Here is a 48,557-nt window from a genome sequence, read left to right on the forward strand (position 1 = left end):
AAGTCTGCAATCGGAAATGCTAACCAAACACCTGTTGTACCGATAAAGTGTGGCAAAATTAATACGAGTGGAATTAAGAAAAGAAATTGTCTTGATAAAGATAAGATTAACGCAAGTTTTGCTTTCCCTAGCGCTTGATATAGTCCACTACTAATGATTTGAATTCCAATTAAAAACACTGCTGCAAACATCACTCTCATCGATTCTACTCCTGCTTCAATTACCGCCTGATCTGAAGTGAATATAGACATTAGGAATGATGGGAAAAACATGACGATAAGAAATACAGCAACCGACATTATCGTCGTAATCTTCAGGCTGAGCAAGACCGTCTCTCGTAACCGCGCAAAATTCTTGGCTCCATAGTTATAACCGACAATTGGCTGCATCCCCTGCATAATTCCTGCCATTGGCATAAAGGACATCATAATAATTCGTTGAATGATTCCGAATACCCCAACGTAGAATTCACCGCCAAAACGGATAAGCATGGCATTGATTGATATCATCATCAAGCTTCCTGCTGCCTGTTGGACAAATGCAGGAAGGCCAACGAGGGTAATTTCCTTTACGAGTGCGAGCTTTAATTTAAAATCGGCTATCGTTAACGATAACGTACTCTTACCAGATAGAAAATATTGAATGACCATAACACTTGTAACCACTTGAGAAATAACGGTCGCATAAGCCGCCCCACGAACGCCCATGTTCAATCCGAAAATAAAAATGGCATCGAGAATGATATTAAGCACCGAAGGAATAATCATCGCCATCATCGCAAAACGAGCATTTCCTTCTGAACGTATAATACTATTTGTTGCAAATCCAAATGTAAAAAACAATGTTGCTAATAAAATCGGGAACATGTATTCGACAGCATACGGTAAGATATCAGGTGTAGCCCCGAATAAAATGAGAACGGGTTCTAAAAAGGTAAATGCTCCGACAAACCCTAAAACACTGAGTAAGAGGATAAGCGTTAAAACATTTCCGAACACTTTGTTTGCTTCTTTTTCCTTTCTTTCGCCTAGCCTTCGCGAAATGACTGAGGCACCACCGATCCCCATTGCTGCTGAAATGGCCATCATGATCATCATGAGGGGGAATGAGATGGTTACCCCAGCAACTGCTGAAATCCCGACACCGTAGGAAATAAAGATCGTATCAATGACATTGTATAGCGCCATAACGACCATACCGATAATAGCCGGAATTGATAAGCTTTTTAATAATTTTGGAATTGGTTCTGTCCCGAGCCGTTCACTCTGGAATTTTTGTTTCATGTTGTTTGAACCTTCTTTCTATATAACTAGTAACGTATTACTTTTGTAAATTTAACGCTAATTTCTTTAACCAGATAATTAAAATCTTTTGTTCTTCTTTAGATAGGCCGTTGACCAGCTCTTCTTCTAGTCGGCCAATGTCATTCCATAACGTATCTTCTAGCACTCTACCTTTTTCAGTTAAAATGATCGTCTTGCTTCTTCTGTCACTTTCATTATCTCTTTTTTCAATAAGCTCTTTTTTTAACATCGAGTCAATGATTCCATTCATCGTCGGTGCTTTAATTAATAGTCTCTTTTGGAGCTCAGACTGAAGGAGATCACCGTGGGCATGAAGTAAATAAATTACTTTTGCTTGAGCTACTGTTAATCCATATTCACTTAGTTTTTCATTGTATAAGTTTTGCAGGAGATGGCCGACAACACCAATGTGGTAACCGACCCTCTCATCTATATTCCGTTCCAATTTTATTAGCCCCCTAACTAATTCTATTCTGTTATTTTATAAAAATTTGTAGTTTCCCGCAATGGATTTGTGTTATTTTCAAGTAAAGAACATTAGCGTCCTAACTATTCTATTTATGAAAGAATGAGGGAATCAATTCAATTGCTGATTAATAGCCGGCACCTTGAAGGATATACTAAAAGAAAAAAAGCCTTCCCCCATGAGTAAGAGGTTCAGCTTTTGAAGCGTTTCTTATAAATTATAAATGGTATTCTAATAAGCAAAAGTTTCACAAGTAATATTTATAGAGCTCACTTTACCCAATATCAGGAATTTTTGGACACAAGCTGCAGATTCGAGAAGCTCTACCTTAATCTCAGTGTATGTTCTATCTACAGGTATTGGATGACCCTTTTAAACACGTGTAGAAAATCTAATTTATAATGCCCATTTTCGTATGGCAACAGCAACACCGTCTTCTATATTGGAAGACGTGACCCAGTCAGCAGACTCTTTTACGAAGGGTTGAGCATTTCCCATCGCGACACCGATGCCTGCTTCTTTTATCATTGCTAAGTCATTAAGACTATCTCCCATTGCCATGACATTATCCATTGTAATGCCTAATCGTTCACACACTTTTTCAATCGCTTTCGCTTTATTCACACCCGCTGCATTAATTTCAAGATTCGTCGGACTAGAATTACTAATTTCAAGTGCATCGTTTTGCTTTAACTCGTTTAATATCATATCTCTTACTTGATCATCTTTAATGTCAAATCCAAACTTCATCCATTCGTGCGAAGAAAAATCATCAGGAAATTGCTCACGCCAGACGTTATCCACTGATGCAGCCCAACAGTGTGTATTATGTTTTTGCTTTAATTTGTACATATGCTCAACAAACGAAAAGTCAAGTAGCTGTCTCTCAATAAGATTTCCCTTCTCGTCCCAGATTTCACTCCCATTCACTGTTATTAGGTAGGAGCTAAGGGACAATGAATTCACAAGGTCATCGCAGGTCATTCTCGTCCGGCCTGTACTAATGACAACGTGGATCCCTTTTTGTTCCGCTTCTCTAATGGCTTTCCGGTTTTGCTCAGAAATCTCATGTTGTTTATTTAAAAGGGTTCCATCCATATCAATCGCTATTAATTTAATGTCTTTATTGCTGCTATTCAAGTTTTCCATTACTTCTCTCCTCAATATTTATTTTAGGGTTACAATATATACAAACGTGTACTATGTAATTTATTTGGAGTAACTCCTTATCGATCGTACTGATTGGAAATACTTTTCGATTGTCTTTACCCGGATTTAATTAGGGTCTCTTATTATTAGTACCTTTAATAAAACTCAAGAGATGGAATGAACATCCACACAACAACCTACAATTTTATTGTAACAAATATTTGAAGAAGAAACATGGAATTATTTACTGTAAAGGTTTCGTACGGGGATTTTATCATTTTGGGGTAAGATAATAAAAACACGCCGGTTCATTCATGGTTAGGTATTGATTCGCTGTGATGTAGGAGGTTAACGATGAGAAGGATATTGCCAGGTTCGATATTAACTTACAGCCAATATGGTCATGTGAAAATCCCCAAAGAAATAAAATGCAAATGTCCAGATTGTAGTAAAACAGCTCGCTTCTTACTTAAAGCGGATTACCAGGCAAATCGTACGGGATTGTTTTCAAAAGGAAATTGTCCAGAATGCAAATCAAGCTCTTCTTTTGTAATCATGCTCTCAGATTATCTAGATAAATCGAATGAGGACGTTGAAGTGTATATTTACGATCCTAAAACAACATTTGCTGAAGTAGAAAATCACACGAACATTCCAGACGATTTGATTCGTGCCTATCGTTCTGCACTAAACGTACATCAGTCTAAGGACCCTTCAGCGACAGCGGTTTTATCGAAGCGCGTTCTTGAAAGTGTCGTGAAAAGCTTCCTCGGTGATAAGGTAAAAGGACAGTCTTTATCCGAGCAAATCGAGCACTTACCAAAGCATCTTGATCTAAATAAACCGATCACATCATTAACAAGCCTTGTTCATCCAGAAAGCCAGTTTCATCAAATTTTAGAATTGGAACGGGACTTGGATGAAGATATGGCCAGGTTGTTAATTGAGTTACTAGAAGGGATCATTGAATATTTATATATTCTCCCGTCGAAAATTGAAACAACGCATGATCGCATTCAACAACAACTCCACTAGTTAATTCATTTACCCACTTACATATAGAAGTTGACCTTTGGACAAAGGGTCGACTTTTTTTCATTGGCTCAAGTAACCCATTGTCTTTTTATTTTTTCCACAACTAAACATTTCTCTCTTCTCTATAGGATTTGGTATAATAATTAGCATGAACAATTAGCCGGCTAGCTCCCGATTTTTTGATTAGAGAAGAAGAGAGGAAAAACGATTGAAAAAGTTTAAGAAATTTTATTTGGAAATTACAAGTGTTTGTAATCTCGCTTGCAGCTTTTGCCCTCCTACTGAAAGGCAAAAACAATTTTTATCAGTAGATGATTTTTCAAAGCGACTAGATCAAATTAAGCCTCACACAGACTATATCTATTTACACGTCAAAGGTGAACCATTACTTCATCCGAAAATTGATCAGCTACTCGACATCAGTCATGAAAAAGGGTTTAAAGTTAATATTACAACGAATGGGACGTTATTGCGTAAAGCGAAGCATAAAATTATAAATAAGCCAGCCTTAAGACAAATGAACTTTTCCTTGCATAGCTTTGATGGACATGAGGGATCAACAGACAAAGAAGGTTATGTAGGGAGTATATTAGATTTCATTAAAGAAGCAACTGCTCAATCGGACTTAATTGTTTCCCTGCGATTGTGGAACTTAACTGAGGATAACATGACGAACGTTCAGAAAATGAGAAATCGTGAAGTTCTTGAAATCCTTGAAAAAGAATTTAACCTTGATTATAAAATTGAAGAAAAAGTGGTACCTGGCACCGGTGTAAAAATAGCTGAGCGCATTTATATAAATCAAGATATTGAATTTAAATGGCCGAGCTTGCACGAGGAAGAAGATGATGGCAAAGGTTTCTGTCATGGACTTCGAAACCAAGCGGGAATTTTGGCAAACGGTACCGTTATTCCATGTTGTCTCGATGGAGAAGGAGTTATTAATTTAGGAAATGTCAACGAAATGAATTTCACTGATATAATTGAAGGAGAACGAGCGAACAATTTATATAACGGCTTTTCACGCCGTGAAGCCGTCGAAGAATTATGCAGAAAGTGCGGCTATCGAACACGGTTTGGTGCATAGTTTAAATTATTTTATCGTAACTAAGGGTGGAACTTCTCCACCCTTTTTTATTGACTCTTTCTATATTCAAGAACGAGTGATTTCGGAGCGATTAAATCAGCTATTATAACAAAACGCTTTGGCGCGTGCCCAACAAAACCAAATGGATAGCAGGTAATGACCGTTAAGGTGGCTTTCGGTTTAGGCGCGATGGCAGTTCGGTTTTCTTTATCTACAATACGTATTTTTCTTACTAAATACGTAAATTTTCCTGCTTCTGTTTCAACGATCAATCGATCGCCTTTTTCTATTTTTCCCAGATGCCGAAATACGGTATCGCGATGCCCAGATAAAACCGTATTATCATTTTCTCCTGGAAGTGCTGTCCGTTCGACATGTCCAATTCCTTGTTTAAGCTGTTCTTCTTTTGTGCCGTAAAAAATAGGTATCCTTTCTTCTAGTTTAGGAACGATGAAGTGACCGTAACGTTCTCCACGAACAAATCTAGTTTTTTCTGGTTTTGTTGGTTCAACAAAATTTATTATCTCTACATCTTCTTCGGCATCAGTACTAGATTGAGCGATTTCCGTTGTTTCAACAGGTATTTTTTCTATCGCAAAAAAACCTTTCATTAACCAAAAGACATTCCAACTCATGATACATAAACCTGTCAAGAATAGCAGAAGAATGATGAGTTTTAGGCCCATCATTCTTTCTGAATTAAAAAATCTAAGAAGCATGTCTTATCCCCTTACGACGGAGACGAACATATAACAGGGTAGCTAATAACGAAAGGATTAAACCAATTAATATATTTGTAACGTATGGTGAAGCAGTTTCAGGCATCTTTTCTCCAAGCGGGTGTTCATGAGCTAAGTGCGGAAGTACCGGTAACATCTTTCCAATATCAGATAAGAACTGCGAGTCAAATATATTTTCATCAATCGATAAATCTAATAGCAAGTTTCCTTCATCATCGTAAAATTCGATAACGAGTATCTTTCCATCTAAGCTCTCCCTATCTAATAAGCTTAAAAGCGAAAAAGCCTCCCTTTGACCATTCCATTCTAGATAAAATGTTGCTGTCATCTTCAAAGTAGCCAACATATCGGTAGATATAGAAGCAATTTCCTGTTTCTGTTGTTCTGTTAACTCTGTAACCATCGAAAAATCACCCATAGCTAACAGCCTCGCCTCTATAGTGCTCATATGCGCTTCGACAGTTTCTTCATCTAACTTACTTAAATGTAAAAAAAGCCGGTCTAGCTCATCGTCTGTTATTCCTAACTGTTCAAAAAAGCCTGTGACTTCATCCAGTTCATGGCTGTATGTAAGATAAAAGTCGATGGCTGCGTCTAAGTCTTCTAAGAAATAGTAGTCTTGTGGAGAGTCACCATGTTCGATGAGAAGAATTTCCAGTTCGTCAAAAGACATAGTGTACCGATTTAAAAGTTGCTGACGGTTTTCAGCGGTTATTGGTGTTCCTACCCATTCTTTTAGCTCTTCGAAAGTGCCGAAATCATTGACCGACAAATCGAAGTAGTTTTGTAAATAGTCCTCTAAGTCTGATTTGGTCCAACCAATAGGGGAAAGATACTGCTCAATGACTTCTTCATTAATTTGTGCTAAAGTGACAAGCGGCAGTTGAATACAGACCAAAAGTACAATGACGAATAGCACCAGTGCTCTTCTCATAAACATTCCTCCCATAGATGTTAACGATTATTTGCTTATAGGATTTGATATATTTTGTAAAATATACCATCTATAAAAATAACGTCTATGATCACACCAGTACTAATATTGGGCCCTCTACATCAAAATAAAAACAGGTAGATACTTCGCCCTACCCGTTTCCACTGTTTTCCCGAAAACTCTTCTAATCAATATTAAAATTTGGTAATATCAGAACTTCGACACGACGGTTTTTCGCTTTTCCTTCATCGGTTTCATTTGATGCAACTGGATGATATTCACCATACCCTGTAGCACTTAAGTTTCGAGGATCTAATTGCGGATTTTCCAGTAAAATCTTCATAAAGTTAAGAGCTCGTTGTGCACTTAAGTCCCAATTGGATCGAAATTGTTGGGTTCGAATCGGAACATTATCCGTATGTCCTGCAACCACGATTTTTCGAGGAGGGTCAGTAACGAGCAAGTCTGAAATCTTGTCTGCAAGCACTTCAGCATCTTCTCTCACGCTTGCACTTCCTGAGTAAAATAAGGCGTTATCTAATATCGTTAATAGTAGCCCTTCGGATGATAACTGGGTTTCTAATTCGTCACTGAGAGCGTTCTCTTGAATGTAACGGTCGATTTGTTCCTGTAGCTTTTTTAAATCCAACTGTTCTCGTGTTTTAACATCAACTTCCTCTTCCTCGCTCTTTTCGGGAGTCGTTAGATTTGGTTCTAACGAAGGAGTTGGATGCTCTAAAATACTACCGCCACCTTGAAAGTTTTCATTAAAAACCTCCATCATTTGCTGATATTTCTCAGCATCTATGGTACTCATCGCGAATAGTACGATAAAGAGCGCTAATAATAAGGTTAACATGTCAGCGTAAGGAATTAGCCACGATTCATCGATATGTTCCTCGTGATGTTTCTTTTTTCGTCGTCTACCCATTGACACTTTCTCCTCGGTTTACAGCCTCTCCAAGTTTAGCGCGGTCGGAATATGGAACATAGACTCTTAGCTTTTCTTCAATCGCTCTCGGTGCAACTCCTGACTGGATGGACAACACCCCTTCGATCATCATGCTTTTAATCATTATTTCTTGTTTTGATTTTCTTTTTAACTTATTGGCAAATGGATGCCACAGTACATATCCTGTGAAAATACCAAACAAAGTTGCAACGAATGCTGCAGCAATCGCATAACCTAAGGCGTCCATATCATTTAAATTACCTAGTGCGGCAATAAGCCCGAGAACCGCCCCTAAAACTCCTAACGTCGGAGCGTATGTACCTGCTTGTGTGAAAATAGCTGCACCAGCTAAATGTCTCTCTTCCATCGCTGTTAGTTCTTCTTCCATCGTATCCCGAATATAATCAGCTTCCATTCCGTCGACAGCCATTTTCATTCCTTGCTTTAAAAAAGGATCTTCAATCGTTTCCACTTGGCTCTCTAGGGCTAATAGGCCTTCTTTTCTAGCTAATGAACTGAGGTCTACAAACGTTTTAATAAGATCATTCACGTTTGGATTTTTTTGATCTTGAAATAATACTTTAAATAATTTAGGGATCCGTTTCACTTCGTTCCCAGGAAACCCAATTAAAATCGTAGCAGCTGTGCCGAAAAAGATAATAAATAATGCTGCAGGGTTAAGTAAAACAAGTAAACTCGTTCCTTTAAAAATTAAACCTAATAGAATAGCGGCAACGCCTAAAATAATTCCTATAATTGATGTCTTGTCCATGATCTCACCCATTCTAAATTATAGTTTTCAAAAAGAAAAATAACGATAAACCTCCTTTTATCCCCTTCTGTCTTACATGGGCTAAAGGTCGAATAATAAAAGCCTACCAATTAGATTGATAGGCTCTTATAAAAAGTACAAAACCATTTAAACTTGGTTTAAAACTTTTATCCCAACCCTATCGGTAGTCCGGCGACCATGACATAAGTGCTTTAGGCCCGTGACTTTGCGTCCTTATTTTTCAACAAGTTTGCCATTTTCGAAGGTTATTCTGTTGTTTTAGATAATATCGGTTAATAAATAGGAAATCTTAAGTAGTAAAATGAAACTAATTCAAGCGACTGAAAAATTAAAGTATAAAAGGACAAGGCTCCTCACTTCCTTGTCCTTCACTATTCGTTTAACTTTCAAACCATTAAACTATAAATGATGCTTCACAGGAACTTCTTGCCCGCTGTCATTCACCATTTTAAGGTGGTACGTCAGAAACTCATCCCAAAGGCGAAGGAATAAATCAACGAGCTTCGGATCAAATTGCTTACCGCGTCCCTCTTCTATGATGCTCTTCACCTTTTCAGGTGGAAAAGCGTCTTTGTACACACGTTTTGATAGGAGCGCATCAAATACATCAACAATTGCTACAACTCGACCTTCAAACGGGATCTCCATTTCTTTCATTCCATTAGGATAACCGTGTCCATTCCACCACTCATGGTGGGTATGAGCGATCGATGCCGCTAGTTTGATAATAGGAATATCGAGATTAGATAAGATTTGATGACCGATGTCAGCGTGAGTTTTCATAAATTCCCACTCTTTAGAGTCCAGCTTTCCTTCTTTATTTAAGATAGAATCAGGAATACCTACTTTACCAATATCGTGAAACTTTGCAGCAATCGCAATTTGCTCGACGAATGCTTCATCCTTTCCGGCTAACCGTGCTAACATGCCGGACAAGATTCCAATTCGATTAATATGATTTCCTGTATCATCATCTCGAAATTCAGCTAATTGCAATAATTTATCCAGTGTATCGAACATCATTTTCGCTTCTTTTGTTGTATCTTGCATTAATAAGATCGATCGAGATAAATGAAAAACTTCCGTTACAGGTAATTGCCTTATTTTAAAATAATTAGCTTCTTCCTTGTCTTCTATGGATACTAAGATCGGTTCGGTTGTGTTTTTTAAGACGGGGCATTGTGGACAGGGAATGACTCTTCCATGAATTCCTTCATAGCACCTTCTGCCCACTAGCTTATCCGGACCGATATATCGTTTAGTTTTTACAAGTTCGACGAGCTTTTCGTCCACCCAAGTGATTCTCCCAAAATCCGTATTACTAATTTCATAGGCCCCAATATCAAGAAAATTAAAGTCCTTTAAACTTAAATACAGTAATTGTAAAATGCTTCTTGATCGACGGGCAGCTTTACATCTTTATTATCTTTTAGCCTGTCATGAAGAACTAATGCAAATTGGTGAAATATATCATCAATTTGAAAAGAAAATAAGCCCGCAAAATCATCCAGTCTGTTAAAATCATCCTCTGTAAACCCATAGAGTGACAACATATGATTTAATTTATGACGAAGTGGATTTGTCACTTTGTCGATTGTAAAATGATTGTATGAATCTAATGTGATCTGCATATCAATTGAGAACAACGCTTGAATAATCGTAATAATTTGGTTATGTTGATCAGGTAGTAAATGTTCCACCTGATTAGAAATAAGTTCTAAGTATTTCGTATAAGTACCTAAATACCATTTTAATTCTAGTCCAATATGAGAATGTACTCTCCCAATATTAAAACGACCTTGTATGTAAGCATCGTCTATTATTCCTGAAAAACACTGTTCTAAATATAGTTTTTGTGCTTCTTTTAAACGACTTAATGTTGAGTGATTATCAATAAAGTGTCGTAATTCATCGATTGCTAGTAGCTCATCATAAAGTTCATCAACAACTGAAGGAATGATAGGTATAAGAGTTGTTTTATAGCGTGAAAGAAATGCCAATTTTTCTTCTGTAATTCCTGTAAGCTTGATTTGTTCCATTCTTGAATGATCACTTGTTCGAATACGTTCCATTGAATCCCTCTCCTACTTCATGAAAACATGTCCCAAATAGTCACTAAAAAAGTTAACCGTCACTTTTTGAGCTGTTCTTTTGCATACTTTTTAAGCTCATCCACGATTGTTTGTTCCATTCCGAGCGTTAAAAACTTAATTCCATACAATGAGCCATAGACATCTTTTTTCTCCCAAACAACTTCACCGACCATAACAAAAATTTCGGTCGATAACGTAAAAGTCACTTCAACTTGTTCACCATTTTTTAAGTTATTAACATCCTCTTTACTGCAATTTAACTGTAAGCCATTCGGACTAATATTATTGATTTCCCCTTGAAACGGTACTGATTTCGTTTCAATATCATAAACCGTTGTTATGTGCCTATACTCGCAGCCTAGTGGTTTACCGAAGTCATACCTAAAGGCTTCATTCCGTTTATATCGTTTGTCTACCATTTTGAGTCCCCCATTTTCTATAGAACGAATTAAGTAAATGGCTCTTTCATGTATTAAGACCTATTTTTAATAAAACTTAGAATTATTTACATGAGCCAAATAAATAATAGGTTCCCATTATCTCTATCTTTTAAACCATTTTATTGTTGCATTTATATCTAAATTCGACAAGAATCAGCTAGAATAGTACTATTATACCTTTCTTTTTTTTCACAGGAAGAAAAAAATGTAACAATTTTAAAAATTTTACACCAATAAAAATGACGGTTAATGTCGATTTTTTCACTACCATTGGTATGATTATAATGCTAAGATGTTATAAATGTATTAATATAAAACTTTCCTATAAGGAGTTAGTATGTTTTGGAAAAGATTCATTAGGTCAAAGAAGAATGTGCTGGTCTACTTAATGATTACGATCATACCTACGATAACGATTAGTCATGCTCTAGCACTACAAAAAATACAAGAAATCGAAAATATCTATATGGATATGGCTCAAAGTTACGCTAACCTCCATGCCAGTCAGATCGATCGATTTATAGGAGAAACCGTTAGTAGGATTGATATGTTAGCGACTTTAATTGAAATTAATCCGGATGATTTAAGTAATGTTGAAGAGATTTTAAAGAGAACTCGAGAAAAGGACGTCCGATTTTCGGGGTTTTATTGGTCTAATCCAGAAGGCGATTTATTGATTGGAACAAATGAACTTCTTCAACCAATAAACATAGGAGATCGTCCATATTTTCAAGAAGCAATACAAACAGGACAGTACACGATTTCCCCTGCCCACATTGGCCGTGTGACAGGGCGCTTTATCATAACCATTGCTACTCCAGTCCTAAACAATGGAGAACTGAGCGGAGTATTATTAAGTAGTTTGAGAATTGATAAGATAGAGGAATCGGTTATTAAGCATAGTAAAGACGAAGAGGTTTGGGTTATCGACGATACAGGACAAATGATCATAGGCACGGGGTCAAACCTTGCTTTGGATGGAGCATATAGCTTCACAGTAGAAATTGACAAAGTACCGTGGAGGATCCAGGCTCAGCTAGAAACCGCAGATAATAACCTTTATGCTAAGGCATTTTTTACCAATGTAGTAATCTTGTTAATTTTCACTCATATCTTATTTATGTTAATTCAATACTCTTTGCTAAAGAGACAACTTAAAATCGAAAAGAAACAAAATGAAATGCAAAAAATGGAATTAGTTGAAAACTTAGCAGCTAGCACAGCCCATGAAATACGGAATCCGTTAACTGGGATTAAGGGATTGGTTCAGCTTTTAAGTGAAAAATATAATAATGAAAACGATCAACTTTACTTTAATGTCATCCAACAAGAGGTCAACCGGATCAACACAATCGTTAGCGAATTACTACTCCTAGGAAAACCTACTGCACATAAATTAAGTACGTATTGCGCCAAAGACATTATAAAAGAAATAGAGCCAATTATTCATTCAGAAGCTAATTTTAAAAGTGTTGACCTATCTATCGAATATACGTACGACAGACTTCCCATTTCGTGTGTAAAAGATCACCTTAAACAAGTTTTATTAAATTTAATAAAAAATGCTTTAGATGCGGTAAGTGAAAATAGCGGTCAAGTGAGAATTTCTTTAGAAAAGAAGGGGAAATATTGTGTCATTCATGTTATCGATAGTGGGATTGGTATGCCTGAAGATATATTGAATCGTGTATTCGAACCTTTCTTTACTACGAAAGAAACAGGAACAGGTTTAGGACTAGTAGTATGTAAGCGAATTGTGGAATCGTATGGAGGAAAAATACAAATCGATAGTACGGTGGGCAAAGGAACTGAGGTAGAATTAAAGCTTCCTATAGATGAAAACAATAATTAGCTTAAAAACATGACCTTCCCTATTTGTGTAGGGAAGGTCTATTAGTGAGTAAACTATTCTGTTTTGATAAAAGTTATATAGAATAAGCTATTACCCTTCCAGAACTTTAATATTCCAGCTTCTTCAGTATCACTAGAAGCCTATGATTCAATATTTTGCTTAGCGAACCGCACAACGGTTTGGTCCGATTTCCATTTCACGCTTTTCGTCATCCGTAGGGTTTATTTTACCCATATTCGTTTCTCGAATCTCTTGATAAGCATTTGGTTGTGGCGGTAAGTTTTCTGTAACGATTTTTCTAAATTCGTCTTCATCAGTAATATTTAAGCCATGATTTTGTGCAAATAGTGTTCCTAATTTTTCTGATACACTACCGTCATCATTCAGCTCATCAATAATCATAAAGTGAGCTGGAAGAACAATTAAATCCTCTGATAATTCACGGTAACGGTTGTAAAGTGACTCTCTTAAATCAGCTACCCAATCTTCAGCTTTTCCTGCTAAGTCAGGTCTACCAATTGAGTCGATGAAAAGAATATCTCCTGAGAGTAAGAATTTCTCATCAATTACAAAAGATGTGGATCCAATCGTATGGCCTGGAGAATAAAGAGCATGAATATTGATCGTTGTATGACCGATTTTCACATCGGTTCCACCTTCTAATGGTGCGTATTCAAATGTTACTTCTTCTGCATCTTTCGGTGGTAGCCAATACGTTGCGCCGGTTTGTTCAGCAATTATACGACCACCTGAAATATGATCGGCGTGAAGATGTGTATCAAATACATGCTTAATGGTTACGTTCATATCCATTGCAAAATCTGTGTAAACCTTCGTCATACGAGTTGAATCGATAATAGCAGCTTCACCGTTAGAAACGACCATATAAGATAAGCAGCCTTTACCGATACGGACAAATTGGTATAGTTCTCCACCGTCTGTTAAATTCCCAACTTTTACTGGCTCTAAGTGTTCGCTCCAAGCTTTCATTCCACCCTTTAGGTAATAGACATCGAACCCTGCTTCAGAAAGCATTTCTGCTACCATAATAGATGAACCTTCTTTTGCACAAACAACTAAGATTTCTTTATCAGTAGGAATTTTATCCATAATTCCTTCAACACCATCTAATAAATCAAAGTAAGGGATATTGAAATACGCAAAATTCTCTCCTTCAATTTTCCAATCAGCAAAGTCTGCTTCATTACGAACGTCTAAAATAAATAAGTTTTCCTTGTTAAAAACCTTTTTCGTCACTTCTTTAGCTTCCATAGCTTTTACAGTCATATCTTATACCCCCATTAGTATATTATTAATTAAAAAAATATAGGATTAAAATGTTAGAGTTACATCAGCGCCTTTTGCAAACTCTAAAAATGTAACAGCTCCACCTACCTCAATACCGTCAACGAATTGGTCCTTCTCTAATCCCATTACGTCCATCGTCATCTGGCAGCCAATCAATTTTACACCCATTTCTTGTGCCATTTGTACGAGTTCAGGGATAGATGGAACTTGTGCTTTTTCAAAGCCAGCTTGGTAATGTTCTTTTCCTTCAGGCATTGGAAGTTGTTTGTGTGCTTCGTTATGAATTAAGTTTAAGCCTTCAAATGTAAAGAAAATTGCTACTTCTTGATCGGTTGCTGCTGCAGCATTTGCTACGTTAAATACTTTATATGCGTCAAATAACCCACCATTACTTGCGATAATTGCTAATTTTCCACTCATAATAAATTCCTCCTAAAATTGTAATTAGTATCTTAATTATTCAATAGATTAATAATCGTATTCGGGTCAAAGCCTAACACCCATTGACCATTAATTTCTGTTTGTGGAACCCCGTACTGACCTGTTTTTCGTACCAAGTCTTGCATTAACGCTGGGTTCGTTTCAAGGTTCACTTCTTTAAACGGAATTTTTTGGTCCATTAAGAAGTTTTTTAGCATCACACAGTAACGACATGAATTTGTCGTATAGATAGTTATGTTTTTCATTTGTAAAATCCCCTTTCAACCTATTCTTTATCATTTATATACCACAATGGGTATTTGATTAAACAAAAATTTTTAGATGACCTTTCCAGTCCAAGCGTTCATTCCACCAGCTAAGTTAGTGACATTAAAGCCGTAGCTTTCTAAAAATTTAACTGCAGTTGCACTTCTCGCACCAGATCGGCAAACAATAATATATTCTTTTGATTTATCTAGTTCGTGCATTCTGAACTCTAGTAATCCAAGAGGGATGTTGATCACACCCTGAATTTTCCCAGCAGCAACTTCAGCCACTTCACGAACATCAATAAAAGTTATTGAATCGTCTTTTTTTAACTCTCCCGCTTCATTTGGCATGATTTGTTTCAACGTAATCCCTCCTTGTTCGTTTAATTCCAAGCACTCATGCCACCTTTCACATTCGTTACATTTTCAAACCCTAATTTTTTTAAAATCTTCGTCGCTTTATTACTTCTCATGCCACTTTGACAAATAACGACTATTTCTTTTTCTTTCGATAATTGATTTACTTTAGTCGAAAGTTCATGAAGTGGAATGTTTTTAAACTTTTTAATGTGATTAGAACTGAACTCTCCAGGTGTTCGAACATCAATCAGTTGAACATCTTTTTTGTTTAATACTTGCTTTAATTCAACTGTAGTCATCTGTCTAACACCTTTTGTTGGCATAAGTTTGTTAATTAAAAATAATACGAAAAATATTGGAATGATATAATTTAGGTACTCCATTCATTTCCTCCTTGAATTTAAAATGATGATAGTCTTTTACAACTTACCCCCATAGGTATATTTCTATTTTAAAAAAAGAAACTTTAACTACCTACTTTTAACTAACATGTTCACGGCTTCTTGGATGAGTGCATCCGTATTTTCTCCCTTTTGTAGTTGCTCTCTCACACAATGTTCGAGATTTGCACTAACAACTACTGCTAACGTTCGGTCTAATGCGTTTCTAGCGGCAGATAATTGGACAACAAGATCTTTACAATCCTTGTTTTCTTCCATCATTCGCAAAATCGCTTTGATTTGTCCTTCAACGCGTTTGACTCTATTTTTCATTTGATCGTTGTACATCATCGTTATCCCTCCATTAAACTGGGAATGTTATGGATTGTTGCTTTACAATTACTATAATATACCCTACAAGGTATAATGTCAAACCTTTTATAAAACTAAATAATAAATAGCAAACACCAATAAGATGAAAGCAATAACGGTGGTCATGAAAATAATTAGTTTAAATGAAGAGTGAAAGGTTTGCGTATTTATATTCTTTCTATTTCTTAGATAGATTAAAGTGGCTAATACAATCGTTAGAAGTCCTAAAAGTAAAGAAAAAATACTAATAAATATCGCTAGTGTTTGGTCATAGATATCCACAAGGGGTGTATTGTAATGCAGGGTTGTCGCTAAAAATCCGATACCAATGATGGCAATGGCCGTTCGAATCCAAGCAAGGTACGTTCTTTCATTAGCTAAATGCTGTTGAATATATTTTGATTCCTGTGTCTCCTTTTTTTCCTTCATAAAAAGACTCCTCTCCAACGTCCATTCAAACCTATTATTATTTCAATGCTTTAGAAAGTAACTCATTAAACTTGCTTCTCCTTTTTGTTATAAGGTATGTATATAAAGATTGCAAACTAAGCAATCTTTATATACTTTTCATGTTTAATAATTTGTCCGACATTAATTAACGAACCGCGCATCGGTTAGGCCCGATTTCCATCTCGCGTTGCTTTTCGGTATCTGGCGTTATTTTACCCATATTTGTTTCACGAATTTCTTGGTAGCTATTTGGTTGAGGTGGTAAATTTTCAGTTACTGTTTTTCTAAATTCATCTTCTTCATGGATATTTAAGCCGTGGTTTTCATCATATAAACTTTCAAGACTTTTGGATATACTACCGTCCTCATTCATTTCATTCATCCCCATGTAATGGGCAGGCAAGACGATGAGGCTATCAGCTAACTCTTTATAACGCTGATATAGCGTTTGTCTTAAATCAACCACCCAGTCCTCTGCTTTACCTGCTAAATCAGGTCGCCCAATCGAATCAATAAATAAGATATCACCAGTTAAGAGGTATTTATCATCGATGATTAATGACGTACTTCCGATTGTATGGCCTGGTGAATAAACGGCTTTAATCGTAACGTCACCAACTTTAATTTCATTACCATCTTCTAATGGAGTATAACTAAAGGTTACTTCTTCAGCATCTTTTGGAGGTAAATGATACGTTGCGCCGTATTTTTCAGCCATCGCTCTTGCGCCTGAAATATGGTCAGCGTGAAGATGAGTATCAAGAACATGGGTAAGTTTTACGTTATGCTCATTGATGAATTGCTCAAACGGTGCTGTAACCCGAACAGTATCCACGATCGCTGCTTCGCCGTTGGACTCAATATAATAAGATAAACATCCTTTACCAATACGAACGAATTGATAAATAGCTCCTCCATTTGTGAGTTCACCAATTTTAATCGGTTCAAGATGTTCGCTCCACGCGTTCATACCACCTTCAATCGAATACACATTATCGTACCCTTTATCGGCGATTTGTTCTGCAACGAATTCAGACGAACCACCTTTTGCACAAACAACATAGATGGGTTCTCCTTTAGGAAGCTTGTCCATAATGGGATCGACGCTTTCGATCAAGTCAAAGTAAGGTTTATTTATAACTTCAACGTTTTTTCCTTCCACTTTCCAATCATCAAAGTCACCTGTGTTTCGAACATCTAGTATAAACACTCGGTCCCCAGCAATTATTTTTTGGGTTAATTCTTTAACGGAAATTCCTTTTACTGCAGTATCTTGGCTCATCAAAAGCTCTCCTTTTTCTATGAGTTAAAACGTTAAGGTAATATCTGCATCTTTAGCATACGTTAAAAACGTTACCGCACCACCGACATCAACACCATCCACAAACTGGTCTTTTTCTAAACTCATAACATCCATAGTCATTTGACAAGCAATCATTTTAACCCCCATTTCAATTGCCATTCCCACTAGTTGATCTACTGGAGGAACATTCTCTCTTTGGAAACCTTCTTGAAAGTGCTCTGCACCAGCTGGCATTGGCAAATTCTTATGAGCTTCTTTATGGATCAGATTAAGTCCCTCAAAGGTAAAAAATATACCGACTTCAGCATCAGTAGCAGCGGCAGCTGTAGCTATATTAAAAACTTTATAAGCATCAAACATACCACCATTAGCAGCGATAATTGCAATTTTCATTTAGAACACTCCTTCATTAATGTGTTTTTTCGGTCGGGCCTGTCCAATCTTTCATTCCAGGAACGACGTTCTTTACGTTTGTAAATCCTTTTTCAGATAACTGTTGAGCCGCTAAATCACTTCTACTTCCACTACGACAAACAACATGAATTTCATCATTTTTATCTAATTCTTCAAAACGTTCTTCAAGTTCTCCAAGTGGAATATGCACAGCTCCTGGAATATGACCGAAAGCATACTCAGCAGATTCCCGAACATCTAGTACTTTAACTTTTTCATTTCCTTCGATTTTCTTTGATAAATCATCTAGGCTAGTAACATGAGGATGAGTGGTTTCCGTTTTTTCTTCCTCTGCACTTGCTTTACGAAGGTAATGCTTTAGGATTTCTCCATCTTCAACAGTTCCTAAATACTGATTGCCTGTACTACCAGCCCAAGCTTTAATGTCAGCAGTAGACCCTTTATCTGTTGCTTGAATTTCCATTACTTGTCCAGGTTCAAGGGTATCGATTTCTTTTTTTGTCTTTACGATTGGCATTGGACAAGCTAAACCTTTTGCATCTAAGATCTTATTTACAGTAACTTCCATGTTAATTGCCTCCTTTCATAACATGTATATTATTTTTCAGCTTATTAATTAAAATACAGCCATAGGTTTGTCCCCTTGATGGATGTTTTTCCATTTTAAGTATTTAATTTGGTGGTTGAGAATGGGCACTATACCATATATCGTGGTGCATATTGTTCGTTTATTTATTTCATAATACATAATGAGGTGAAACTAAATGGCATTACTACCTGCTACGACAGCAAGAGTTTCAATGCATACATCGAAAAAAATCAATGAAAAAATTGGAGAAGCTACACGGTTATCGATTGAAAATTTTAAATATAAAAGTAAGGAAGATATTTTAAAGCGATTAATGGAATTGGATCAAGAATGGGATACAGAAAGACTATTAGAAACCTCAGCTGCTAGCTTTATATTGATAGGAACATTCTTAGGCTTCACTAAAAATAAAAGTTGGCACTTGTTTTCAGGAGTGGTTGGCTACTTTTTATTACGACACGCTCTCCAAGGATGGTGTCCCCCATTACCCGTAATTCGACATCTCGGTGTTCGTACCGCTACTGAAATTCAAAAAGAGCGAAACGCACTATTAGCAATATTAGAGAAAAAGAAAATACATTGGTCATTGAAATAATTTGAAGAACAGTTTACGGTGTTCGCTTAAAAAATTGCATAATGCTCATTAACAAAATAGCAACATCATAAAAAAAACATTAGGAAAACATCCTAATGTTTTTGCATACTTATCGTCTGCATCAAGCGAGTTATTATTTATCGTCAGAGTCGGACTTTTATTGTCGATAACTTATAAATCACTCATCTGGTCCTGCGAACGTGATATTGGAATTGTAAACCAAAACGTATGGATATTATTTTCTGTAGAAAAACCGACTTTCCCGTGATGACTCTCAATAATTTCTTTTACGATCGATAGCCCTAATCCTGAACCACCAGTGTTGCGGTTACGTGAAGCTTCAGCTCTATAAAATCGTTCAAATGGTTCATCTGGATCGGCAACCTGGATAGGTAGACCCTCGTTCGTTATTTGTAGTTTATATTGTCGGTCGTTGACACCCCCTTTAATCTTCATCCACTTCCCTTGATCATACCGATGGACATTTTCGATTAAATTGTAGATCACCTGAAGTAATCCGTTTTTATTCACAAACAGTGTGACATCACATAGTTGAAGGTCTACGATGATCGCTTGCTTTTGAAGCTCCATTTGAAAATGATGCAGCGCCTGTTCCAATAGTGATTTCATCGAAACCCATTCATACTTTGCAGTGTTTCGCTCATGTTCGTTCCACTTATTAATTTGTCGTAATTGCTCAACCAAATGGGTTAAACGTAAAGATTCTTCATGGAGCGATTGAAATAATTGATTATCACCTTTAATGACATCCGTGCTTAATGCCTCTAGGTAACCATTGATGTTCGTTAGCGGCGTACGTAATTCGTGGGCAACATCTCTTGTAATCTTTTCTCTGTTATGCTCAATCTTCTTCATATAATTGACCATCTCATTAAAGTGTAGCGTTAATTGACCGATCTCATCTTGGGCGGTGTTTTCAGTTAATTGAGGATATTTACCTTCCATAATCTCTGTTGTTGCATTCGTTAGACTGTGCAGTGGCTCTAGTAACCGAGAAATAAAATAAAAGTGGACAACAGCTGCAATCATGACTGACAATATAACAGCGAATAAAAGATAAGTGTCCATCCCTTCGATAAACGCAAGCCGTTGCTCTACACTAAGAGCATTTTCTTTTTCAATTAAATAACAAGCATAGTCTTTGACTGAGATACCGACTAACCAAATCACCAACCCGATCACAATACTATTGATAAGCGTTAGTTTCCACATTAGTTTGCGTTTTATTATCTGATGTAAAATTGGTTTAAAACGCAACAAATTGATACCCCATCCCTCTTACAGTTTGGATACAATCAGGAGCATCGACTTTTCTTAGCTTTTCGCGCAGGTTCCGCACATGAACATCAATCGTTCGCCACGTAATTTCTTTTTCATCATTCGGGTACAATTCTGCTATCATTTGATCTCTAGACAATACTTGGTTCGGGTTTTTCATTAACATATGTAAAAGCTTACACTCATTGTTAGTAAGCGAGAGTTCTTTGCCTGCATAATTCACTTCACCTTTGTACGGTTTAATAGTAATCCCTCGATAACTGATTTTATGACAGCGATTGGCTGTGCGACGAAGAACCGCTTCGACCCTAGCAACAAGTTCTTTGGGACTAAAGGGTTTTGTTACGTAATCGTCTGCCCCCATTTTTAATCCGTTGATTCGATCGGTCTCATCAACTTTTGCGGTAACCATAATAATTGGGCTGTCACTTTTTTTCACCGTGCGGATCCATTCGCACACTTCTTCACCACTCACTTTAGGGAGCATTAAGTCAATGATCGTAAAACAAGGTTCATAAAGGTCATACATTTCAATCGCTTGCTTCCCATCCTCAGCTTCCCACACTTCATAGCCTTCTTTTTCTAAATAAATTTTAATTAATTGCCTAATCTTTATATCGTCTTCAACGATTAAAATCGACTTACCTTTCGTATTCACTTTGACCTCCGCCTTCTTAGCTGTTTTTGCTTGGGCTACACATTTCAATTGGCTTTTATTGAACTGTGCTTTCAACTATCTGACTTCTATCAAACTATTACTTTACACTTTAAAAGCGATCGCGCAATTAATCAATATTATTTTTGAAGTGTTCCATCATTTCATAAGACATCGGGCCAATTACTTTGTGCTGAATTCTTCCACTGGTATCTATAATATACGTTGTTGGAATTGAAAATGCTTGATAAATTTGACCAATTTCCCCGTCAACATCGAGTAAAATGGGAAACGTCAATTGAAATTCATCTTCCACAAATGGAACGATGTCTTCTGTGTTTCTCTCTAATGTTGTTAAATTGACTGCTAGTATTGTGATGCCCTCATCTTTATATTTTTCATAAAAATCTTGCATATGAGGCATCTCGGCTCTACAAGGCGGGCACCAGCTAGCCCATAAATTAAGGATGACTTTTTGTCCATAGAAATCAGATAATTTTACAAATTTCCCGTCTAGTGTTTCAAGTTCAAAATCAGGAGCATAATTTCCTTGTTGCAAGCCGACAATTATTTCTTCCTTCGGCTCTTTCTTAACTGTATTTTCCTGTTCGGTTTCGGTATCTGTATCCGCCTCTTCGTCTATTTCAGTTGTAGATTCCGCATCTGTTACCGTCTGAACGACTTGTTCCTCATTTGCGGTTTTCACCCCATTTTCTCCCCTTAAATCGAACAAGCCCCATGTAATTAAACCAGCTAATAAAACAATAACAATGATATTTCGTTTCATAACTATTCGTCCTCTCTTTTAAGAAATAAAACTAAATTGTGCTAACCATGCACTAAGTTTTTGAAACTGCCCAGTAAATAACAACAATCCAAGGCCAATCAACACCCACCCGTTAAAGATACTCAATTTAGGTAACCATTTATTTACATTTTTTATTACTTTTAGTGAGTACGTTAGTAAAATTGATAAGATGAAAAAGGGTATACCTAAACCTAGGGAATACACCGCAAGCATTAACATCCCACTTCCCATCGTTTCCACTGATGCGGCTAAAAGAAGGATCGATGAAAGAACAATGCCTACACATGGTGTCCATCCAAACGCAAAAGCCATGCCAATAATGAAGGAATTTCCCATCCCACGTCTCGTTGTATTCACTTGCACTCTTTTTTCACGCATTAAAAACTTCAACTTCAATAAACCAGCCATTTGTAAACCAAACACAATAATAAGAAATCCGCTCATTTTCTCAACAAGATTACGATTCTCAAAAAATAATTGACCCATAAAACTTGCAGACGCCCCTAGTAAAATGAACACGATACTAAACCCTAGGATAAAACTAACAGAGCGAACCATGACAGTTCTCTTCATCGCATTCACCTTATTATCGCTAATTGATGACCCTGTTAACGTAGCAATGTAAGCTGGAATAAGCGGAAAAACGCAAGGTGAAAAGAAAGATAACATTCCCGCCGAAAAGGCCACTAATAAAGATAAATTATCGATCTGTTTCCCCTCCTTTCGTTTTAAAAGCTAGTGTGAGAACCATAATGACAAAAAAGATCACTTGCCCGAACGTAAACGATAAGAAAACATCAAAAGAGTTCGAAAAATTCTGTAAAAAGAATTGTCCTAAACTGTAGATTAATATGAGCAAAGATAAACGGTGCCATTCTCCCACTGGTTTAACCAGCTTAAATAGACCAACTAGTAAAAAGAATGCTAAACCGATCTGGCCAGCGTGGTATACAAAGCCCCACTGATCCTGATAGGTATAAAAAATGATCGAACCTGCTAATAAACCAGTTAAACATAAGTCAATGTAAATCGTTAAACTTAACTTATGTTTTTTAGATTGATAGTATAAATAGATACCTCCTGCAATAAGTGCTAATACAATTCCTTTTCTTCCTCCATTGAAATATAAAATCCCTAATGGATTCGTAAAGGCATAAATCGGATGAAACAAAATATAACTTAGCTTCCAAATGATCCATCCGAAGACCACCGCATTAAAAACAGGATCAATTAATAATTTGTCGTTCACATGCTTATGTTTAATGCGAAACTTCATTGCGATATAGGCTGCTAAAAAACCCAGGCCAATAAAAATCCACTTAGTCGGTAATTGGATCGGACCTAAAGAAAAAAATTGCTCCATAATACCCTCCTCATCTCTTGCTTTCATTTATACAGGGCAAATATTAAGAAACGTTTAAGATATTAAATAAATTTTTTTAAAAGGTTCACTATCTAGAATGCTTTTTTAAACCCTAAATATATTAATAGCTACTTTTTCACCATCACATCAATTACAAACAGTCAAAAACATAAAAAATCGGCATTCCCAAAGAGAGAACTCCGATTTTTTTAAACATTTTCTTTTAGCCCATTTATACTGTTATTGTTCCTTCATGTTGTAGGATTTGATTAATTTCTGCTGATTTTGAGAGATTCATTATAGTCTTGAATCGCTTGCTGTAATGTTCCTTTTGTTTCAACTTTCTCATTAAGTTCAATACCCAATTCAACAATTGTATTAGTAATTTCTGGTCGTATTCCAGTGAGTACAGCTTTACAACCTTGAATGCGGATCCCGTTAATAATTTTGAATAAGTGTCCAAGTACAGCTGTATCTAAATAAGCGACACCCGATAAATCAATAATAATATGTTTTAAACTCTGGTTATGTATTTCTTCTAATAATTTGACTTGAATATTTTTAGCACGGCGTGTGTCAACCGCACCAATAATAGGCAAGATTGCCATCGTATCATATAGTGGAATGATCGGCACATTTAAATCATCAATGAGCTCATTTTGCGATTGAATAAGTTCTTGACTGTATTCTGAAAAACTAGATGAGAAATGCTTAATATATGAATCTAAGTTATAGTTTACACGTCTTTCAAGTTCGAAAAATTCTTGTAAGTTAAGTTGAATTTGTTGCTCATAATAATTAGCCAAGAAGTCCCAATATATTTTTCGAACCATTTGAAACCATTCTAAAATAAGGATTAACTCGATGTCGTGCATCGCCCATTTCTTCCCTTGTTCCTTCGCATGCATTATTAAACCGTATTCATTTGCTTCATGTAAAAACTCGATAACTTTGTGCGTTGAATTTAAAATGAATTGGTCATTCATTTCATTGTTTTCTTTAATTCTTTCAAACAACTCTCGAGACTGTCTTGAAAGTAGGTCATTGAACACTTCTTTATTCGTTAGATAAAATTCATTAAAGGTCTGCTGTTCTTCATAAACTAAGTTCAATTTCATCACTCCTATACCATTATTTTGTTGGATTGGAAAATAAATAGTGAAATTAGTTCCAAACCCTACTTCACTCGTTGCTTCGATCTTTCCATGATGTTCGTATATTGTCGAATAAACTTGCGTTAACCCCATTCCCGTCCCTGCTTCTTTAGAAGTAAAAAAGGGCGTGCCTAGCATGTTTATCTTTTCTTCAGGTATGCCAACACCAGTGTCAGAAATCGAAACGACTAAATGCTCATTTTGAATATAGTGTTTGATTGTAATCGTTCCAGAGTCAGGGATAGCTTCAAAGGAATTTTTCAATAGATTAAAGAATGCTTTTTTTAATTGATTTTTTCTTCCGTAAATATTCACATCAAAATTATCAAACTCTTTGACAATCTCAACATTATAAATCTTATCTTGAAAAAGGTAGAGAATCGCTTCTAATTCAGAGCAAAGATTAATAAAAGAATAGCCTTCTTCATCTAAGTCAGGTTTTGATACATTTAATAGGTTTTGCATCGTAGCAAGTGCGTTTTCTAATTCTTCTGAAGCAATATCAATATAGGCATGTGGGTGTTCTTTTTTTAGTAATTGCAGAAAGCCTTTAACTGCAGTCAATGGATTTCTAACTTCATGTGCGATCCCGGCTGCAATTTGACCAACTGATGCTAGACGATCAACTGTAACGTCATCTTTATCTTCTCTTATTTGGTTAGTTGTTTTTCCATTTAGTAGCAATGACCTTCGTCCCCTTTTCTGAAGTCTCGATTTGGAAATCATCCACTAATCTTTTTGCACCTACTAAACCTAAACCTAATCCTTTTTTTTGAAAATTATTTGTGCCTTCTAAAATTTGATCTAGTTCATTTATTCCTTTACCACGATCTTGAACGGTAATCTTAATTCCTCTTCCATCAATCATTTCACATATGAATATCCCAGGTTCATTTGTGTGATCTAAAACATTTTGTGTTAACTCTGAAACAGCGACAATTAATTTCTGCAAATCTACTTTTGAAAAAGATAGTGAGTTTGCTAAAATTCGAACGGCATTAACGGCAATACGAATATCATGTTCTGATCTAATAGTCATTTTTTTTCTCATACAGAGTATTCTATATGAATTATTCATATATTTCCAAAAAAACATAGATTTTCTTAAAAATAATTCTAAAGTCCTATTGTCGAATTTTGACAGTTAACATCATCTGTTTCAATTTAAGATAGAATAGCTATTCTCAAATAATTTTAAGAGAACGTAAAAAAATAGATAGCACTGAAATGGATCAGTTACTATCTATTTTATCTAGAAGAAAGTACGTTATTTCTATCGTTTTATTATTTCAATATATTTTATATGATCGGTTAGTTCTTTTGGATGTATGCCAGGAATCCTTTTTCGTTACTCACTTCTTTTACCAATAAATGTCCATTGTGATCACACCAAGACGATAAATCTTTGACGAAATTAGAATCCGTAGCTGATACTTGAAGTGTTTCACCAGGTGACATCGATTTTATAGCATTGGCAACACTCATTATTGGACCCGGACATTGTAAACCTGTTGCATCTATTGATACATCAGCTTTTAGTTCCTGTTCATTCGTACATTCGATTCTTGCAACCCCTGCGTCATCCGTTACAACTTTGCAATTTACGTTGTTGGTTGGTTTAAATACGGAAGAATACGTTTTCCAACCACCGTCTAAGTTTTTCACTTCAAAGCCATTTTCTTGTAAAATACGCGAAGCCAGATACCCTCGTAAACCAACTTGGCAATTGACATAAATCGTTTGTTCTTTCGGTAGTTCATCGAGTCGGTTGCGCAACTCATCTACTGGAATATTGATCGCTCCGTTAATATATCCCATTTCTAATTCAATCGGATTGCGAACGTCTACTAAGAAACCATCATTTGCGACAATGTCATCAATCTCATGCCATTGAATAGTCTCGATCACACCATCCACAATATTAGACGCTGCATAGCCTGCCATATTGACAGGATCTTTTGCTGATGAATACGGCGGTGCATAGGCCAATTCTAAATCTGGCAGATCAAGTACTGTTAAATTACCTTTAATGGCTGTTGCAATGACATCAATACGTTTATCAACACCATCCATCCCTACCGCTTGTGCACCGTAAATCTTTCCTGTGTCTTTATCAAACACAAGCTTTAGGGCAATAGGAGCTGCACCTGGATAATAGCCCGCATGTGATCCAGGATGAACGTGAACGACTTCATATGGTATTCCTAATCGTCTTAACGTTTTTTCATTATTTCCAGTTGTCGAAACAGTATAATCAAACACTTTAGCAATGGATGTTCCGAGAGTGCCATTATACTTTACCTTTTTGCCGTAAATATTGTCAGCAACAATGCGACCTTGACGATTGGCTGGCCATGCGAGCGGGATCATAGTCGGTTGCTCATTAATATAATCTTTTACCTCAATCGCATCACCGATCGCATAAATATGTGGATCGTTCGTTTGTAGATAGTCGTTAACTTGAATTCCGCCTCGCTCACCAACATTTAACCCAGCTTTTATAGCAAGTTCATTTTCTGGACGAACACCGATGGATAAAATTATTAAATCCGTTTCGATTTCTTGCCCAGATTGAGTCACAACTTTCGAGCCTTCATTTTCAAAAGACTTCACTCCATCATCTAAAATAAGTTGTACACTTTTATTTTCAAGATGGTTATGAATAATAGCTGCCATCTCATAGTCTAGAGGTGCCATGACCTGATTGGCCATTTCAACAATCGTTACTTCTATTCCCCGGTCATGGAGGTTCTCGGCCATTTCTAAACCAATAAATCCACCGCCAACAACGACAGCTCGTTTTGGTTGTTGGTGATCAACGTATGATTTAATACGGTCTGTGTCAGGAATATTACGCAATGTGAAAACCGCTTTTGCCTCATTAAGCCCTGGAATCGGTGGAACAATTGGACGTGCTCCTGGTGATAATACTAATTCATCATACGATTCCTCATATGTCTCTCCTGTTTGCACATTTTTTACCGTTACGTGTTTTGTTTGACGATTAATATTAATCACTTCACTTAAATTTCGAATATCTAAGTTGAATTTTTTAGACATCCCTTCAACCGTTTGTACTAAAAGCTTTTGTCGGTCTTTAATTGTTTCACCGATATAATAAGGTAACCCGCAATTAGCAAAAGAAATATATTCTCCTTTTTCAAACATAACAATCGTTGATGTCTCATCTATTCTTCTAAGTCGCGCTGCAGCTGTTGCTCCACCAGCAACTCCACCTACAATAACAATTTTTTTACTCATACTATATTCCTCCCTTTGATCTCGTATAGCTAAAATTACCATATAGGGTATATACCTCATAATGTATTTTACATGAATAAACTAAAAAAGTGTGTGACAAAAATCACACACTTTTTTAGTTCATTGAAATATGGGGAAGACAAAAAAAGATCAATGTAGAATATTTCCATATTTATATGTAAAAAATACACCATTATAATGTAATTTTACTTGAAAATATGATCAATCATCAGGAGTTAAACAATGGCGGAACATATTGAAGTGATTTTGAGATCTTTAATGGCATTTACGATCTTACTGGTGGGAGCACGAATATTAGGAAAACAATTAATATCACAAATGAATACGATTGATTTCATTGCAGCAGTTTCACTAGGTTCAATCACTGCAAACTTAGCCTTTAATACGACGATTGATATTCACCATTTTCTTCTCGCTTTTTTCATCTTTGTTTTTGTCAGCTTAATCACTGCCTATATTTCAATGAAAAATCGCAAGGCTAGAAGACTTTTTGCTGGAGATCCAATCGTACTCGTTCAAAACGGGAAAATATTAGAAGGAAATATGAGGAAAATGCGCTATACAATTGATTACTTAAATCAACAAATGCGTGAGAAAGATGTATTTAATATAGAAGAAGTGCTATTTGCCATTATTGAGCCAAATGGGAACTTGACTGTATTGAAAAAACCACAATACCGACATGTTACAAAACAGGATTTAAACCTCCCCGCACCTGCTGAAACAAAATTACCGATCGAACTCATTATGGATGGAGAAATTATAGAAGAGAATTTAGTCGAGAATAATTTGAGTAATCATTGGTTATTCGATATATTAAAAAAACGCAAATATAAACTTGATGATATCGCTTATGCAGTCCTTGCAGCCAACGGGAATGTATATATAGATACGTACCGTGATCACATCGTCTCCCCTATCGATCGTGAGTGGTGAAGGCTCGGCAAAGATATATTTTTTATGGTTTATGTTATGTATTTGATATTTTAATACGAACTTCAGGACAGAGTTGTAACGGAAGCAAGGGCCATTGTTTGTGTAAAAACAGTTTTTCTTATGATATTAAGAAAATAAGGCCCTTTAATTCCACTAAACACTAATTTCAATCAATGCTAAGATTATTCCTTTGTAGTAACAGGATGATCTACAAACGTACTATTTTTATCAACACTCGTATACTTAGAACGTCCAATATAAAGAGGGATAGATAGCTTATCGAAGTTAGCTAAGCCGTTCTCTTCAAAAAGCTCATTGTCACGATAAAATTGTACAATGTTTCCTACAAACCAATCATGATCTCCATATGTATTCCGGTCGATTACCTCGCATTCGTAAGCGATATACGCATCATTCAAAATAGGTGCACCTGTAACTATTCCTTGTTCAAAGCTCATGTTCCCCTGTTCAAACTTATTGACGTTTGAACCCGTATAAACCCCTGCTTGTTGAATAAAATGGGCCTTTTCAAACGGAAGAAAGTTAATAGCGAACTTTCCTGCTTCTTTCATTAATTGGTACGTATGACGCTCTCTACCAATCGCAACACCGTAAATTGGTGGTTCGTAGGATATGTAGGAATGCCATCCGGCAGCCATGATGTTATTTTCACTATTGTGGGAAACGGCAACAAGGGCAACCATTCCAGGATAACTGTGCATGACTTGTTTATTTATTGCTTGAATCATGGGGGTTCCTCCTATTTTCTCTCTATTTTTGCTGCTTGTGTTAAAAAGTACTCATACTAAGTTTAACGTAAATTCCTAAATCATTAAAACATCTGACTCCCTGATTGAAAAAGAGACACTCATCTACTGATGACCGCCTCTTTAGAGTTCATATTACCTGAGCCAAAAATTTACTCTTCTAGCGCTGTTTTAGAAATAAATCACTTTAGGGTATTTATCTACTTTTACATCAACAGCCAAACGGCTCATTCCAATTGTCATTCTACCATTGTCCATTGTCGTTAAGCTCGCCATATGCACAAAGCTTGGAACTTGCTCATCAGGATAAATTGCAACGTTTTCTTTGACTAATTGAATGCGGTCCCAATCGGTTAACTCGACCGTTTCTTCAGCTTGGTCTCTACTCGTATAGTCTGTCGCTTGCTGAACGAGTGGTGTATGCGTTGGTTTTTTTAACTTTTGATACGGATTAGCGAAAATTGTAGTCTCAAAAATACCTGCTTGCCTAAACGCATTGAGCGTACGATACACCGCTTTTTCTGCACCGTTACCGAAGTTACCTGGTACAATACACAGATCTACTTTTAGATCTTGTATATTTTGAATACCAGCCATTAACGTATACATATCCGAGCAAATCACAAAAAGAACTTTTTTCTTTTCACCGTTAATGTCGATATCAACGATGTTTAAGTAATCATAATCACCGACATTGATCGCTGGGAATTTTTCATCGTACTGTTTTCTCTCAAAGGATTGCGGTGTAATTTTCGCTTGTGGCGTATGTACTTCTCCATCTTTCGTAAAAACGGTTAACGTATTGTAGTTTTTTCCTGCTTCTGCATGCGGTAAATCATTTGGAATGATATTTAATGTAGTAATGACATTAATTTTTCGTTCGATACAAACCTCTCTTAACTTGGTGAAAGCGATTTCGGAATTTTCAATTGAATTAGCAACATATTCAGGTAAAACAGCAATCCCACCTTCAGGGATCTCCTGCAATTGTTCCACACAATCTTCTAAAATAGCTGACTCCTTGCTCATTGCATAACTTAAAACGTACCAAGGATGATGTGCATTCATTTTCTCTCCCCCTAAAACTTAATCTACTGTAATATTCTAACATTTATTTACGTATATGGGTATACATAATTGACAGTAAGTTCTGACACATTAATAAAAAGCTATGTTAAATATTGCTGTTGATATCAGTTGATTTTGGGCTCATCATGTGAAGTTTTAATTTCACACGCCTTTCAGGAATCAGCTCAAAATCAACAATACTCTTTAACAGCGCTTAATAAAAAGTACTTTTGGGTAAATACTTTTAATAGGAGGTGATGAAATCATGAGCCATATTCAAGCACTACTTATTAAACTGGTCATGGCTACTCTTATTCTGTTATTAATTTTAACGGGAATTTATAATTATCGAGTTGGTGCTACGATTGGTTTAGCGGTTTTGATCGTCATTTTAAGTTATATCGTCGGAGATTTGGCCATACTTAAAGCTACTAATAATACAATCGCTACACTGTCTGATCTCGTGTTAGCCACTTTAGTTATATGGATCGTTGGACCTTTTTTCCAAGGGTCGTTGATTCCATTTTCTGTTGCATTAATTTCAGCGATAATCATTTCTGCTGGCGAATGGATTTTTCATAAATTTTTTATCCGGTCTACTGAAGATGAGTTAGAAACTCAAAGTTAACTTTAGCTTGAAATGCACATAAGTCAGGTACTGTGATGGGAATGCACTGGGCAAATGAATGTGCGGACCCACAACTTCGTATGTACCATGTTAACGGCGCTAACATGAGTCAAGAAATGAGCTATGAAATTTGGAATTGGATGAACCAAATGCAAAATAATAACTATCAGTAGTATTGTAATAATGGAACGACGAAACAAAGAGCGGATGATTAGACCTCTGCTCTTTTGATCACATTTTAAGGGTACTTTTAAATTGATCTAAACACTCTTTACAAATGCATGATTTATGGAGTTGTTCTTTAGGGAGTAGCTTGAAAATCTCTTCAGGAAAAGCTTCTTTACTACACCAACATGCCGACTCACTTTTTCCGTTTCCACAATGGTTCACTTGATTGCATAGTGGACATTTTTTTACATCAATTTTCATTTCTTCCTCTCCTTTAATGAAGATTTCCCCTTTTTTTAGATTACTTCTTTTTTCGAATTGTGTTGGATTTGTTTTGCTTATTCACTTTAGAGCGCCTTTCTCCAAGTAATTCTTATCATTTATACAATCCATTTTACTATATTTGCGTTTTCGAAACGTAAAACTTTTCTCTATCTTAGTAAGCATCATGATCTTAAAATTCAGGATAGTTTAACCAGAGAAAGACTTACCATTTAAAAGGCTCCTTAATAATGATTGAATTTCAAAGAACGACACATAATAAATTTGAAAAACATCACTTTAAGGGAGAATTACAATGAAAAAGCAAGAGAACAGAAACCACTTAACTATCGATGCACGAGATGAACAGCGTCATAACATGGATGAAAATAAAAATAGAGAAAACAAACGACCTGTTCCCAAACCTAAAGATTTCGAGGAAATTGAATATTAGGCGCTGTATTTACTTCACTTATAAAGGAGACGAACAAAGATGGGAAGACATCATAAACAAAAAGCACGCGACAAAAATAAAGCAGGATTACCACAAACACCAAAGAAAGACATCAAGACCGATGATCAAGATTTAGAGTTGGCAAAAGAGTTAGATGATCGATATGAATTAAAAGCTCGACCCGGTTATGCACCGACTGAGGTAGATCGGAAATAATAACGATGTTAAGTGAACTCCTACAATCTACGAGCAGATCGACAGTGGAAGTTTCTTTCCACTGTTTTTTCATCATTATATTATTATTCTATGGCTCCTGCTACATCATATTGGGTGATGTCGATTTCTAATTGTTTGCCTAATGCTAGCTTTGCAAGTTCGGCACCCAAATATGGGCCTGCAGTTAAACCAGAAGCTCCTAAGCCATTAGCTACTAGAATGCCCTCAACATTCGGTAATGGTCCAATGACGGGTAAAAATCCTGGTGTGAATGGACGAAAACCGACTCTTGTTTCAACGACCGTACTATCGGCTAACCCAGGTGCTATCATTAGAGCCTTATCAAATATTTCATGTAGACCACCTGGAGTGACACGAGTATCGAATCCTTTTTCATCTTCGTGCGTAGCGCCTACGACGACTCGCCCACCTTCAAAAGCAAGCAAGTATTGATTATTCGGTGGCATTACGACCGGCCAGTTGCTCGTATCCGTGTCCAGCAATTCCAAATGAACGATTTGAGCTTTTTGCGGTTTCACAATGAAATGAACACCAAGCGGCTCGAGTAACTCCTTAGCCCATGCTCCCCCTGTGACGATTACCTGATCCGCTTCAAACGTCTTAGCGTTTACTGTAATGCCGGAAACTTGATTGCCCTTATACTCTAATGAGGCTTCCCCTGTAATAATCGTTGCGCCCCATGTTTTAGCTGCGTTGACCATTGCATCCCGAAGCGCTCTACCGTTAACACGAGCGCCGCCACTAATATAAACAGCACCGTATTCATCCGAAAGAGGCGGAAATAGAGCTTTTGTTTCTGCAGGTGTTAATCTTGTAATTTCACCGATCTCTGGTGCATCCTCTTTTCGCTTTCTAGCACGCTCCTCCATCTGGTCCAACTTTTTCTCATCTGTATGTAAACTAATCGCCCCTACTTTTGCATAACCTGTATTCGTTTCACCGATTTTTTCTAACTCCTGAATTAAAAATGGATAAAAACGAGCACCGTTTTTTACGAGTTGGTACCACGCTTTATTTCTACGTTGCGTTAGCCATGGACAAACGATCCCCGCTGCGGCATCTGTAGCCTGTCCATCGTCTTTGCAATCAACTAATGTCACCTTTACTCCAGTTTTCGCTAGGTGGTAGGCAGTCGATGCCCCAAGAATCCCTGCCCCCACTACTATATATGTTTTCATTCTAAAACACCTTTTCTGTTTCAATTTATGTTCATTTCATTATTTTACAAAACAATCGACCACCTAACAAACATTTATTAGTGTGTAAACAAAAATAGAGACTGACAACAAAAAGTGTTCAGCCTCTTTAAAGAAATGTTACCTATTTAAAATTACTCAGGAAGGCGATTTTTAAAGGCTTCCTTTTCCACTAAGTACCCATCATCCCCAGATGATTCGATTTTCGGCTCTTTTTGCTCGCCGTGTTTTGGGAACTCTCCAGGGTGACTCTTCTTTTTATGATTTAAGCTTTTTCCACGTGCCATTTTTTTACCCCTCCTTCATAATTCATACATGTTCATTTTTTTCTAAAATATGTCGACTTATGTATCGTTTGGTGAATTAGAGTAAGAATACAAAGGAGAAATTCACTTGCTACAGAAAATGGCAGAGTACGAAGCCATTTATTTAAGACTTATATTAAAATCAAAATTCCCGATAATACACTAAAATACACAGAAAAGAGATTACAACAGCTCAAACCTGTTATAACCTCTTCATACTCACTCATTATTTCACAATCATAACTGGACTCTTCACACGTTTTGCAACTTTATGACTAACGCTACCAAGAACCATGCTTTGAAGACGGTTTAACCCTCTGCTACCTAATAGTACGCAATCAAATTCATGTTCGTTCGCGTAATCAACTACAGTCGGTCCTGGCTCACCGTGAAGTGTCTTGATCTCATATTTAACTCCTGCTGCGTCCAGTTTTTCAACAATCCCAGCAAGTCGTTCTTTTCGTTTATTTGCAATTTCAATCGATCCTCTATTATGAAGAACATCCGCTTTCGATGTTGCACTATCTACCACATATATAATTTCAATAACAGCATCTTCATTGCCTTTTACTAGTGCAATTGCTTTTTCTGCTGCTCTTAAAGAATGCTCTGATCCGTCTGCTGCTACAAGAATACGTTCAAACATGTCATCACTACTCCCAAAAATTTCATTTTTATCTGTCTCTATCCATAGTATAACGAAAAGCTATACCGTTCAAGATATAGCTTTTCGTCAATTTAGTGTCCAGAAGCTTTTGATGCACCACCAATTTTTTCCTTCAACTGTGAACTTTCGGTGTTTAATCCTGTGTATTCAACTTTTATTTGATTTTGTTCAAATTTCATCTCTATCTTATCTAATGCACCGATGGCTGAATCATCCCACAAGTGAGCCTCTGATAAATCAATTTCTACCGTTTCAATATCATCTTTAAAGTTAAACTTCGTTAAAAATTCTGTTACGGAAGCAAAGAAAATTTGTCCGCGTACACGGTAAATCCTTTTCTTGCCACCCGTAGCCATCATGCTCGTAACATGGACTTTAGAAATATTTGCTGCAAAGAAAATGGCACTTAAGATAATTCCGGCAAAAACACCTTTGGCTAAGTCGTGTGTTACAACAACTGTTGAAACAGTGACAACCATAACAATCGCATCTGTTCTCGGAATTTTGTGGATCGTTTTTAATGAATTCCAATCAAATGTTCCGATCGCAACCATGATCATAACGCCTGCTAAAGCAGCCATTGGAATTTGAACAACAACCCCACCTAAAACAAGAATTAAGAACATAAGGAATAAACCAGCAACTAGTGAAGACAGTCGCCCTCTGCCTCCCGATTTCACGTTAATAACGGACTGACCGATCATCGCACAACCAGCCATACCACCAAAGAAACCAGTTATAATGTTTGCAATCCCTTGTCCGCGGCTTTCTTTATTCTTATCACTTTCTGTATCCGTCATATCATCGACAATAGACGCCGTTAAAAGCGACTCCAGAATACCAACAAGCGCAAGGGCTAACGAATAAGGAAAAATAATCATAAGAGTTTCAAAGTTTAATGGAATTTGAGGGATCATAAATAGCGGTAATGATTGTGTTAATGTCCCCATGTCTCCAACTGTTCGAACCCCAAAGTTTGCAAAAATAGCGATAGCAGTTACAACGATAATGGCTACTAATGTAGACGGAACGGCCGTTGTGAACCTTGGTAAAATATAGATGATGGCAAGCGTAAGAACAACTAAGGAATACATAATCCACGTTTCACCAACAAAGTGTTGCAATTGAGATGTAAAAATCAAGATTGCTAGCGCATTAACGAAACCTACCATTACTGACCGAGGAACAAACTTCATATATCTTGCAAGCTTAAAAACGCCGAATAAAATTTGTAAAATCCCCGTTAGGATTGTCGCTGCTAGTAAATATTGCAGTCCGTGTTCAGCTACTAACGTGATCATTAGTAACGCCATCGCTCCAGTTGCAGCTGAGATCATCCCTGGTCTTCCGCCGACAAAGGCAATGATAACTGCAATACAAAACGAAGCATATAATCCTACCATTGGGTCTACCCCAGCAATAATAGAGAACGCAATCGCTTCTGGGATCAATGCAAGGGCTACGACTATTCCCGCTAATACGTCTCCTCTCACATTACTGAACCATTCTTGTTTAATTGTTTGTAAATTCAAAACTGCACCTCTCCCTAGAAATTTATTTATTATGATTTTCGACTCTCACGAAAATCGGGACCGTTGTTAACAAAGGGAATAATATCATAAATTTAAAAAAATGGAAATTTCCATGTAAGCGTATAACATAACTTGTTTACTCGTTAATTCTCTTTATTTCTTTGAAATATTATTATTTTCACAAAATCGACATTTTTGATATAATTAGATCTAATTTATTGTCATTAGGTCTAATTATTTATTTTCTTTTATAACTATTTATAATCTTTTAAGTATTACCTAATTTGGTTAACAGATCTAAAAACTTGTCACGGGCTAAATTCAATTGTAAAATGAAAACAGTTTCATTGCAGATTCCTTGTAGGAAGGGAATCGAAAAAGGCTGCCACTTTACTGGTCAGCCTTTTCCTTTTTTACTTTTCGGTTATTTGCAGCTGACGAAGTCTTGCTCGTTCTTTGATCATCGTGATCTCTGTAATACAGCGTTTGATTTCTTCTTCTGATGCATGGTTTACCATTCGGTCAGTCAACTGTTCAATTTGCTTAAGCTCTTCATCTGTTAAGAACTCTTCATTATTCATCGTATCCACCTTTCTATCATTTACTTTTTTTAATTATCTATCTAACTAAGAAGAATGCATCTTAAGGAAATATGTGAACGGAATAACAATGAGGGAATACGAGGTATGTACTATTGTACTATAACACATATTTGTCACAATTAAAAATGATAACCGTTTATTTATATTTATTTATATTGTATTATAAAATACATATTCTTTTTTGTAGGAAGGTGGTTTGAAGTTTGGAACCAGAAATTATGACAGTAGCACAGGTTGCTAAGTACTTACAAATCAGTGAAATGAGTACATATAAATTAGTACAGGAAGGCAGGATTCCTGCATTTAAGATCGGTAGACATTGGCGAGTAAAGAAATCTGATTTGGCTGATTTAATTGAAAAATTAAAAAATGGTGAACGCATTTAATAAAAAGGTTTTAGGAAACTATACTAGTCTTAAATAGATTTAATGATTATTTTTTTCTCTTGGAAATAATCATTGAGGTAGCTAGGGTTCAATATCTAGCTACCTTTTCACTCTCTCTATAATAAAATAAGTAAGCGCTTACATTTATTCTACTTAACAATCATAACAGGACATTTTACTCGTTTAGCCACTTTGTGACTGACACTTCCCAACACCATACTTTGTAATGCATTTAATCCTCTGCTCCCGATGACCAGACAATCAAAATTTTTTTCATTGGCGTACTGGACGACTGTTGGTCCAGGTTCTCCACGTAATATATTGACTTGATGTTTAATTCCTTCCATCGTGAGAAGGTTGATGATGTCTTTTAACTTATCTCTACGTTGTTCTTCAATTTGTTTTGAGCCATTATTTCGAAGTACATCGGCCTTAGAAGTAGACCCGTTGATGACGTAGATGACTTCAACTAAACTATTGGCTTGGTTCTTGACTAATTGAACCGCTTTTTCTGCAGCACGTATAGAGTGGTTGGAACCATCTGCGGCTAAAAGTATTTGTTGAAACATCTCATCCCCTACTTTCTCTCTTTTAATTCATTATAAGTTTATATTTGACAGAATATTCTAATAACATTTTATCAGAAATCATGCGTATTTCAAAATGATATCTGTGATTCTTCAAATCCATTGTAATCTACTGATCATCATTGCCTAAATGGCAAGTAAAATACCTTCAAATAAAAATAAAGCAGAACAAACCGTGAAGATTTGATCTGCTACCTATTCAGTGTTTTCAAATCGCAAAAGCGATGCATCTTATTTATGATTATGAGGCTTTTTCATTCATCTTTAATTTACTTTTACTTGGCTTTTTAGAGATAAACGCAAAGATCATTGCTAGTAATGGGAAAATCATCATCATATAAAGAATTTCTTGGTAACTCCCAAAACGATCATAGGCCAATGCAAACGGCAATGGACCGAAGGCTGAACCAATGACCATAATGGTTGCTGAAACTCCTTTAATACTGCCGATGTTTGCACGGCCGAAGTAATTTGGGAATATAATCCCTAAACTAATCGCCTCAAACCCTCCAACGATCCCCCGCGCTATACCAAACAAAATGGCTGCGGTATAGGACTCGGTAAAAACAAGCATGGCCATAATACCAATTTGTCCTATGAAAACGACTCCTAATACGTAATTTGCCTTCACACGTTCGACTACAAACCCTGCTAAAAAAGTAATCGGGAATGACACGATCGCCATAATACTTAAAATAAATGCAGTCTCGGTACGAGCTATTCCACTTTCAGCGAGGATTGGTACAAAGTGAAAAACAATACCCGTATTCACCATCGAGGGTGTCGCAACACAAAATAATAAAAGATAAAATTCCTTCGTTCTGAGTGCCTCTTTCACCGTCCAAGCTTCTTCATAAATAGATGATTTGTCTGAACTAGATTGCAAGACTTCTTTTTCAGACAGGTTATCAGGAAATAAACCGACATCTTCAGGCTTATTACGAATAAAAATAAATGCCAATGGAACATAAATTAACATCAATAGCGCGGCCCATACTAACCATGACACTTGCCATCCAACTTGATCAATCAGCCACGCATTGAACGGTGGTAAGGCTGCGGCACTTAAGAAACTGCCGAAGGCCATAAAACTTAACGCTCGCCCTCGTTTCCCAACGAACCATTGTGGGACGAGTGTACCTGGAATAAGCGTCATTGACCCTTGCCCGAATAAACGTAACATAAAAAAACCAATGAATAACATAGCTGGTCCTAAGATCATGCTATTAAACACACAAGCTACTGCTAGTAATATCGTGATAATCACGGTCATTTTTCGTTGTCCATAACGGTCAACCAACCGGCCAACAATAAACAGCAGTAAACCCGCTAGTAATGTTGCAAATAGGTACATCGTTGATATTAATGTACTGCTCCATCCGAAATGCCGTAAATACGCATCAATAAAAATTGAAATAGAGTACGTTTGACCCGGTCCCGAGAAGAATATTCCCATTGATGCTAGTAAAACAATAATCCAACCATAGAAGAACGGAGGATTAACCGGAAGCTGATTTCTTTTAAGAATAAAAATCCCCCCTTAATACTTCGATTACCTAAATTTATTTCTATAATATAACAAAAAAACAATTTCATCGTAAACTAATATATCAAAATAAAAAAGATTAAATTGTATCAGGTTTAGGCACAACAAAAAACCTACTAGATCACAGTAGGTCTTTCAACATACGTCTAAAATTTTAATTTAGAAATGAAGGAAAAGGACATCTTCTTCACTTTAAAACTTTCATACAATTAGGAGTAACAGCGAAAAGATATCACTTCTCCTCGTTACAGTATTAGCCCCACCTACGCTGAATACTACGATAGCCACAATTGCTATCCTGCCTACTTTAACTATAAATGAAAACGCTTACACGGTCAATGGGTGTACATCTTTTTTTTTGTTAAAATTGCCTAAATTGGGATGAATATGTCGTCCCACTTGTTAAACAAACTGTCTAAAGATCTGATGAATCATCATAGTCGTAACGAAACCCATCGTTTTGAGCTGGCGTTTCTTCCTTTTCATTCATTTGATCGTTCGTTGTATTTTGCAGCACTTGCTCGTTATTTGCAGTACGGTTTTGATCTTTCTTTAGATCGCTCAATTTCTTGTCTCCTCCCTTTTTCATTTTGTTCTTGGTATCTTTTGTTTTTTTCTATATTTGTATACAACCCTATGCAGAGAAAAGCCCTTAACTTACTAATTAATGGACTAGTGCTGTAGTTTATACTTTTTTGATCTAGAAAAAACCACCTGAGCATTTAGAAATGCCTCAAGTGGTCTCTATAAATCCATAATAAATTATGCTGCGATCTTCTCATCAGCATCAATTTTAAATTCAGCTTCAGCGCGGTTTAACTTTAACTTATAAGCAAACAATGCAAGAATAATTATTGTACCGATAGCTGCTGCTACATACGATGTTGTCATTGGTAAACCAAATCCGATTGGTGCACTAAAGATAAACGTAAGTGCAACCATCGTCATGAATGTCGCAGGGATCGTTGCCACCCAGTGGAATTTATACTGAATAGCTAAATACATTGCTCCAACGAATAAAGCAATCGCACTAATTGCCGCATTGGTTACACCAAAGTATCTCCATAGTAATGTGAAATCCATGTTCGTTAAGATAAAGGAGATCACGAATAACGGTAAAGCAATCCATAAACGACTGAAGATCTTGATTTGTGGCAAGTTAATATATTCAGCGATAATCATACGAGCTGAACGGAACGCTGTATCTCCAGATGTAATTGGCAATACGATAACACCAAGTACAGCTAACGTACCACCAATTGCACCTAGTAATGTAAATGCAACTTCACTTACAACTAGACCCGCACCACCTGTAGCGATTAATTCACTTAAATCTTGTCCGTAGAAAAGACTCATTGCTGCGGCTGCCCAAATCATTGCAATAATACCTTCAACAATCATCATACCGTAAAAAACTTTACGGCCATTTTGTTCATTTTGCAGTGTTCTTGAAATAATCGGTGACTGTGTCGCGTGGAACCCAGAAATGGCACCACATGCGATTGTAATCATCAATAATGGGAAGATTGCTGCTCCTGAAGGGTGCATGTTTTGTAATGTTAATTCAGGAATTGGTGCACCTGTTACAATCAGCATCCCACCTATACCAATTGCACTAATTAAGAGAAGTGCTCCTAAAAACGGATAGATTCTTCCGATAATTTTATCAACAGGTAACAACGTTGCGATAATGTAGTAAACAAAGATTGCACCTGTAATAATTCCTAAAGCGATAACGCCATCCATTAAGCTAAATAATAGACCAGCAGGTGCCGTTACGAAAACGGTTCCCACTAATAGTAAAAGAAGAACAGCGACTGCATTAACGATATGCTTCATACCCGTTCCTAAAAACTTACCAGCAAGTTGTGGCAAATGTGCTCCTTTATTGCGGATGGAAATCATTCCTGTTAAATAATCGTGAACAGCTCCCGCAAAAATAGCCCCAACGACGATCCAGATAAAAGCAACTGGACCATAAAGTGCACCCATGATTGGACCAAAAATCGGACCGACCCCAGCAATGTTTAAGAGCTGAATTAATGAGTTACGATTGGTTCCCATTGGAATGTAGTCTACTCCATCTTTCATACTATAAGCAGGTGTTTGTCGTGCTGATTTCACACCGAAAATTCTTTCTATTAACTTTCCGTACGTATAATAACCGATAATTAAAAGTGCAATAGCGATTAAAAATGTAAACATTTAGAACACCTCTTTCTGTTTTGAATGCGTTTTCATTATGTTATTATTCTAGCATCTTTGAACAAATTGTGACGAAAATCTGTTCAACATGTCGAAAGAGGATGTTAACATGCATTTATTTTAGCTCAAATGGTAATATTTAAAGCTCTAAACGCTCTCTTAGCGATCTTACATAGTTCCGACTAACAGGGATCTCATCTTCCTTTCCTTCCACTTTCAGTTGATAGGCACCATTAAACCATGGGATGAGCTCTTCAATTTTATCGAGATTTACTAAGTAACTTTTGTGGGTTCTAAAGAACGGATATCCTTTCAATTTTTCCTCTAATTCTTTAATCGGTGTTTTTAAACTGAATTTCCGATCTTTTGTACAAATAATTGTCTCTCGTTCCTCACGATATAAATAAATAATTTCAGTTGGAGATACGTATACAATCCGCCCTTCATCTTCTACTGCTAATCTTCCAATCGGACTGACCTGATCTGTTTTTTCCTCTCTATTTAAACGTTCCTTCACCCTCTTCATTGTTTCAAGAAGTTGCGCTTCATCAAATGGCTTAAGTAAATAATCCACTGCGTCGACACGAAACGCTTTTGCCGCGTAATTCGGGTAAGCAGTAGCAAAGATGATGAGTGGTGTCTTCTTCATATTTTGAATCGCGCGTGCTAAATCTAAACCTGAGATTTGTGGCATTTCAATATCGATAAACGCAATGTCAGGTTCTTTTGTCATTATCATTTCAAGCCCTTTTTCACCAGAGTCGGCTTCAGCGATGATTTCAACATCAATATAACTTTGTAATAAATATTTTAGCTCATCACGACTTAAAGGCTCATCATCTATAATTATGGTCTTCATTTTTATAGTCATTTTCTTTGGTTTCCTCACTTTTTTCCTATTGTAAACGATATACTTGTCCCTTGATTGACGGTACTTTCGACTTGCAGTGACGCTCTGTCTCCATACATCATTTGCAATCGACGATTTAAGTTATAAAGTCCAATCCCGGTCCCAGTTTCAGAGGCAATACCTTCTTGTCCTAACTGTAGTTGCCGCTCTTCTGTCATGCCGATACCGTTATCTTGAACTGTAATCATTACATTCTCATGAATTTTTTGGATACGAATTAAAATAAAACTATCATCTGTCAATTGTTTTACCCCATGCTTGATTGCATTTTCTACAATCGGCTGTAAAGTCATTGGCGGCACTTTGTAATGAAGTACACCTTCGTCAATGTCATATAAAATCGTTAGCTTATCAGCAAACCTTGCTTCTTCGATCGATAAATAAGCTCTAACGTGATTTAATTCATCTTCTAGTGTCGCTTCTGTTGCTGTCGTTCCAGCTAAATTTTGTCTGAAGAAGTGCGAAAGAGAGATCAGTAGTTTCCTTGCCTTCATTGGATCGATTCGGATAAGCGCAACAATAGTGTTTAACGCATTAAATAAAAAGTGAGGACTAACTTGTGCTTGCAAAGCTTTAATTTCAGCCTGTTTAGCAAGCTCTAAATGTCGTTCCACTTCTGATAACTCCAGTTGATGACTTAACAATGTAGAAAGACCTTTACTTAACTCAATGATCATTGGGGAGATTTGTTTTTCTGACTTAAAGTAAAATTTGATCGTACCGATTGTTTCTTCCTTTAATTTGAGTGGAGCAATCACTGCTGCCTGAAGAGGACAATCGTTATGTTTACATTGTATTTCCCATGAATGAGCGATTACGAGTCGACCTTCCCGTAAAACTCGCTGCGTTGCTTCTGTTTTTATTTGTTCAGTCGATAAGTGATGATCTTCCCCTTCACCGACAAAAGCTAACACATTTTCTTTGTTAGTAACCGAAACAGCATCTGCATCAATTTCCTTCAGCAAGATTTCACACGTCGGTTGTGCTGTTTCCTTAGATAAGCCACTTCGTAAATATTTTAAAGTTAAATCGGCAAGTTTAAGTGCCTTTTGGGCTTGAAGCGAGCCTCTCTTTTCTTCTTCGTGAATGACATTACGTATTATTAAAATAAAAATTGCTGTTCCAATTCCATTGGCAATAATCATTGGAATACCAATACTTTCAACAAGTCTTAGTGCTTGCTCATAAGGCCTTGCTATGACTAAAATTAATGCCATTTGAACAGTTTCTGCTCCCATTCCGACGATAAGAGCTATTTTAGTGGAAACGATATTATTATGTTCTTTCGTTTTCTTATAAAAATAACCAGCAATTAAGCCTGATATTATGGCTGATAAACCGCAAGCTAGCCCTGTAAAACCACCTAATAGGAACCGATGGACACCAGCAATAATTCCAGCCCCTAACCCAACTGACCAGCCACCGAGCAGGCCAGCTACAACGACACCAATTACTCGATAATTAGCAATAGCTTCGCTTTCCCCGACATCAAGAACGGTGCGGCTGTATGTTGCATCAGAAACATTAATCGTGATACCCGAATAGGTTCCGATAATACCAAATAATCCAAAGATAACAATTACAGCCATTTTGTGTGACTTGGATATTTCTTGCTTTTCAATTAGATGACGAACAAACTTTAAACGCGTCAAAACAAATGCTACAGCAATAATAATGCCAAGTCTCTCGAGCATGACAAATAAAAGTTCCCACATAGTCGTAACCCCTATAAAATCAATTGTTCATTTGCTATAAAATAGTATACACTTGTTTGTTGCATATTTCTAAATAATGAAATCATTCAATTATCTGACATACAAATTCCACCCATGCTCGTTAGTATGAGTAAATTGAAAGGTCATTTCTTCATGTTTTTTCAATGTTCATATGATCAGTAATGTACATTCATTAGTTATTATTCCTTTTTCCTTTAGCTTGTATGTTAAATAGCGGTAATTATAATAAAGTGATAAAAAGATAAATAACCTCCAAATCGTATCAATATTAATGACACAACGATTTGAAGGTTTTTGTCCCTGTTTAAAAAAGGCTGTTTTCATATACTTTGTTGCTTTGGGACCGTTTATAGCTTCGCGCTTTGCTAGAAGAGCCAACCATCGGCTTGGCTTACGGTCCAAAAGCAAAGAGCAACAATCTTTGAGAAAAGAGCCTTATAAAATTAGAGTAACATTCCAGCAATAGCAGCGCTTAATAATGAAGCTAAAGCCCCTGCTAATACAGCACGTAGACCAAAGCGAGCAATATCACTGCGACGGTCTGGTGCTAGTCCACCCAGCCCTCCTAAAAGAATTGCCATTGAACTTAAGTTGGCAAATCCACAAAGCGCAAAACTAACAACGGCAACGGTTTTTTCTGTTAATTGTGGAATTTCAGGGGCAAAAGATGCATAAGCTACGAACTCATTTAACACAAGTTTTTGTCCGATAAAACTTCCAGCTGCTAATGCTTCCGACCATGGAACCCCAACTGCAAATGCGACCGGTGCAAAAAGAACTCCCAAGATCATATCCAGTGTTAGCCCTTCGAACCCAAACCAACCACCGACACCGCTTAATATACCGTTTATTAAGGCAATTAAAGCGATAAAAGCCAGTAGCATCGCACCAACGTTAAGAGCTAACTGAAGACCTACACCAGCCCCGCGCGCTGCTGCGTCAATGATGTTGGCTGCTTCAGGATCTTTCTCGATCTTAACATCCTCTGTTGTTTTAACCGTTTCTGTTTCTGGCATTATCATTTTTGCCATAATGAGACCTGCTGGTGCTGCCATAAAGCTAGCCGCTAACAAATATTCTAACGGTACGCCTAATAATGAATAACCGATTAAAACGGATCCAGCTACTGACGCAAGTCCACCAGTCATAACAGCAAATAATTCGGAATTCGTCATCTTACTTAAGTAAGGACGCACAACAAGAGGTGCTTCCGTTTGACCAACAAATATATTAGCTGCCGCTGACATGGATTCAGCTTTACTAGTCCCTAAAACTTTAGAAAGTGCTCCACCAATTAATAAAATAAGCCATTGCATAACGCCCATATAATAAAGTACAGATATAAGTGCTGAAAAGAAAATAATAACGGTTAACACTTGGAATGCAAAGATAAACCCGATATTCGCCTCTTCTACAAATAAACCACCGAATAAAAAGTCAATTCCTTCATTAGCATAGCCTATGATATCTGTTACCCTTAAGGTTAACCATTGAAGTGCCGCTCGACCCATGTCCCATTTTAATACGATAAAAGCAAATGTAAGCTGGATCGCTAAGCCCCCAAGAATCGTTTGTAATTTAATTGCTTTACGATTCGTTGAGAAAAGAAACGCGATCAAAAAAACAGTAATAATTCCAAAAATACCCCATAAAAAATTCATAGAACACTACCTTTCCAATCTTTTCATAATAACTTAACTTACTAGATTTTCATTTCATTTAATTACAGGTTCCTGAAAACCTATAAAACGGTTACAAACACGTTTTATAAGAATCGTTGAGTTTATGTAGAAATTGTAAAAGCACTATAGTTGTTCGCCCCTCCTAAACATGAGCATTAGAAATACTGATAATAAAATCATGATGTAAGATGTCTGACATCCTACCACCGTGACTATTATAAAGGGTTATTTTTTATTAGTAAATAGCTATTTTGAGATAATTTTAAACAACTAGATTTGTATATAATGTGGAAAAGACTGACCTGATAAGTCAGCCTTTTCCAAAAAAACACTTATAGAATATCTAATTCAGCTAGTAACGCGACTAAAACTTGAAGCAGAACTTGAATGTTTGCAGCGATTTGTGTATCTGTTGTTGTTACATCAACGTTTTGTGAACCATCAATAACGATTTTTTGTACCGTTTGTTGTTTAATTTTTGACGTTTGTAACAACTCTTGCGTAATCGTATCAGCTGTAGTGCTATCTGCAATGGCAATGTTAACAATTAACGCAATTACAGCTTGTAAAGAAGCTTGTAAAGAGATTGCCGCTTTCGTATCTGTTGTATTTACTGTAACATCACATGAATTCAAGATGTGAATTAACTCCTCAGAGCTTTGAATTTCTTTATTTACATTTGCAGCTTCTAATTCAATTTGGTTACTCATAAAGATAGCTCCTCCTTTACTTCGTGATAGTTTACCTTATGTTAAATGTCCAGGAATGGTATGGACAGCTGCACAAGGCACCTGCTGATTTTTTACAAGGAGCTGATGAAATCTATTTAATTTCTTTTTCTGTAAACGATAACATACGTTTTGAAAACCATTTTAGAAAATTTACTAATAAAAAAAAACCATTCTATGGTGAATGAGTTTCCAGGATACCATTGAGTCTAATAATAAAATAGAGTTTACGTATGAATTAAATTATCTAAGGCCTTCTCTAAATCAGTAAACTGGAATTCAAACTTATTTTTACTCATTCAATCAGGCCCTTCCCTTTTTAATCTAGAAATCTCTTTCGTTGTTCCGGTGTTGGCAGCATACAACTGTCTCTTAGACCAAACCAGCGATATCGATTTTGGGCGACAAAATTGTAGACAATGTCTCTCATAAGTGTTGGAATGATACGGAAAATAATAAATGCCTTCCAGAATCCATCTAAATGCTGACAAACACGTAATGCAGCACTCGATTTGATATAAGACCTGTCATTGTCAATTAGAACAAACGTACTCATATCGTGAGGTAAAGCATATTCTTCTAATAATTTTTTCCCAATATCACTTTGAAGGGAAGCAAATTTGAAATAACCACGTCGATCTCTTTTTATAATAAATTGAACACTATAATGACAAAAGTTACAAGCCCCATCAAATAAAACGATTCCGCTCATCACGGTCACCTCTAGCTATAAGTTAGTAAAAATACACCTATAGTTTAACATATTTTCCCGATCAAAATAAAAAACACTCCTCATTAAAGGAGTGAGTTATTCTTAACTCGCTAATGTTTATGATGTTGTCCTACATACTTTCCGTATTCAGGAACAGCAATATGCCCAAAATCATCTGCAAGCAACTTTAAATTTCTTGAAAGTTCCTCACCCACCATTGGTAATCCATGTCCGGTAATCGCAAGAGAAGGCTTTAATGCTTCTAACTTCTTAACTGACTCCCAAGCTGACTTCCAGTCGGGTGTGAAATAACTAGGAGGCCCGCTAATTTCCTTTTCCTGGGTAAGAACAGCATATAATGATTCTTGTTTAACAGTTACAAAAGCATCCCCTACAATTAGCGCTCCGTCTTCATCTCTAAAATAGGAAACATGACCAGGCGTATGACCAGGCGTATGTACCCAGCAGAAACCCTCCATTTCAGGAACAGTTCCGTTTGATGACAACGGTTGCACATGATTACCTAAGTTAATGGGCTCGTTCGGGAAAATAGACGACATTTTTGCAATCATACCACCTTCAACTGTTGGGTCAGGGTCAGGATAACTTTGCTTGCCTGTAAGAAAAGGCAATTCTAATGGATGAGCATAGACTGTCACCTTCCAATGCTTTACCAACTCCAAAATAGCACCAACATGATCAAAATGACCATGAGTTAAAAAGATGGCCTTTGGACGACCGTTTACCCCAAACCGTTCTTCAATCGCAGCAATAATTTCATCTGCTGATCCAGGCATCCCCGCATCAACTAAGACAAAATCATCGGCATTAGAATGTCCGACTAAACAAATATTTACGATACGTACGTTGTAACTATACAAATCAGGCAGAATTTCTAATCCTTGACCGCTAGTTCTTGATATAGCTGGAATAGGCTTATAATCAGTCCCATATGTCATAGGTTGTTGTTCCATATTGATTTCCTCTTTTCTCTCTACTTATCATATCAACTCTAATATTTAACTTTCGACCATGAATTATGTAACCAATAATTAGTTTTCTATTTAGGAAGAGGAATTTTCTGTTATCTAACATCCATTATTTTTAACAAGCATGTAATTTATATAGGATTGCATCGAAAACAATCAACAGAAGTATAAACAAATTGAAACAACGTAAAAAAGCACAATCCCCTGAGGATTGTGCTTCTGTGATTCCCTCAAAACTGGATAATGGCTAGATGAATTCAATGCTTTATTATTTGGATAAGTCCTCGACCGATTAGTATCTCTCAGCTCCACGTGTCGCCACGCTTCCACCCGAGACCTATCAACCTCATCATCTCTAAGGGGTCTTACTTACTTAACGTAATGGGAAA

55 protein-coding genes, 1 rRNA gene, 1 pseudogene and 1 riboswitch (1 of these 58 only partly in view) are annotated in these 48,557 nt (G+C 36.6%); of the genes and pseudogenes, 10 read left to right on the forward strand and 47 right to left on the reverse strand.

Going from position 1 to position 48,557, the window contains the following annotated elements:
* The 3 genes from ACNSTQ_RS13825 to ACNSTQ_RS13835 form a co-directional block, all read right to left on the reverse strand.
* Nucleotides 1-1,283: the 5' portion of an MATE family efflux transporter gene (locus ACNSTQ_RS13825; protein WP_418200401.1), read on the reverse strand. 133 nt of this gene lie to the left of the window's left edge; 1,283 of the gene's 1,416 nt are visible here — the first part of the coding sequence; it begins with the start codon at nucleotides 1,281-1,283; its stop codon lies beyond the left edge, outside the window.
* A gap of 37 nt (nucleotides 1,284-1,320) precedes the next feature.
* Nucleotides 1,321-1,749 (reverse strand): MarR family winged helix-turn-helix transcriptional regulator, encoded by a 429-nt coding sequence (locus ACNSTQ_RS13830; RefSeq protein ID WP_418200402.1) that lies wholly within the window; start codon nucleotides 1,747-1,749, stop codon nucleotides 1,321-1,323.
* A 417-nt stretch (nucleotides 1,750-2,166) separates the two neighbouring features.
* Nucleotides 2,167-2,919 (reverse strand): phosphoglycolate phosphatase, encoded by a 753-nt coding sequence (locus tag ACNSTQ_RS13835; protein WP_418200403.1) that lies wholly within the window; start codon nucleotides 2,917-2,919, stop codon nucleotides 2,167-2,169.
* Nucleotides 2,920-3,273: 354 nt separating this feature from the next.
* Between ACNSTQ_RS13835 and ACNSTQ_RS13840 the strand changes: the two genes are divergently transcribed.
* Both ACNSTQ_RS13840 and ACNSTQ_RS13845 read left to right on the forward strand, forming a co-directional pair.
* Nucleotides 3,274-3,954 carry a hypothetical protein gene (locus tag ACNSTQ_RS13840; RefSeq protein ID WP_418200404.1) on the forward strand — a complete coding sequence of 227 codons (681 nt, stop codon included), beginning with the start codon at nucleotides 3,274-3,276 and terminating at the stop codon, nucleotides 3,952-3,954.
* Between the two features lie 208 nt (nucleotides 3,955-4,162).
* Nucleotides 4,163-5,041 carry a radical SAM/SPASM domain-containing protein gene (locus ACNSTQ_RS13845; protein WP_418200405.1) on the forward strand — a complete coding sequence of 293 codons (879 nt, stop codon included), beginning with the start codon at nucleotides 4,163-4,165 and terminating at the stop codon, nucleotides 5,039-5,041.
* A gap of 47 nt (nucleotides 5,042-5,088) precedes the next feature.
* Here ACNSTQ_RS13845 and ACNSTQ_RS13850 read toward each other — a convergent pair whose 3' ends face one another.
* The 7 genes from ACNSTQ_RS13850 to ACNSTQ_RS13880 all read right to left on the reverse strand — a co-directional run bounded on the left by ACNSTQ_RS13850 (nucleotide 5,089) and on the right by ACNSTQ_RS13880 (nucleotide 10,972).
* Nucleotides 5,089-5,676 carry a class D sortase gene (locus tag ACNSTQ_RS13850; RefSeq protein WP_418200406.1) on the reverse strand — a complete coding sequence of 196 codons (588 nt, stop codon included), beginning with the start codon at nucleotides 5,674-5,676 and terminating at the stop codon, nucleotides 5,089-5,091.
* A 73-nt stretch (nucleotides 5,677-5,749) separates the two neighbouring features.
* Nucleotides 5,750-6,715, reverse strand: coding sequence for a processed acidic surface protein (locus ACNSTQ_RS13855; protein WP_418200407.1), 966 nt, complete (start codon nucleotides 6,713-6,715; stop codon nucleotides 5,750-5,752).
* Nucleotides 6,716-6,899: 184 nt separating this feature from the next.
* Nucleotides 6,900-7,646 (reverse strand): flagellar motor protein MotB, encoded by a 747-nt coding sequence (gene motB / locus ACNSTQ_RS13860; protein WP_418200408.1) that lies wholly within the window; start codon nucleotides 7,644-7,646, stop codon nucleotides 6,900-6,902.
* A complete protein-coding gene (gene motA / locus ACNSTQ_RS13865) occupies nucleotides 7,639-8,439 on the reverse strand; it encodes a flagellar motor stator protein MotA (protein WP_418200409.1) in 801 nt (266 codons plus the stop codon). The genes motB and motA overlap by 8 nt, the downstream gene beginning before the upstream one ends.
* Nucleotides 8,440-8,619: 180 nt before the next feature.
* Nucleotides 8,620-8,704: riboswitch (cyclic di-GMP riboswitch) on the reverse strand.
* Nucleotides 8,705-8,859: 155 nt separating this feature from the next.
* Nucleotides 8,860-9,753 (reverse strand): HD-GYP domain-containing protein, encoded by an 894-nt coding sequence (locus tag ACNSTQ_RS13870; RefSeq protein WP_418200410.1) that lies wholly within the window; start codon nucleotides 9,751-9,753, stop codon nucleotides 8,860-8,862.
* Nucleotides 9,754-9,827: 74 nt separating this feature from the next.
* Nucleotides 9,828-10,532 (reverse strand): protoglobin domain-containing protein, encoded by a 705-nt coding sequence (locus ACNSTQ_RS13875; protein WP_418200411.1) that lies wholly within the window; start codon nucleotides 10,530-10,532, stop codon nucleotides 9,828-9,830.
* 59 nt (nucleotides 10,533-10,591) lie between these two features.
* Nucleotides 10,592-10,972, reverse strand: a complete 381-nt coding sequence (locus ACNSTQ_RS13880) for a PilZ domain-containing protein (protein WP_418200412.1) — start codon at nucleotides 10,970-10,972, stop codon at nucleotides 10,592-10,594.
* Between the two features lie 358 nt (nucleotides 10,973-11,330).
* Between ACNSTQ_RS13880 and ACNSTQ_RS13885 the strand changes: the two genes are divergently transcribed.
* Nucleotides 11,331-12,845 (forward strand): ATP-binding protein, encoded by a 1,515-nt coding sequence (locus ACNSTQ_RS13885; protein ID WP_418200413.1) that lies wholly within the window; start codon nucleotides 11,331-11,333, stop codon nucleotides 12,843-12,845.
* A gap of 159 nt (nucleotides 12,846-13,004) precedes the next feature.
* Here the strand turns inward: ACNSTQ_RS13885 and ACNSTQ_RS13890 are convergent, their stop codons facing one another.
* From ACNSTQ_RS13890 to ACNSTQ_RS13935, 10 genes are all read right to left on the reverse strand, one after another.
* Nucleotides 13,005-14,132 (reverse strand): MBL fold metallo-hydrolase, encoded by a 1,128-nt coding sequence (locus ACNSTQ_RS13890; protein ID WP_418200414.1) that lies wholly within the window; start codon nucleotides 14,130-14,132, stop codon nucleotides 13,005-13,007.
* Nucleotides 14,133-14,177: 45 nt separating this feature from the next.
* Nucleotides 14,178-14,573 carry a DsrE/DsrF/DrsH-like family protein gene (locus ACNSTQ_RS13895; protein WP_418200415.1) on the reverse strand — a complete coding sequence of 132 codons (396 nt, stop codon included), beginning with the start codon at nucleotides 14,571-14,573 and terminating at the stop codon, nucleotides 14,178-14,180.
* A gap of 32 nt (nucleotides 14,574-14,605) precedes the next feature.
* Nucleotides 14,606-14,839: a glutaredoxin family protein gene (locus ACNSTQ_RS13900; RefSeq protein ID WP_418200416.1), complete on the reverse strand. Its 234-nt coding sequence runs from the start codon at nucleotides 14,837-14,839 to the stop codon at nucleotides 14,606-14,608.
* A gap of 72 nt (nucleotides 14,840-14,911) precedes the next feature.
* Nucleotides 14,912-15,193: a rhodanese-like domain-containing protein gene (locus ACNSTQ_RS13905; protein ID WP_418200455.1), complete on the reverse strand. Its 282-nt coding sequence runs from the start codon at nucleotides 15,191-15,193 to the stop codon at nucleotides 14,912-14,914.
* A 32-nt stretch (nucleotides 15,194-15,225) separates the two neighbouring features.
* Nucleotides 15,226-15,585 carry a rhodanese-like domain-containing protein gene (locus tag ACNSTQ_RS13910; protein ID WP_418200417.1) on the reverse strand — a complete coding sequence of 120 codons (360 nt, stop codon included), beginning with the start codon at nucleotides 15,583-15,585 and terminating at the stop codon, nucleotides 15,226-15,228.
* A gap of 87 nt (nucleotides 15,586-15,672) precedes the next feature.
* Nucleotides 15,673-15,933 carry a metal-sensitive transcriptional regulator gene (locus ACNSTQ_RS13915; RefSeq protein WP_418200418.1) on the reverse strand — a complete coding sequence of 87 codons (261 nt, stop codon included), beginning with the start codon at nucleotides 15,931-15,933 and terminating at the stop codon, nucleotides 15,673-15,675.
* A gap of 87 nt (nucleotides 15,934-16,020) precedes the next feature.
* A complete protein-coding gene (locus tag ACNSTQ_RS13920) occupies nucleotides 16,021-16,383 on the reverse strand; it encodes a YidH family protein (RefSeq protein ID WP_418200419.1) in 363 nt (120 codons plus the stop codon).
* Nucleotides 16,384-16,549: 166 nt separating this feature from the next.
* The gene (locus tag ACNSTQ_RS13925; RefSeq protein WP_418200420.1) at nucleotides 16,550-17,686 is read right to left on the reverse strand and encodes an MBL fold metallo-hydrolase; all 1,137 of its coding nucleotides are present in this window, start codon (nucleotides 17,684-17,686) and stop codon (nucleotides 16,550-16,552) included.
* 24 nt (nucleotides 17,687-17,710) lie between these two features.
* Nucleotides 17,711-18,100 (reverse strand): DsrE/DsrF/DrsH-like family protein, encoded by a 390-nt coding sequence (locus ACNSTQ_RS13930; protein WP_418200421.1) that lies wholly within the window; start codon nucleotides 18,098-18,100, stop codon nucleotides 17,711-17,713.
* Between the two features lie 16 nt (nucleotides 18,101-18,116).
* Nucleotides 18,117-18,689, reverse strand: coding sequence for a sulfurtransferase TusA family protein (locus ACNSTQ_RS13935; protein WP_418200422.1), 573 nt, complete (start codon nucleotides 18,687-18,689; stop codon nucleotides 18,117-18,119).
* A gap of 196 nt (nucleotides 18,690-18,885) precedes the next feature.
* Here ACNSTQ_RS13935 and ACNSTQ_RS13940 point away from each other — a divergent pair, with 196 nt between their 5' ends.
* Nucleotides 18,886-19,305, forward strand: a complete 420-nt coding sequence (locus ACNSTQ_RS13940) for a DUF2892 domain-containing protein (RefSeq protein ID WP_418200423.1) — start codon at nucleotides 18,886-18,888, stop codon at nucleotides 19,303-19,305.
* A gap of 171 nt (nucleotides 19,306-19,476) precedes the next feature.
* Here ACNSTQ_RS13940 and ACNSTQ_RS13945 read toward each other — a convergent pair whose 3' ends face one another.
* The 8 genes from ACNSTQ_RS13945 to cdr form a co-directional block, all read right to left on the reverse strand.
* Nucleotides 19,477-20,586, reverse strand: coding sequence for a sensor histidine kinase (locus ACNSTQ_RS13945; protein WP_418200424.1), 1,110 nt, complete (start codon nucleotides 20,584-20,586; stop codon nucleotides 19,477-19,479).
* Complete coding sequence (locus tag ACNSTQ_RS13950; protein WP_418200425.1) at nucleotides 20,573-21,262, reverse strand: response regulator transcription factor; 690 nt, start codon at nucleotides 21,260-21,262, stop codon at nucleotides 20,573-20,575. Before ACNSTQ_RS13950 ends, ACNSTQ_RS13945 begins: the two co-directional genes overlap by 14 nt.
* Before the next feature lie 127 nt (nucleotides 21,263-21,389).
* On the reverse strand, nucleotides 21,390-22,046 hold the full coding sequence (locus ACNSTQ_RS13955; protein ID WP_418200426.1) for a peroxiredoxin family protein: 657 nt from the start codon (nucleotides 22,044-22,046) through the stop codon (nucleotides 21,390-21,392).
* An 18-nt stretch (nucleotides 22,047-22,064) separates the two neighbouring features.
* A complete protein-coding gene (locus ACNSTQ_RS13960) occupies nucleotides 22,065-22,754 on the reverse strand; it encodes a cytochrome c biogenesis CcdA family protein (RefSeq protein WP_418200427.1) in 690 nt (229 codons plus the stop codon).
* A 13-nt stretch (nucleotides 22,755-22,767) separates the two neighbouring features.
* Complete coding sequence (locus ACNSTQ_RS13965; RefSeq protein WP_418200428.1) at nucleotides 22,768-23,430, reverse strand: prolipoprotein diacylglyceryl transferase family protein; 663 nt, start codon at nucleotides 23,428-23,430, stop codon at nucleotides 22,768-22,770.
* Nucleotides 23,431-23,699: 269 nt separating this feature from the next.
* Nucleotides 23,700-25,268 (reverse strand): ATP-binding protein, encoded by a 1,569-nt coding sequence (locus ACNSTQ_RS13970; protein ID WP_418200429.1) that lies wholly within the window; start codon nucleotides 25,266-25,268, stop codon nucleotides 23,700-23,702.
* Complete coding sequence (locus ACNSTQ_RS13975; protein WP_418200430.1) at nucleotides 25,243-25,623, reverse strand: ATP-binding protein; 381 nt, start codon at nucleotides 25,621-25,623, stop codon at nucleotides 25,243-25,245. The genes ACNSTQ_RS13970 and ACNSTQ_RS13975 overlap by 26 nt, the downstream gene beginning before the upstream one ends.
* A gap of 272 nt (nucleotides 25,624-25,895) precedes the next feature.
* Complete coding sequence (gene cdr, locus ACNSTQ_RS13980) at nucleotides 25,896-27,845, reverse strand: CoA-disulfide reductase (protein WP_418200431.1); 1,950 nt, start codon at nucleotides 27,843-27,845, stop codon at nucleotides 25,896-25,898.
* 243 nt (nucleotides 27,846-28,088) lie between these two features.
* Between cdr and ACNSTQ_RS13985 the strand changes: the two genes are divergently transcribed.
* A complete protein-coding gene (locus ACNSTQ_RS13985; RefSeq protein WP_418200432.1) occupies nucleotides 28,089-28,802 on the forward strand; it encodes a DUF421 domain-containing protein in 714 nt (237 codons plus the stop codon).
* 182 nt (nucleotides 28,803-28,984) lie between these two features.
* On the opposite strand, the gene ACNSTQ_RS13990 is transcribed toward ACNSTQ_RS13985, so the two are convergent.
* Both ACNSTQ_RS13990 and ACNSTQ_RS13995 read right to left on the reverse strand, forming a co-directional pair.
* Nucleotides 28,985-29,551: a flavin reductase family protein gene (locus ACNSTQ_RS13990; protein WP_418200433.1), complete on the reverse strand. Its 567-nt coding sequence runs from the start codon at nucleotides 29,549-29,551 to the stop codon at nucleotides 28,985-28,987.
* Nucleotides 29,552-29,740: 189 nt separating this feature from the next.
* Nucleotides 29,741-30,637, reverse strand: coding sequence for a hypothetical protein (locus ACNSTQ_RS13995; protein ID WP_418200434.1), 897 nt, complete (start codon nucleotides 30,635-30,637; stop codon nucleotides 29,741-29,743).
* Nucleotides 30,638-30,902: 265 nt separating this feature from the next.
* Between ACNSTQ_RS13995 and ACNSTQ_RS14000 the strand changes: the two genes are divergently transcribed.
* Nucleotides 30,903-31,265, forward strand: coding sequence for a DUF2512 family protein (locus ACNSTQ_RS14000; RefSeq protein WP_418200435.1), 363 nt, complete (start codon nucleotides 30,903-30,905; stop codon nucleotides 31,263-31,265).
* A 26-nt stretch (nucleotides 31,266-31,291) separates the two neighbouring features.
* Nucleotides 31,292-31,438 (forward strand): annotated as a pseudogene (locus ACNSTQ_RS14005) (spore coat protein); the annotation flags it as partial.
* A 58-nt stretch (nucleotides 31,439-31,496) separates the two neighbouring features.
* On the opposite strand, the gene ACNSTQ_RS14010 reads toward ACNSTQ_RS14005, so the two are convergent.
* Nucleotides 31,497-31,694: a cysteine-rich CWC family protein gene (locus ACNSTQ_RS14010; protein WP_418200436.1), complete on the reverse strand. Its 198-nt coding sequence runs from the start codon at nucleotides 31,692-31,694 to the stop codon at nucleotides 31,497-31,499.
* Between the two features lie 316 nt (nucleotides 31,695-32,010).
* Here ACNSTQ_RS14010 and ACNSTQ_RS14015 point away from each other — a divergent pair, with 316 nt between their 5' ends.
* Together ACNSTQ_RS14015 and ACNSTQ_RS14020 are read left to right on the forward strand one after the other, a co-directional pair.
* Nucleotides 32,011-32,148, forward strand: coding sequence for a hypothetical protein (locus tag ACNSTQ_RS14015; protein ID WP_418200437.1), 138 nt, complete (start codon nucleotides 32,011-32,013; stop codon nucleotides 32,146-32,148).
* Nucleotides 32,149-32,187: 39 nt separating this feature from the next.
* Entirely contained in the window at nucleotides 32,188-32,364 is a 177-nt protein-coding gene (locus tag ACNSTQ_RS14020; protein ID WP_418200438.1) for a YfhD family protein, read from the forward strand.
* 83 nt (nucleotides 32,365-32,447) lie between these two features.
* Here ACNSTQ_RS14020 and ACNSTQ_RS14025 read toward each other — a convergent pair whose 3' ends face one another.
* From ACNSTQ_RS14025 to ACNSTQ_RS14045, 5 genes are all read right to left on the reverse strand, one after another.
* Nucleotides 32,448-33,563 (reverse strand): NAD(P)/FAD-dependent oxidoreductase, encoded by a 1,116-nt coding sequence (locus tag ACNSTQ_RS14025; protein WP_418200439.1) that lies wholly within the window; start codon nucleotides 33,561-33,563, stop codon nucleotides 32,448-32,450.
* A 152-nt stretch (nucleotides 33,564-33,715) separates the two neighbouring features.
* Entirely contained in the window at nucleotides 33,716-33,868 is a 153-nt protein-coding gene (locus ACNSTQ_RS14030) for a hypothetical protein (protein ID WP_418200440.1), read from the reverse strand.
* Nucleotides 33,869-34,112: 244 nt separating this feature from the next.
* A complete protein-coding gene (locus tag ACNSTQ_RS14035; protein WP_418200441.1) occupies nucleotides 34,113-34,532 on the reverse strand; it encodes a universal stress protein in 420 nt (139 codons plus the stop codon).
* 92 nt (nucleotides 34,533-34,624) lie between these two features.
* On the reverse strand, nucleotides 34,625-36,085 hold the full coding sequence (locus ACNSTQ_RS14040) for a SulP family inorganic anion transporter (protein WP_418200442.1): 1,461 nt from the start codon (nucleotides 36,083-36,085) through the stop codon (nucleotides 34,625-34,627).
* A 413-nt stretch (nucleotides 36,086-36,498) separates the two neighbouring features.
* Nucleotides 36,499-36,666: a hypothetical protein gene (locus ACNSTQ_RS14045; RefSeq protein ID WP_418200443.1), complete on the reverse strand. Its 168-nt coding sequence runs from the start codon at nucleotides 36,664-36,666 to the stop codon at nucleotides 36,499-36,501.
* A 239-nt stretch (nucleotides 36,667-36,905) separates the two neighbouring features.
* Between ACNSTQ_RS14045 and ACNSTQ_RS14050 the strand changes: the two genes are divergently transcribed.
* A complete protein-coding gene (locus ACNSTQ_RS14050) occupies nucleotides 36,906-37,073 on the forward strand; it encodes a helix-turn-helix domain-containing protein (protein ID WP_418200456.1) in 168 nt (55 codons plus the stop codon).
* A 149-nt stretch (nucleotides 37,074-37,222) separates the two neighbouring features.
* Here ACNSTQ_RS14050 and ACNSTQ_RS14055 read toward each other — a convergent pair whose 3' ends face one another.
* The 11 genes from ACNSTQ_RS14055 to ACNSTQ_RS14105 all read right to left on the reverse strand — a co-directional run.
* Nucleotides 37,223-37,642 carry a universal stress protein gene (locus ACNSTQ_RS14055; RefSeq protein WP_418200444.1) on the reverse strand — a complete coding sequence of 140 codons (420 nt, stop codon included), beginning with the start codon at nucleotides 37,640-37,642 and terminating at the stop codon, nucleotides 37,223-37,225.
* Between the two features lie 259 nt (nucleotides 37,643-37,901).
* Nucleotides 37,902-39,116, reverse strand: coding sequence for an MFS transporter (locus tag ACNSTQ_RS14060; protein WP_418200445.1), 1,215 nt, complete (start codon nucleotides 39,114-39,116; stop codon nucleotides 37,902-37,904).
* A gap of 505 nt (nucleotides 39,117-39,621) precedes the next feature.
* Nucleotides 39,622-39,771: a hypothetical protein gene (locus tag ACNSTQ_RS14065; RefSeq protein WP_418200446.1), complete on the reverse strand. Its 150-nt coding sequence runs from the start codon at nucleotides 39,769-39,771 to the stop codon at nucleotides 39,622-39,624.
* A gap of 197 nt (nucleotides 39,772-39,968) precedes the next feature.
* Nucleotides 39,969-41,411 carry a carbon starvation protein A gene (locus ACNSTQ_RS14070; protein WP_418200447.1) on the reverse strand — a complete coding sequence of 481 codons (1,443 nt, stop codon included), beginning with the start codon at nucleotides 41,409-41,411 and terminating at the stop codon, nucleotides 39,969-39,971.
* 139 nt (nucleotides 41,412-41,550) lie between these two features.
* Nucleotides 41,551-42,282 carry a LytR/AlgR family response regulator transcription factor gene (locus tag ACNSTQ_RS14075; protein WP_418200448.1) on the reverse strand — a complete coding sequence of 244 codons (732 nt, stop codon included), beginning with the start codon at nucleotides 42,280-42,282 and terminating at the stop codon, nucleotides 41,551-41,553.
* Nucleotides 42,283-42,296: 14 nt separating this feature from the next.
* Nucleotides 42,297-44,036 carry a LytS/YhcK type 5TM receptor domain-containing protein gene (locus tag ACNSTQ_RS14080; RefSeq protein ID WP_418200449.1) on the reverse strand — a complete coding sequence of 580 codons (1,740 nt, stop codon included), beginning with the start codon at nucleotides 44,034-44,036 and terminating at the stop codon, nucleotides 42,297-42,299.
* Nucleotides 44,037-44,500: 464 nt separating this feature from the next.
* Entirely contained in the window at nucleotides 44,501-45,718 is a 1,218-nt protein-coding gene (locus ACNSTQ_RS14085) for a NupC/NupG family nucleoside CNT transporter (protein WP_418200450.1), read from the reverse strand.
* A 353-nt stretch (nucleotides 45,719-46,071) separates the two neighbouring features.
* On the reverse strand, nucleotides 46,072-46,449 hold the full coding sequence (locus ACNSTQ_RS14090; protein WP_418200451.1) for a spore coat protein: 378 nt from the start codon (nucleotides 46,447-46,449) through the stop codon (nucleotides 46,072-46,074).
* A gap of 337 nt (nucleotides 46,450-46,786) precedes the next feature.
* On the reverse strand, nucleotides 46,787-47,179 hold the full coding sequence (locus ACNSTQ_RS14095) for a thiol-disulfide oxidoreductase DCC family protein (RefSeq protein ID WP_418200452.1): 393 nt from the start codon (nucleotides 47,177-47,179) through the stop codon (nucleotides 46,787-46,789).
* 110 nt (nucleotides 47,180-47,289) lie between these two features.
* The gene (locus ACNSTQ_RS14100; RefSeq protein WP_418200457.1) at nucleotides 47,290-48,138 is read right to left on the reverse strand and encodes an MBL fold metallo-hydrolase; all 849 of its coding nucleotides are present in this window, start codon (nucleotides 48,136-48,138) and stop codon (nucleotides 47,290-47,292) included.
* Nucleotides 48,139-48,440: 302 nt separating this feature from the next.
* Nucleotides 48,441-48,557, reverse strand: a 23S ribosomal RNA gene (locus ACNSTQ_RS14105); the annotation flags it as partial.

The sequence above is a fragment of the Alkalihalobacterium sp. APHAB7 genome (assembly GCF_048323755.1).
Taxonomy (GTDB): domain Bacteria; phylum Bacillota; class Bacilli; order Bacillales; family Bacillaceae_F; genus Alkalihalobacterium.

What these genes read in the sequence shown, in the direction of transcription:
- ACNSTQ_RS13835 (WP_418200403.1), bottom strand. Translation starts at nt 2,919, where the DNA reads ATGGAAAACTTGAATAGCAGCAATAAAGACATTAAATTAATAGCGATT.
- ACNSTQ_RS13840 (WP_418200404.1), top strand. Translation starts at nt 3,274, where the DNA reads ATGAGAAGGATATTGCCAGGTTCGATATTAACTTACAGCCAATATGGT.
- ACNSTQ_RS13850 (WP_418200406.1), bottom strand. Translation starts at nt 5,676, where the DNA reads ATGAGTTGGAATGTCTTTTGGTTAATGAAAGGTTTTTTTGCGATAGAA.
- ACNSTQ_RS13855 (WP_418200407.1), bottom strand. Translation starts at nt 6,715, where the DNA reads ATGAGAAGAGCACTGGTGCTATTCGTCATTGTACTTTTGGTCTGTATT.
- motB (WP_418200408.1), bottom strand. Translation starts at nt 7,646, where the DNA reads ATGGGTAGACGACGAAAAAAGAAACATCACGAGGAACATATCGATGAA.
- motA (WP_418200409.1), bottom strand. Translation starts at nt 8,439, where the DNA reads ATGGACAAGACATCAATTATAGGAATTATTTTAGGCGTTGCCGCTATT.
- ACNSTQ_RS13875 (WP_418200411.1), bottom strand. Translation starts at nt 10,532, where the DNA reads ATGGAACGTATTCGAACAAGTGATCATTCAAGAATGGAACAAATCAAG.
- ACNSTQ_RS13880 (WP_418200412.1), bottom strand. Translation starts at nt 10,972, where the DNA reads ATGGTAGACAAACGATATAAACGGAATGAAGCCTTTAGGTATGACTTC.
- ACNSTQ_RS13885 (WP_418200413.1), top strand. Translation starts at nt 11,331, where the DNA reads ATGTTTTGGAAAAGATTCATTAGGTCAAAGAAGAATGTGCTGGTCTAC.
- ACNSTQ_RS13890 (WP_418200414.1), bottom strand. Translation starts at nt 14,132, where the DNA reads ATGACTGTAAAAGCTATGGAAGCTAAAGAAGTGACGAAAAAGGTTTTT.
- ACNSTQ_RS13895 (WP_418200415.1), bottom strand. Translation starts at nt 14,573, where the DNA reads ATGAGTGGAAAATTAGCAATTATCGCAAGTAATGGTGGGTTATTTGAC.
- ACNSTQ_RS13900 (WP_418200416.1), bottom strand. Translation starts at nt 14,839, where the DNA reads ATGAAAAACATAACTATCTATACGACAAATTCATGTCGTTACTGTGTG.
- ACNSTQ_RS13905 (WP_418200455.1), bottom strand. Translation starts at nt 15,193, where the DNA reads ATGCCAAATGAAGCGGGAGAGTTAAAAAAAGACGATTCAATAACTTTT.
- ACNSTQ_RS13910 (WP_418200417.1), bottom strand. Translation starts at nt 15,585, where the DNA reads ATGGAGTACCTAAATTATATCATTCCAATATTTTTCGTATTATTTTTA.
- ACNSTQ_RS13915 (WP_418200418.1), bottom strand. Translation starts at nt 15,933, where the DNA reads ATGATGTACAACGATCAAATGAAAAATAGAGTCAAACGCGTTGAAGGA.
- ACNSTQ_RS13920 (WP_418200419.1), bottom strand. Translation starts at nt 16,383, where the DNA reads ATGAAGGAAAAAAAGGAGACACAGGAATCAAAATATATTCAACAGCAT.
- ACNSTQ_RS13925 (WP_418200420.1), bottom strand. Translation starts at nt 17,686, where the DNA reads ATGAGCCAAGATACTGCAGTAAAAGGAATTTCCGTTAAAGAATTAACC.
- ACNSTQ_RS13930 (WP_418200421.1), bottom strand. Translation starts at nt 18,100, where the DNA reads ATGAAAATTGCAATTATCGCTGCTAATGGTGGTATGTTTGATGCTTAT.
- ACNSTQ_RS13935 (WP_418200422.1), bottom strand. Translation starts at nt 18,689, where the DNA reads ATGGAAGTTACTGTAAATAAGATCTTAGATGCAAAAGGTTTAGCTTGT.
- ACNSTQ_RS13940 (WP_418200423.1), top strand. Translation starts at nt 18,886, where the DNA reads ATGGCATTACTACCTGCTACGACAGCAAGAGTTTCAATGCATACATCG.
- ACNSTQ_RS13955 (WP_418200426.1), bottom strand. Translation starts at nt 22,046, where the DNA reads ATGAAACGAAATATCATTGTTATTGTTTTATTAGCTGGTTTAATTACA.
- ACNSTQ_RS13965 (WP_418200428.1), bottom strand. Translation starts at nt 23,430, where the DNA reads ATGGAGCAATTTTTTTCTTTAGGTCCGATCCAATTACCGACTAAGTGG.
- ACNSTQ_RS13975 (WP_418200430.1), bottom strand. Translation starts at nt 25,623, where the DNA reads ATGACTATTAGATCAGAACATGATATTCGTATTGCCGTTAATGCCGTT.
- cdr (WP_418200431.1), bottom strand. Translation starts at nt 27,845, where the DNA reads ATGAGTAAAAAAATTGTTATTGTAGGTGGAGTTGCTGGTGGAGCAACA.
- ACNSTQ_RS13985 (WP_418200432.1), top strand. Translation starts at nt 28,089, where the DNA reads ATGGCGGAACATATTGAAGTGATTTTGAGATCTTTAATGGCATTTACG.
- ACNSTQ_RS13990 (WP_418200433.1), bottom strand. Translation starts at nt 29,551, where the DNA reads ATGATTCAAGCAATAAATAAACAAGTCATGCACAGTTATCCTGGAATG.
- ACNSTQ_RS13995 (WP_418200434.1), bottom strand. Translation starts at nt 30,637, where the DNA reads ATGAATGCACATCATCCTTGGTACGTTTTAAGTTATGCAATGAGCAAG.
- ACNSTQ_RS14000 (WP_418200435.1), top strand. Translation starts at nt 30,903, where the DNA reads ATGAGCCATATTCAAGCACTACTTATTAAACTGGTCATGGCTACTCTT.
- ACNSTQ_RS14010 (WP_418200436.1), bottom strand. Translation starts at nt 31,694, where the DNA reads ATGAAAATTGATGTAAAAAAATGTCCACTATGCAATCAAGTGAACCAT.
- ACNSTQ_RS14015 (WP_418200437.1), top strand. Translation starts at nt 32,011, where the DNA reads ATGAAAAAGCAAGAGAACAGAAACCACTTAACTATCGATGCACGAGAT.
- ACNSTQ_RS14020 (WP_418200438.1), top strand. Translation starts at nt 32,188, where the DNA reads ATGGGAAGACATCATAAACAAAAAGCACGCGACAAAAATAAAGCAGGA.
- ACNSTQ_RS14025 (WP_418200439.1), bottom strand. Translation starts at nt 33,563, where the DNA reads ATGAAAACATATATAGTAGTGGGGGCAGGGATTCTTGGGGCATCGACT.
- ACNSTQ_RS14030 (WP_418200440.1), bottom strand. Translation starts at nt 33,868, where the DNA reads ATGGCACGTGGAAAAAGCTTAAATCATAAAAAGAAGAGTCACCCTGGA.
- ACNSTQ_RS14035 (WP_418200441.1), bottom strand. Translation starts at nt 34,532, where the DNA reads ATGTTTGAACGTATTCTTGTAGCAGCAGACGGATCAGAGCATTCTTTA.
- ACNSTQ_RS14045 (WP_418200443.1), bottom strand. Translation starts at nt 36,666, where the DNA reads ATGAATAATGAAGAGTTCTTAACAGATGAAGAGCTTAAGCAAATTGAA.
- ACNSTQ_RS14050 (WP_418200456.1), top strand. Translation starts at nt 36,906, where the DNA reads ATGACAGTAGCACAGGTTGCTAAGTACTTACAAATCAGTGAAATGAGT.
- ACNSTQ_RS14055 (WP_418200444.1), bottom strand. Translation starts at nt 37,642, where the DNA reads ATGTTTCAACAAATACTTTTAGCCGCAGATGGTTCCAACCACTCTATA.
- ACNSTQ_RS14060 (WP_418200445.1), bottom strand. Translation starts at nt 39,116, where the DNA reads ATGGGAATATTCTTCTCGGGACCGGGTCAAACGTACTCTATTTCAATT.
- ACNSTQ_RS14070 (WP_418200447.1), bottom strand. Translation starts at nt 41,411, where the DNA reads ATGTTTACATTTTTAATCGCTATTGCACTTTTAATTATCGGTTATTAT.
- ACNSTQ_RS14075 (WP_418200448.1), bottom strand. Translation starts at nt 42,282, where the DNA reads ATGACTATAAAAATGAAGACCATAATTATAGATGATGAGCCTTTAAGT.
- ACNSTQ_RS14080 (WP_418200449.1), bottom strand. Translation starts at nt 44,036, where the DNA reads ATGTGGGAACTTTTATTTGTCATGCTCGAGAGACTTGGCATTATTATT.
- ACNSTQ_RS14085 (WP_418200450.1), bottom strand. Translation starts at nt 45,718, where the DNA reads ATGAATTTTTTATGGGGTATTTTTGGAATTATTACTGTTTTTTTGATC.
- ACNSTQ_RS14090 (WP_418200451.1), bottom strand. Translation starts at nt 46,449, where the DNA reads ATGAGTAACCAAATTGAATTAGAAGCTGCAAATGTAAATAAAGAAATT.
- ACNSTQ_RS14095 (WP_418200452.1), bottom strand. Translation starts at nt 47,179, where the DNA reads ATGAGCGGAATCGTTTTATTTGATGGGGCTTGTAACTTTTGTCATTAT.
- ACNSTQ_RS14100 (WP_418200457.1), bottom strand. Translation starts at nt 48,138, where the DNA reads ATGACATATGGGACTGATTATAAGCCTATTCCAGCTATATCAAGAACT.